We start from the raw sequence: 57671 nt of genomic DNA on the forward strand, positions 1-57671 counted from the left end.
GGATTTGTCACGGAAGGCAATTTCGTATCGGTCAAAGGTATTTCTTCCGGATTATATATATTGAAGATCAGTACTCAGAATGATATTAAGATTACAAAATTACTTATTAACAGAACTAAATAACCTTTTTATGAAAACAAAATTGGCAATCGTCTTAATGGCGTGTTCTTTTACGCTTTACGGACAAATTGTAAAAGTTGAAAAACATTATCCGGTCATGCAAAAAACGGAGAGCCGGATGTTTTATCCTGTATTAAGTGACGATGGAATGAAAATGCTTTATACATCGGAAAATTATGAAGGATTAAAAATGTATGATCTGTCAGGGAATTATTCCGAAATTATTACAACAGCTAAAGGGGCAGGTTTTGATCCTATATTTAATGAAAACGGGACGAAAATATATTATCGTCCGGTTGAATTTATTAATAAACTGCGCTATCAGTCTTTAAATTGCTATGACGTAAAATTAAAAAAAGCGGATCAGATCATATCTTCTAAACGTGAAATGAGTAAACCTATGGCGGTAAATGGCGGTATGACTGTTGCCGCTGACCGGAAACTGATGAAATCGAAGAATGCTTCTGTTTCAAAAAAATATGTTTACTCTCTTGTAAAAGAAGGCAAGATCGTTGTTTGTGACGGTGCATCTTCAAGAATAATTCGTCCTTATGGTGATCAGGTGCAAAGTTATTTATGGACAACAGTTTCTCCCGATGGCACTAAAATTCTTACAGTAGCTGTTGGCAAGGGCGTAGTCGTATTGGATATGAAAGGAAATATCTTATCGGAATTAGGCGATTATGAAGCTCCGGTATGGTATGGTAATGAATATGTCGTAGTAATGAATGCTACTGACGATGGCCACCAGTTTACTTCATCACAACTTAAGTTGATAAGTATTGACGGAAAACGTTCTCAAGACCTTACCCGTCCGGAAAGTATGGCAATGAATCCTACTGCTGCAGGTAATGCCGGTAAAGTAGCTTATTGCACGATTGACGGGAAAATATATGTAATGGAATTAAGTAATATCAAATGAAAAATATAATTATGAAAAAGATATTTCTATTATTAAGTATTTTATTGGCATTTACCGTACAGGCAAAAGATTTGTCCGGTTTAAAAATATATGTTAATCCTGGTCACGGAGGTTATGATTCGGATGACCGTAATGTTGCCGTATATCCTTATGCACAGGGTGATACTCTGGGCTTTTGGGAATCATCCAGTAATTTGCATAAAGGACTCATGTTACGCGATTTGCTTCAGGAGCAAGGTGCTGATGTAATGATGTCGCGTGTTTTAAATCGAACGGAAGATGACAGGGGGCTCGAAACAATAGGACGTGAGGCCAGTGAATGGGGTGCCGATATGTTTTTCTCCATTCATAGTAATGCATTGGGATCAGGATCGGAACGTGTAAATTATCCTTTAATGTTATTCAGGGGATATACACAGAATCCTATAAAGCCGGCCGATAAAGTAATGTCTAAAATATTATTTAAGCATTTGATCGAAAACGAGGTGGCCTACTGGACCCGTACCGAAGAGTATATTGCAGGTGATTTTGATTTTTATCCCGACTGGAATAATGCCGGTCTGGGCGTTTTGCGCAGACTGACCGTGCCGGGAATGCTTTCCGAAGGTTCTTTCCATGAATATGTTCCTGAAACATACAGATTGTTGAATATGGACTATAAATGGATGGAATCCTGGCATTTTGTAAAAGCTGTAATGGAGTATTTCGAGAGAGACGGTTTTACTAAAGGTAATATCGCGGGAGCTGTTTATGATAGTCGTATGACCCGTACCGAAACCTATAAACAGTTCGGTAGAGATAAATTGGTGCCTTTAACGAAAGCAAAAGTGACCCTTTTGCCCAATAATATTACTTATACAACCGATAACTTATATAATGGTGTATATGTATTTAAGGATCTGGAGCCCGGTAATTACCAAATCAAAGTAGAAGCGGCAGATCATTATGATAAGACTGTGGATGTTGTGGTTACGGCAGATAAGATAACATATGCGAATATGCCTATGGACCGGATACGCAGTACTCCCCCGGTGGTAACAAAATATTCTCCTGTAATGGCAGATGATAATGATAGTATAAATTGCAGGACTCCGATTACCTTGGAATTTAATTGGGATATGGATACCGAGTCTGTTATAAATGCATTTTCCATTGAACCGGCTGTAGAAGGTGATATTACTTTCGAGGATTCTCAGTATCGCATGATTTTCACTCCGACGCAGCCTTATGAAGTTGCAACAAACTATACCGTTAAGTTAGCCAAAACAGCTAAACATCCGGGAGAAATATCCATGGAAAATGATTTTTCTTTCAGTTTCCTGACTCAGGGACGTAATAAATTGTCGATGATAGCTGCAAGTCCTGACGGAGGCGTCATACATTATGCGAAACCGACTGTTGAGTTCCGTTTCGATCATGTATTGGATCCTGTTAATATTAGAAACTATGTTAAAGCTTATGATAAAGCAGGCGCGGAGGTTGCATTCAATGCGCGTGCTGTAACTTATAATAAAATAGGTGATGAATTCGGAAACTTTACAGCGACATTCTCGAATGACCTGAAAATAGGTGACGATTATGTAATTAAAATCACGGATGGTCTTAAAGATACCGAGGGGCTTAATGCCATTAAAACAATTGAAATACCTTTCAAAGCGGTAGATGTGCGTACCAATGAGGGTACTGTGGTAGAATCGTTTGAAGGTACGGATTTGTTTGCCTATAATGCGGAACAGAGCACCGGTGTAAAATCGGCTGCTGCTAAGAGGTATACGACCCAGAAATTGTTCGATGCGTCGTCTTATGACTTTACGTATACATTTGAGGGAACCGAAGGTTCTGTTATGTATGTAGTGTCTGCTCCATCGGCTGTAACGGCGAAAGGAAATAAGGTGATCGGTCTGCATGTATTCGGCGATCTGACCGGTAATGAAGTTTATTTACAATTTACGTCGGGTACTGAGGTACAATTGGTTAAAATTGCTACTTTGAATTTCAGGGGATGGCAATTCCGTGAAGTAAAATTGAATTTGGATTCGTCGAAAGACTATCAGTTTACCGGTGTCAAACTTGTTCGTATTAATCATCCATTGGCAGCTACGGGTGATTTCTGCCTGGATAATATGATCGTTTATGATCAGCTCATTAATAGTGTGGAACAAACGAAATCCGAAGGTTTGAATGTCTTTCCTAATCCGGCTTCCGAGTTTATCAAAGTGACATCGGAATCTAATATCCGTGCATTAGAATTATATTCTATTGGAGGGGCTTTGATTAAGAGAGTGAATGATTCGGCTCTTAAAGTGTCGGATGTTATTCCCGGTACTTATGTGTTAAAAGTTGAAACAGACAAAGGTGTCGATTCAGTTCCGGTTATTATAGTCAGATGAAGATGAAGATAAGAAGCATGTTGCTTATGGCGGGTATGGTTACGGCCTTATCCGCCGGGGCACAAGCTCCCGATTGGGGCAAAGGAGATACGATTGAATATTATTCGATAGGCCCCGGAGCCATGTATGCCCGCATTGAGTTTACCAAGAAACCTTTGCATGTATTTCAAACTACTATAGATTTGAATAATCCGTATAATAATGTTGAGTTATACCCTTCGAATTTGAAGACTCCCGATCCTCAGAGAGAAACTACGTCATCTCAATGTAAAAGTAATACATATGCAGGTCACCGGTCTTTTTGCGGGGTTAATCATGATTTGTTCCATTACAGTAATCAGACTACGGCGGCAGGTATTAATGCCCGTAATGGAGAGATCGTGAGCCATTATGGGAATTATGGCAGATCGGTTTTATCAATTAGTAAGGATAAAGTAGCTGAAGTATTCCCTCCGAATTTTAGCGCTTCTGTCATATTCGGGGATAATACCCGTTTAAATATAGATAATATAAACGAATCGGCTTACGGAATACAAAGTGTTAGAAATTGTGTTTTATTCAATCCGTTTTGTTCTCTGACTTTGAATGAGAGCGGGACATACGTATTGTTGGAACCGCAGGGCGAATGGATTATAAATGGAGAACCTACCGCTTGTAAAGTAAAAAGAGTCAGTCAGGAAGCTATTCAGCCTGACAAGAAAAGCCATATACTATTTGTAAGGAGAGAAGCAGAAACTCTCTTTAAATCGAAAGTGTCGGAAGGAGATGTTATTTATATATCTCAGGAATTCCTGGAAGGACGTTTTCCTAATTCAGGTCTTTCGGTTCCCCCGGCTAAAAATATATTGCAGGTAGCCCATGGCTGGCCCAGTGTGATACTGAATGGCGAATTGCACGATAAGGAATATAATGACTTTGTCGAACCCGGACGTGAAAATTGGGATTATCCTTGTACTTTGGCCGGTATAACTAAAGATGGGAAAAAGCTTTTTCTTATTACGGTAGATAAAGCAACGATGGTCGAGATAGCTTATTATCTTGTTTCCCAAGGGGCCTGGAATGTCGTTAATTTTGATGGAGGAGGATCTGCTACCATGGTTGTTAATGGCGATGTAGTCAATAATCCTACAGATGGGAGAGAAAGAGCTGTAATGGATTCATTCCAGGGTATTTCGTATGCTCCGGCTGATGATGAACTCGGATCAATTACTTTTTCCCGTCCTTCTATAGAAGCAATCCCTTTTGCATCGATACCTTTAAGACTGCTTTCTCATAATAAATATGGTGAAATATTGGATAGCGATTTAAAAGATGTGGAGTTTGTCTGTCCTGAAAATTTGGGTACTGTCGATTCGAATGGTAATTTTTTGGCTGGAGGGCAGGAAATGTCGGGAATCGTTACGGCACGTAAAGGAGACAAGGAGTGTGAATTGTTCGTTAATATTGTTCCGGCTGAAAATCCCATAAAAGTTGAGCCTGTGAATATTTTGATAGATAATATACGGGAATATCCGATAAATCTGACATCTGTCTTTGGGAAAAAAACATATAAGATAAATCCGGCCGCTTTTGATTGGGTATCTTCCGATCCTGCCTGTTGTATCGTTGAGGATGGAATAGTAAAAGGACTTGCAAATGGAGAAAGCGATTTGACCGGCACTTGTGGAGATAATACTTTGTCTTTACATGTAAAAGTGGAAATCGGTATGAATGAAATTGTGTGTGAAGATTTTTCCGATATGGCGGATTATCCTATGAATATGACTTCGGCGGTTACTAATCTTCATTTTGATAATACAGGTTTACCTGCAGGTTGGAATGACGGCGTGAATATGATATTTAATTTGGGTACTGGTCGCGGACCGTATATAGAAATGAAAAATCCCGTTACATTTTTCGGCCTGCCAGATTCTATTTCATTGGAATTGATGCCTTCAGCCGATTTTGTCCGGAATATAAGCATAACTTTTTCTTCCAATTTGAAGAAAGACTTTTTGTTTTATGAAATAGTGCCCGAACAAAAGAAGGATTCCATATATGTAGTGCCGTTTAGCACAGAGGACGCTGCATACGATATAACTATGTTCCCTATTGTAATGGAGAGTATCAAATTTAATTTGGACCAGCAAAAGAAAGGCAATGATTTGAATATTTTTATGAGGGATCTTAAAGCTTATTATCCTTTGAAAGGGGATATGAAAGTCGAAAGCGTTTCCCGGCAAAAAGGTTTAAAAGTTTATATTGACGGGGCTGAGAATCTGGTATTAGAATTACCGGGAATACAGACCGGGGCTGTAAAAACAGAGATTTGCAATATGGAAGGTCGGTTGTTGCTGGCCGATACAGGGAATATATCCTCGGATTCAATTTACAGTATACCTGTGTCTGGTTTTGCTCCGGGCATTTATGTGATAAAGGTTTATACCAAAGATTCGATATTTGTTTCCAAATTTCCTGTGAGATGAATTTAATTTTAAAAACGTATTGTTTATGAAACTTTTTAAAGTATTGAAATATGTTGTACTGGGGACGATTCTCCCGTTTTCGGCAGGAGCTGCTGCTCCTGAATGGGGGGTAGGAGATACACTGGAAAGCTATACATTAGGTCCTGGTATACAGTATACTAAAATGATTTTTCGTAATTATCCCATGACCGTATGGGTTACAGAGATAGATCTTTCTAACCCTTATAATAAGATCGAGCAGGTTCATTCGCGGCATGAGGTTCCCGATGTTTATCGCTGGACGGTTCCTCAGCATTTTACGGAAAATTCTTATCCCGGCCATCAGGTGCGGGTCGCATTTAACCATGATTTCTTTTCTTATGAGGCAGGTGTATGTATAGGGCTTAATATAAGTGAAGGAGAAATAGGTTACGGATCGGGCTGGGGACGTTCGTTACTGGCAATAAACAAAGATAAGAAAGCAGGTGTTTTTTATCCGGTTCTTAGTTCTTCATTGATTTTGCCGGACCAGAGTAAGGTGGGCATAGAATTTTTTAATTCTCAGGCTGCCGGTGTGACAGGAGATTGTGTGCTGTTTAATACTTTGAACTCGAGGATACTGTCTGAGACGGGAAAATATATAAAATTATTACCTAAGGCAGCCTGGACAGTAAATGGGCCGGATATACCTTGTGAAGTCTTAGAAATATCGGATTCTCCTTTGCAAACCAGTAAAACGGAGTGTGTAATTTTCTTGCGGGGAAGTAAATTGAATGCCATTGACGGAAAATTAAAAGCCGGTGATGTAGTGTACGTATCGCAAAAATTTGAAAATGGAAAGTTCGGAACTCCTCTTGAAAATATAACGGCAGCCTTTCATGGATATCCGAGTATAGCACATAACGGAGTGCTCCATGATGGAGAATATAATGATTTTGAAGGTGGTCGCGAATATGAGATATCTTCACATGTATTGGCTGGTATTTCCAAAGATAAGACTAAATTATACATTGTTTTGAATGAAATGTCTCCTGCCAGCTTGGGTACCGACTGTGTCCAGATGGCAAACTGGATGTTGGCCCATGGTTCCTGGGATATCGTTAATTTCGACAGTGGGGGTTCTGCTGCCATTGTTGTAGATGCGGAGATGCTTAATTATCCGGCCAGAGGTTCTATTCGTCCAGTAGAAGATGCATTATTGGCAGTATCTTTGGCGCCTGAAGACAAGAAGGTAGATCATTATACCTTTTCCCGGCCAAGCATATCTCCTTCTGTTATTTCTGTAACACCTCTATCTTTAATTGCTTTCAACCAATATGATGAGATTCTTGAGAAGGATGTGAAAGGATTTACATATACTTGTGTGCCGGAAGAAATGGGATATGTAGATGATGACGGATTATTTCATTCGTCAGCTACGGCTGTCGATGGAAAAATCATTGCCGAGAAGAATGGGCTCAAGTCCGAAATAAGGGTAACAATGAAAGGTGTTTCCGGGATTAAAGTAGGTTCCGATAATTTATTGCTTGATGGAAACAGGGAGTATATGATTCCTATCGAAGGCAGTGCTGGGGGGGCGAAATATCAGCTCGATCCGGGTGCATTTAGCTGGACTTCTACAAATCCGGACTGTTGTTCGATTAATAACGGTATATTAAAGGGTCTGGCCGAGGGCGAAACCGTATTAACAGGAGTATTTGATACTTTAACTTTGAATATCAATGTTAAGGTCGAAATGTGTGGAGGAATAAGAGTTGAAGACCATTTTAATGATCTTTCTGCCTGGAATATTACAAGTAGTTCTACAGTAACAAATTTGCGCAGTGATGCTGCGAATTTACCGGCCGGCTGGAAGAGTGGCACAAACATGAGTTTCGATTTAGGCACAGGCCGTGCTCCTTATATCCTTATGAATTGGGGCAAAGATTTTTATAGCCTTCCTGATTCGATGTCTTTGCAAATGTGTCCGCAGAATTCGGTTATTAATAAGATGGTATTTACTTTTACTTCACAGAAGAAAAAGGATTTCCTGACTTGTGAGATCGTTCCTGAACCGCAGAACGATTCGGTTTATGTGATTCCTTTTACCGAAGAAGGACAAGTATTTGATGTGCCCGTGTATCCTATAACGCTGGAGAGTATTAAGATAATGCTGGGAAACGCTTCGGCCGGGAAAGATATTAAAATCCCGTTGCGTGATTTTAAAGTGTATTATCCGGGCGATGATTCGGGGGTAGACGTATTGACATTTGAAAGTAAACGATTAAATGCGGATATTTCATATCCGGGATATGTCCGGCTTAACTTCGTTCAACCTGTCAGGTCTGAAGTTTCGGCCGCTATTTGGGATGCTTCCGGAAAACTTGTTTATAACGATCGTTTTGGAACCAAAGAAGTCGGCGATTGTACATTAAATATACCTGTCGGCGGTTTTAATCCGGGCGTATATATTGTGAAAGTGAAAACGGGAAGTGATATTCTTACCGCAAAATTTCCTGTAAGATAACATTTTTTGAGTTGTTTTTTTAGTTCACAGGTCGGGAATGTAGTATTTCCGGCCTGTGTTTTTTACATGTAAAATGCCCTGAATATATTCAATTTATCATTTTGTAACAAAAACATGTGATTTTTTGGATGATGTCAAAAGAAATTATATCTTTGTGAAAACTTGAAAGATAAATATAGATAGAAGAAAAGGGCAAGAGACAAATGTTTTTCCTGCCATGAAAATAGTTACATACTATGAAAATTATTGCGGAAAGCGGTTCTACTAGAACTGAGTGGGTTTTGGTTGAAAACAATACCGTCATAGAACATGCATTTACAGAAGGAATAAATCCTTTTTTTCAAACCCGGCGTGAAATAAGTCACAGTATTCGCCTCGATTTGCCGGAGTCTTTTTTTAAGAAACGCTGGGAGCAGGTTTTGTTCTACGGGGCAGGGTGTACCAATGTAGATAAGAAGAAAATACTGGAGGCATCTCTTGTTGCTCAATTTAAATCGCCTGTCATTGTTGAAAGCGATTTACTCGCTGCGGCACGGGGATTGCTTATTGACAGGCCGGGTATAGCCTGTATTCTCGGTACAGGTTCCAATTCTTGTATGTATGATGGTACGGTTATCGTAAAGAATGTACGTTCCCTGGGATATATATTGGGAGATGAAGGCAGTAGTGCCGTAATGGGGAAACATTTCTTGGGCGATTGTCTTAAGAATATGGCTCCGCGTTATCTGGCGGATGCTTTTTATGAAAAGTTTCGCGTATCTGCCGATGAGATTCTCGACTCCGTCTATAGTAACCCGTCTCCGAACCGTTCTTTGTCATCGTTCTCTTATTTTTTAGCGGAACATCTGGATGACGATTATGTATATAGTCTTGTTTATAATAACTTGATGAGTTTTTTCAGGCGGAATATCGCTCAGTATGATTATAAATCTTATCCTGTATGTTTTATGGGGTGGGTTGCCGATAATTATGCAGACTTGCTGCAGCAAGTTGCCGATGACTTTGGGGTAACTATCGAAAAGATAGAGAAAAATCCGATGAACGGACTTATCCAATACCATACGCTGTATAGGTGATATTTGCCTTTTTATTTCATATTTATTAGAAAGTTGTTTTGCGTGCTAAGCCTGTATTATATTAATATGGGTGGGGTTATGTTATTTTTTCTTGGATAATAGTTAAGCAAAGTTAGTTTTTTCTTTACAACTCGTAGCCTATGTTTTTTAATGTGAAATTAGTAGGGGTGAATTGAAAATCACTAAATAAATGTTTCCGATTCTAAAATATTAATTCTATATTTGTTCCGTGTAGAACGCTGAGGAGGATTTTAATACCTTGAAGAGACAAAAAGTGTTTGATTAATTTTGAAAGGATTGATATACCAAGGGTCTATTTAAAGCTTAGTTCTCAGGAGTTGATAATACCAGATAGTCGAAGTTGTAAACCAATGTTTATGAAACGCATTATTGTTTTACTGCTACTGTCCGCAGTAGTCGGATTAAGAGGAAACGCTCAGGATATTACTGCTTTGCAAAAACAGATTTCATATAAGCTGGCTTCGATGAAACCAGCTAATCTGGCTATAGGAAATATAGAAGTAAAGTCGATTCTGGTTGATGACAAAAAGAAAACCGTTTGTGTCGAAATGGGCGATTCTTTTTCTTATATACCTTTAAGAAAAAATAATGTGGCAGAATATTATAAAACAGTAAAAGCTTTACTGCCGGAAAATTATTCATCTTACAAACTTTCAATAAAATCATCTGGCAATCCGATAGAGAATTTACAACTGTATTCGGATAAAGGGAAAACGTTTACGACAAAGTGTGACCGTCCTTTGGTAACCCGTTTATCTTCTCCTTATGTTCCCGAGAAAGGTTTGTCGGGACGTCATATTGCTTTATGGCAAAGCCACGGATTTTATTTCGAAGCAAAACTGAACCGGTGGGAATGGCAGCGTGCCCGAATTTTCCAGACGGTTGAAGATCTTTATACCCAGAGTTATGTGATGCCGTTTCTCGTTCCTATGCTTGAAAACGCAGGTGCATGTGTCCTTACCCCCCGGGAACGTGATATCAATACACATGAGGTTATTGTAGATAATGACCGTAATAGTGATTCGTCGTTATATGAAGAGTTTAATGGAACGGCAAAAAATCTTTGGGAGACGGGGGGAACAGGTTTTTCCCATCTTCGTGAATACTATATAGATAATCAAAATCCTTTCATGGAAGGTACATATCGTCAAATCAAAACAGTAAAAGACGGTAAGAAAGTTAATGATAGCAAGATAAAGTGGACTCCGTTTATTCCCGAATCCGGTGAATATGCTGTTTATGTCTCTTATAAGACAGTTGAGAATAGTACCGATGATGCTCATTATACGGTCTGTCATAAAGGAGGTGAAACCGATTTTCTTGTTAACCAGACTATGGGAGGAGGCACTTGGATATATTTGGGACATTTTACTTTTGATAAAGGAAAAACGGGGTATGTTGAATTAAGCAACCGTTCCCGGAAAGCAGGTCGTGTATTGACAGCGGATGCCGTAAAGATCGGAGGCGGTTATGGAAATATTGCCAGAAAAGTAGGAAACCGTATTTCCGATAATGTAAAAAGTGCCGAAGCTGTTGCTAAAGAAAAAGAATCGGAGGTTCCTTCTATTGATTACGAATATGAATTAAGCGGTTATCCCCGTTTCACCGAGGCTGCCAGATATTGGCTGCAATGGGCCGGTTTTCCGGAGAAAGTTTATTCTTTAAGCAAAGGCGTAAATGATTATACCGATGATTATAAATCCCGTGGAGAATGGGTCAACTATTTGGCCGGAGGGTCTTCGGTATTGCCTGATAGTGCAGGGCTCAATATTCCGGTAGACATGGCATTCGCATTTCATTCCGACGCCGGAACTACTCCGAATGACTCGATTATAGGTACTTTGGGAATTTTCTGTACGGGTATTAATGGAGCAGAACCGAAATTTGCCAATAAGATTAACCGCTATGTTTCCCGTGATTTGGTTGACTTGATCATGACAAATATCGTAAATGATATTCGTCGTTTGCATGAACCGGAATGGACTCGCCGGGGAATGTGGAACCAGTCTTATTTTGAGGCCCGCGTGCCGCAAGTCCCTACTATGTTGCTGGAATTACTGTCACATCAGAACTTTGCCGATATGCGTTACGGGCTCGATCCTCGTTTCCGGTTTACAGTAAGCCGTGCCATATATAAAGGAATGTTGCAATTTTTGTCCCATCAATACAATCGTGATTACGTAGTACAACCTTTACCTGTCGATCATCTTAGTTCGGTCTTGTCCGATGAGGGAGAAGTGTCGCTTCGGTGGAATGCAGTAAACGATCCATTGGAAACTACCGCTGTGCCCGATAAATATATTGTTTACACTCGTATAGGTGACGGTAGTTTTGATAATGGGGTTTTAGTAGATGATACTTTTTTCCGTAGACGTGTTGAGCCCGGAAAGATATATAGTTTTAAAATAACGGCCGTAAATGAAGGAGGCGAGAGCTTCCCGTCGGAAATACTTTCGGTTTATCGGGCTCCTCAGTCCAAAGGTATGGTGTTGATCGTGAACGGATTTGACCGGGTGAGTGCTCCCGATGATTTTGTTTCCGATGGTATAGCTGGTTTTTATGATGAAAAAGATCATGGGGTTCCCTATCTTCGTGATATCAATTATATAGGCAGCCAGTATGAATTCCGCCGCCGTATTCCTTGGATGGATGATGATGCGGCCGGTTTCGGAGCGAGCCGTTCCGTTTATGAAGACAAAGTGATTGCGGGTAATACGTTCGATTATCCCGCCTTGCATGGCCGTTCTATCGCAAAAGCCGGTTATTCTTTCGTTTCCTCCAGCGATGAGGCTGTTATGGATGGCATGACGGATGTGAATAAGTACCGGTATATCGACTTAATATTGGGAAAAGAGAAACAAGTAAAGATGGGTCGTGGCGTATATGATGCGCAATTCAAAACATTCCCTGCTGCATTGCAGAATGCAATTGCCGGTTATTGCCGGCAGGGGGGGCGTATTTTGGTCACCGGAGCTTTTATTGCTACCGATTTGTGGGATAGAGAGGATGCCTTAGAAGAAGATAAGAAATTCGCCACGGATATATTACATTATTCTTGGAGAACCGGACAGGCTTCGGTCGAAGGGAAAGTCAAATCTGTAGCATCGCCTTTTAAAATGTTCGAGAAACAAGCACCTGAATTCTATAATGTTCCGAATGAACAATCATATGTAGTAGAATCTCCTGACGGAATAGAACCTTCCGGCGAAGGTAGTTATACGATATTCCGTTACGCCGAGAATAATCTGAGTGCCGGTATAGCTTACGACGGTCAGGAATATAAAACATGTATATTAGGATTTCCTTTCGAATCTATTAAAGAAGAAAGACAAAGAGATATATTGATGAAAAGCATATTAAATTTTTTTGAAGAGAATAATACAAAATAGATATAAACGAACAAACACTACAAATTATGGGAAAATTTATCCAATGTTTTGTTCCTTATGCCGATGCGGCACAAGTGAAAGCGACAATAGAAGGACTTAAATCTACCGATCAAGTATCGGATATATTTTTATTAGCTACAACCCCCGATGCTGCGCCTGTTGAAGGCTGTGTCGTATTGCCCGTGAAATCACTTAATTCGACCGAGACTATGCGCGCTATTGCTGCTCATGCTGCGGCCGAATATACAATGATCTATACGAAATATACTACATTGGAGTTAGGAATGTATGCTTTAGAACGTATGGTTCGTTTAGCTCAGGATTCTGGCGCCGGTATGGTATATGCCGATCATTATCAGGTAACAGGAGAAAAGAGGGTTAATAGTCCTGTTATAGATTATCAGTTCGGTAGCTTGCGTGATGACTTTAATTTCGGTTCCGTACTACTATATCGTACCGATGCATTGAAAGAGGCTGTTTCACGTATGAAAACCGATTATGAATTTGCCGGTTTATATGATCTTCGCCTGAAAGTTTCTCAAAAGGCATCGCTGGTACATATCAATGAATATTTATACTCCGAAGTTGAAAATGATACCCGTAAGAGTGGAGAAAAAATATTTGATTATGTAGATCCTAAAAACCGCGGGGTTCAGATTGAAATGGAAACTGCTTGTACCGAGCATTTGAAAGAGATCGGAGGATATCTGGTTCCTGAATTTGAAAAAATTGAATTTAGTGCAGGGAATTTTGAATATGAGGCTTCGGTTATTATTCCGGTTCGTAACCGTATTCGTACTATTCGCGATGCGATCCGTTCGGTGCTTAGTCAAAAAGCCGATTTTAAATATAACCTGATTATTATTGATAACCATTCTACCGATGGTACGAGCGAGGCTATCGACGAATTTGCCGGTGACGAACGTCTTATCCATATTATTCCGGAAAGAAACGACCTGGGTATCGGCGGATGCTGGAATGTAGGAGTTGCTCACCCTAAATGCGGGAAATTTGCCGTACAACTGGACAGTGATGACGTCTATAAAGATGAAAATACCTTAAAGACCATGGTACAGGCATTCTATGATCAGAATTGTGCTATGGTAGTAGGAACTTACATGATGACCGATTTCAATATGAACATGATTGCCCCGGGTATAATAGACCATAAGGAATGGACTCCTGAGAACGGTCGCAATAATGCATTGCGCATTAACGGTTTGGGAGCTCCGAGAGCTTTCTATACACCGGTTTTGCGTGATATAAAAGTTCCGAATACAAGTTATGGTGAAGATTATGCACTGGGACTTAATTTTTCCCGCCGGTTTCAGATAGGCCGTGTTTACGATGTAGTATATCTTTGTCGCCGTTGGGACGATAATTCCGATGCGTCGTTAGATATTGTGAAGATGAATGCTCATAATACATATAAAGACCGTATCCGTACATGGGAATTACAGGCTCGTGTTGCATTAAATAAAACGAAATAAAAGGATGAAAGAGGTAACTTCAGCACAGGCTTTGGCCCTTTTAGATGATCAGTTAAAAGTGTGGGAAACCGCACGGAATAACTACGAGGCATTATCATCGGTAAAAGTTAAGGACATTCCTTTCGATGGATTTAATATAAAGGTACAGTTTAATCCGGCGAGGATTGTTTCCTCGTCGGCTAAAGTTGACACACAGTCTTTGAAAGAGCGCAAATGTTTTCTTTGTGCCGCTAACCGCCCTGAAATACAAGTCGGGTTGCCGTTTGGAGATAAGTATGAAGTTCTTATCAATCCGTTCCCGATTTTTCCGCGTCATCTCACTATTCCTGATAAGGAACATGTGGACCAACGTATACGTACGCGGATGGGAGATATGCTGGAATTAGCTAAAAGCCTGGATGAGTTTACCTTATTTTATAATGGTCCGCGTTGCGGGGCTTCTGCTCCCGATCATATGCATTTTCAGGCAGGGAATAAAGGTTTTATGCCTATAGAAAAAGAGTGGCGTGACCGGGCTAATACCAAGGTAGCGGTACATAACGGAGCACGTATGACCTTATTGCAGGGTTATCTGAGAAGTGTATTCATGATAGAATCCTCTACTATAGAGGATGCTGTTTTCCTTTTCGATAAGTTATATCTTTCTTTGGAAATCAAACCTGGTGAAGAAGAACCGATGATGAACGTTCTGGCTTGGTATGAAGCCGGAAAATGGATCGTAGCTGTATTTCCCAGGGCCCAACATCGTCCTTCCTGCTATTCGGCAGAAGGTGAGGGTAATTTATTGATCAGTCCGGCTTCGGTAGATATGGGTGCTGTGTTTATTACGCCTCTGGAAAAGGATTTTGAGAAGATTACAGCGGCCGATATACGGGAAATATTAGGTGAAGTTTGTCTGGATGAGAGTGAATCCGCAAAAGTGGTGGAACGTATAAAATCTATAATATGAACGAACCGCAAGTAAGTGTGGGCATCATGTCCTCATCCAGTATCGGATTTATTTTAGATGGAGCGTATTCTTTGGGAAATGATTGTTTTACCGGAGAACAAGAAGCTGTATATCAAGATGGAAAGATCGTATGGCAAGGACGTCTGTGGAATGAACTTTCTTTTTTCCCGAAAAATCCGGCTTCAGACTCTTTCTATTTGAAAGACGTTACGATAGGAGTTAATTTCCATTGGGAACGAAAGGAAACGCAACGGTTTCGTGGAACTTTGAAACTGATTGTACAGGACGAACGAATTATTGCTGTTAATTGTCTTCCTGTAGAAGATTATTTGTTGAGTGTGATATCTTCTGAAATGAGTGCTACGGCTTCTTTGGAATTACTTAAAGCCCATGCTGTTATTTCACGTAGCTGGTTACTTGCACAGATACAAAAGAATAAAGAATTGCTCCGGGATGACAAGAAAGCCGTGTCGGTTATAGAGACGGAAACTGAATTCATCCGCTGGTACGACAGAGAAGACCATACCCTGTTTGATGTATGTGCCGATGATCATTGTCAAAGGTATCAAGGTATAACCCGTGCGTCTACTACTGTAGTTGCTGAAGCTATCGAGGCTACCCGGGGACAGGTTGTTTCTTATGCCGGTAAGATATGTGACGCGCGTTTTTCCAAATGTTGCGGTGGAGTTGTAGAAGAATTCCAGACTTGCTGGGAAGATATAAAACATCCGTATCTGGTAAAATTAAGAGACGGTAAAGACGAAACGGATTTTCCTGATTTAAGGGATGAAAATAATGCCAGGGAATGGATATGTACTTCTCCCGATGCATTTTGTAATACCACAGATAAGAATATATTATCTCAGGTATTGAATAATTATGATCAGGAAACCACCGATTTTTATCGGTGGACTGTAAGTTATTCCCAAGAAGAATTATCGGCTCTTATCCTTAAACGTTCCGGAATTGATTTCGGACAGATATTGGATATGGTTCCGGTAGAGCGGGGAACCTCTGGACGTCTGGTTAAATTAAAAATCATAGGAACTAAAAAGACCCTTATTGTGGGTAAAGAGCTTGAGATACGCCGTATATTGTCTGCATCACATTTGTATAGTTCTGCTTTTGTTGTAGAAAAGGAAGATGTGCATAGCGGGGTTCCCGGACGGTTTGTTTTGCGGGGAGCCGGTTGGGGACATGGAGTAGGACTGTGCCAGATAGGTGCTGCCGTAATGGGCGAGCAAGGTTATAAATACGAGGATATACTGTTGCACTACTTTGTAGATGCAGTTATTGAAAAATTATATTAATGAAATATACTATGGACAACAAGAAGAAAGTTTCTCCCTGGGCATGGATTCCCTCATTATATTTTGCACAGGGGCTGCCTTATGTAGCGGTAATGACAATTTCCGTGATTATGTACAAGCGATTGGGTATTTCCAATACCGATATTGCTTTATATACAGGTTGGTTATATTTGCCTTGGGTTATAAAACCTTTTTGGAGCCCTTTCGTTGATTTAATTAAGACTAAACGCTGGTGGACGCTTACCATGCAGTGGATACTGGCGTTTGCTCTGGCGGGTATAGCATTTACGATTCCAACTCCGTTTTTCTTCCAACTGACGCTGGCCGTATTCTGGATCGTGGGATTTACCTCTGCCACGCATGATATAGCAGCCGATGGTTATTACATGCTTGCTCTTACCGAACATGAACAGTCTTTGTATGTCGGTATCCGCAGTACTTTTTATCGTGTTGCGACGGTTGCCGGCCAGGGATTGCTGGTTATTATTGCAGGTTTGATCGAGACAGGTACGGGTCTTGAACCGGCTATGCTGGAAGTACAGGCCGATCCTGCGTATACCAATACGCTTACGCTTCCTACTTTTAAAGATTCGGTTATAGACAATACGGGAGACATGCATTTTGTATATACTTCGCCTGTGATAAAGGCAGGTGTTAAAGCAATATCGGGCGATTCCGTCGATGCGAAAACTCAAATCGCAATGCTCGAAAGGCAGGTTAAAGAGTCGAATATAGCTAATAAATTTGTCCCTGCCGAAGATATAAACGATAATAATAGTGTAGCGCAGGCTGCAAAAAAAGAGAGTGCTTTTACCACATGGGTGAGAGATATGTTCGGTGAGAAACGTGAGAAGACCGAAGAGGCGATGGATAACATTGCTGTCGTGGGTGTTCGATTATCTAAACAACCGGCGGCGAATGAGACGAAAATATTGAATGTTACTTTTAAGGATGGTGACCAGAGTATCAAACTGGAACAGAGTAAACTGTCTACACGTTTTGAATTTACTGCAGATAACTGGGATAAACCGGCATATTTATTGTTTAGAATAGATCATAAAATTAAGTCTACGACTTCGGCGACTTTTGAAGGTGCTTCCGGAAATATTCCTTTTGCGTGGCTTATCGTATTCGCTTCACTGTCCGCTTTCTTTTTCCTGGTAAGCATCTATCATAGTTGGGTATTGCCGAGACCTGCATCCGATCGTCCGGCAAAAGATGTGACGGCAGGTAATATTATGAAAGAGTTTTTCGATACGTTCAAGAGCTTCTTTACTAAGAAGCAAGCTTTTGTCGCTATACTATTCATGTTGCTGTATCGTTTGCCCGAAGCTCAGTTAGTAAAACTTATCAATCCTTTCCTGCTCGATCCTATCGATAAGGGAGGTCTCGGATTAACGACCGGTCAAGTGGGCGTCGTTTATGGTACCGTTGGTATTATCGGATTAACGATAGGCGGTATTATCGGCGGACTTGTAGCAGCCAAAGGCGGTTTGAAAAAATGGTTATGGCCTATGGCCTGGAGTATGTCTCTTACTTGCCTGACCTTTGTTTACCTGAGCTATGTCCAGGATCACTCGTTGCTGACCATTAACATTTGCGTGTTTATAGAACAATTCGGTTACGGGTTCGGTTTTACGGCATACATGCTTTATCTTATCTATTTTTCTGAAGGAGAACATAAGACGGCACATTATGCAATCTGTACGGGTTTCATGGCTTTGGGTATGATGCTTCCCGGAATGGCTGCGGGATGGCTGCAGGAAACGATCGGGTATCGGCATTTCTTCCTTTGGACAATGATTTGTTGTGCCGCTACTATTGCCGTATGCGCATTTATTAAAATAGATCCTAATTTCGGAAAAAAAGAGAATGACGTGCTTGAAGCACAAACAGAAGAAGAACGTTAAATTGAAAATCCTGTATTATGAAAATGAAGAAATATATAATTTTGTCTCTCCTTTTCCTGTTAGCCGGCAGTATGTCTGCCCAGAAAGTAATGACGGGACTGGAAGTTTTGAAAAAAGATAATTTTAAGATATTGGAAGGCAAGAGAGTGGGCCTTATTACCAATCCTACGGGTGTGGATAATTCTTTGAAATCTACAATAGATGTCTTGTTCGAAGCACCTAATGTAAACCTGGTTGCATTATTCGGACCCGAACATGGTGTTCGCGGTAATGTGCACGCTGGTGATACGGTCGTGAATTCATTCGATGCAACCACGGGACTTCCTGTTCTTTCACTGTATGGAAAGACCAGAAAACCGACTCCGGAAATGTTGAAAGATATTGACGTGCTGGTTTATGATATACAAGATATCGGTTGCCGGTCTTTTACTTATATAAGCACAATGGGAGTGGCGATGGAAGCAGCGGCAGAAAACGGTATTGAGTTTGTCGTACTCGACAGGCCCAATCCTATCGGAGGTCTTAAAGTGGAAGGTAATTTGGTAGAAGACGGTTATACATCGTTTGTCAGTCAGTTCAAGATTCCGTATCTGTACGGACTTACTTGTGGTGAGTTGGCCAAGATGCTTGTAGGAGAACATATGCTGAAAAAAGATTGTAAGCTCACAGTCGTGCCTATGAAAGGATGGAAACGTAAGATGAATTATACCGATACCGGTTTGCAATGGATTATTTCGTCTCCTCATATCCCGCAGCCCCAGTCCGCTTATTTTTATCCGGCGACAGGTATTGTGGGTGAATTGGGATATCTTTCCATCGGTGTAGGATATACTTTGCCTTTTGAGTTGTTTGCTGCAGAATGGATCGAGGCTGATAAACTTGCCAAGCGTATGAATGCGTTGAACCTTCCCGGCCTTAAATTTCGTCCGATACATATAAAGCCGTTTTATTCAACCGGACAAGGTAAAAATTATCAGGGAGTGCAAGTTCATATTATGGACATTAATAAGGCTAAACTTACCGAAGCTCAATTCTATGTTATGCAGGAACTGGCTGCAATGTATCCCGATAAGACCGTATTCGATAATGCCAATGAAAAACGTTTCGATATGTTCGACAAAGTGTGCGGAAGCGATCAGATACGTAAACGCTTTTCCCGGAATTACCGGTTTGACGATATTCGCGATTACTGGTATAAAGATGTAGATAATTTTAAGAAGCTATCACGTAAATATTATTTATATAAATAAAAATCCCTGAGGAGAGAGGATATATTTGGTGCAAGATGAAAAAAGAATATGTTTCATATCTGAAAGAGGTTTCGGAGTTTATACCTAAAGACAGGATATATACCGACGAACTGCGTTTACTGGCTTGGGGAACGGATGCCGGTTTCTATAGAATGATACCGCAAGTCGTTATTCGTTCTTCTTCTGAAGAAGAGGTTTCGCGTCTCATGGCATTGGCTCATAAATATTCGTTGCCTGTAACATTTCGTGCGGCGGGTACGAGCCTTTCCGGACAGAGTATAAGTGATTCTGTGCTTATCGTGGCCGGGAAAAATTGGGAGAAATATACTATATCTCCCGATGCAAAGACCATAACCATGCAACCCGGACTTATAGGTGAACGTGTCAATCAGATATTGAAGCCATTGGGCCGTAAGTTCGCCCCTGATCCTGCATCGGTGAAATCGGCTATGGTTGGCGGTATCGTTATGAATAATGCCTCGGGTATGAATTGCGGTACGCATGCCAATAGCGATAAAGTCATGTTATCGGCCCGTTTGGTTTTGGCTGACGGAACAATACTTGATACAGGAGACGAAAAAAGCCGTTCCGATTTTCGTCGTACACATCCTCAGTTTATTACCCGGATCGAAGAGATCAGGGACAAGGTTCGTGCCGATGAAGAATTATCGTCACGTATTCGTAAAAAATATTCTATCAAGAATGTGACCGGATTGAATATCCTGCCCTTTATAAGTCAGGATGATCCGTTCGATATTATAGCTCATTTGATGGTCGGTTCGGAGGGAACATTGGCATTTCTCTCCGAAATAACTATGGCTACTGGTCATGATTATCCTTATTCTGCCAGTGCCATGTTGTACTTTAAGGATATGCGTGAAGCTTGCCGTGCCGTGGTAGCTATGAAGCATGGTCCGGTTTTCGGAGCAGAGATGCTGGATAATAAGTCTTTGGTATCTGTGAACGATACAACGGGCGAAGGACTTACAGCCGTGCTTACCGAAACCAAGGCCGATACTCCTGAGGAATTGCAGGCCAATATAGATGCAATTAAAAAAATATTGTCTTCATTTGAAACTTATATACCTGTCTATTTTACCGATAAACCAGAAGAGTATTCCAAATACTGGGCAATTCGTTCCGGCATATTCCCCTCGGTAGGAGGGACTCGTAAACTGGGTACGACCGTACTTATTGAAGATGTGGCTTTCCATATTGAGGATTTACCCGATGCGACTGTCGAATTGCAGGCTATGCTGGCGGAACACGGTTATGATGAGGCTTGTATATACGGACATGCATTGGAAGGGAATTATCATTTTATCATCAGTCAGTCATTCGATACGCCCGAACAAGTTAAGCGTTATAAGGATTTGATGGAGGATGTAAAAACCCTTGTCGTTGATAAGTATGACGGTTCATTAAAAGCAGAACATGGAACAGGCCGTAATATGGCGCCTTTCGTAAAATACGAATGGGGTGAAAAAGCTTATGAAGTCATGAAGGAGGTGAAGTCATTGTTCGATCCGGAGAGCTTACTTAATCCCGGTGTCATTTTCAATGACGATCCCGAATGTTATATAAAAGGATTCAAGCCGATGCCATTGACGAATGTCCATGTAGACCGTTGTATAGAATGCGGTTTTTGTGAAGTAAACTGCCTTACGTGTGGCTTTACTTTATCATCCCGTCAGCGCATTGTTATACAGCGTGAAATATCCCGTTTAAAGTCTTTGCCCGACCAACAGGAACGTCTTGATACGTTGAAAAAACAATATAAATATCTGGGAAATGCCACGTGTGCGGGAGATGGATTATGTTCTATGTCTTGTCCCATGGGTATTAATGTAGGGGATTTGACACATGATATCCGTCAGGAGGAATTGCCTGCAGGCAGTCTGGGATATAAGATAGGGGATTATGCCGCTAATCATTTTGCCGGAATAAAATCGTCGTTACGTCCCGTCCTTTATCTGGCGAATGTCGCTCATAGCATGTTAGGATCGGGAATGATGACTTCTGTTGCTAAGGGGTTGCATTCGGCGGGAATGCCTTTATGGACTACGGCTATGCCTAAGCCTTTCAGACTTCATAAAATCGAGCAGAAAGAGGAACCTTTGAAAGTCGTCTATTTCCCAAGTTGTATCAATCAGACTATGGGAACGGCTAAAAACTCTCCCGATACTACCCCTTTGGTAGAAAAAACAGTACAGTTGCTGCAAAAGGCCGGTTATGAAGTTATTTTTCCTGAGAAGATGGATTCGCTTTGTTGCGGTACTATATGGGAAAGTAAAGGTATGATGGATATTGCGGATCGTAAATCTGCCGAACTGGAAACTGCACTTTATAAGGCCAGTGAACAAGGCCGTTATCCTGTGTTGTGTGATCAGAGTCCTTGTCTGCACCGTATGCGCGAAGTAATGACTAAGGTCAAACTATATGAACCCGCAGAATTTATTTATACTTTCCTGAGAGAGCGTCTGGAATTCACACCCATCGATACGCCGGTTTCCATACACGTTACCTGCTCGATGCGCCGGATGAATCTGGGAAATACGATTATCGACCTTGCCCGTCTTTGCTCCAGGAATGTCTTTGTTCCCGAAGAGGTAGGTTGTTGCGGATTTGCGGGAGACAGAGGTTTTACACATCCGGAAGTGAATTCTTATGCATTGCGAAAATTAAAACCCCAGCTTATAAAAGAGGGCATAGAGGTGGGTTATTCCAATAGCCGTACTTGTGAAATCGGTTTGACGACCAATGCAGGAATACCGTATGTTTCGATTATATATTTAGTAGATCAGTGCACTAAACCTAAAAATAGAACACTATGACAAAAGTACAGCCAAATAGTCGTTTATTATCTCTGGATGTATTGCGCGGTATTACGATCGCGGGTATGATTATGGTTAATAATCCCGGTTCGTGGGGACATATATATGCCCCTCTGGAACATGCGCAATGGTTAGGATTGACTCCTACCGATCTGGTATTTCCTTTCTTTATGTTCATTATGGGTATTTCTACCTATATGTCTTTGAGAAAATATAATTTTCAAATGAGTGCGTCGGCAGCCGTTAAAATTATCCGCCGTACTATTGTGATTTTTGCCATTGGTTTGGGTATTGCCTGGTTAGGTCTGGCTATGCGCACTTACAATCAACTGGAATCGGAAAACCTGCCGTTTTTTCAGCGTTTGGGTGAAGCGATGTGGAATTTTGACCGTATTCGTATTTTAGGTGTAATGCCTCGTTTGGCAATTGCTTATGGTGTTTCTGCACTGATAGCCTTGTCGGTGAAACATAAATACATCCCGGCTTTAATATTGACAACTTTGGCTATCTATTTTATTATTCTTATAACAGGAAACGGTTTCGAATTTTCCGAAAATAACATACTATCGGTAGTCGACCGTGCAATACTGGGTTCTAATCACATGTATCATGACGGAGGGCTGGCGTTAGATCCTGAGGGGCTTTTAAGTACTATACCTTCTATTTGCCATGTGCTCATAGGTTTTTATTGCGGTATGCTTATTATGTCGACAAAAGATAATTCCGAACGCATCCAGTATTTGTTTATTGTGGGTGCTATCCTTACGTTCGGCGGATTTCTGCTCGATTACGGTTGTCCTATCAGTAAAAAAATATGGTCGCCCACTTTTGTTTTCGCCACTTGTGGTATGGCCTCAACTTTCCTTGCCCTGTTGATATGGATTATAGATATTAAAGGGTATAAGGCTTGGAGCCGCTTCTTCGAGGCATTCGGAATAAACCCGTTGTTTATGTATGTGCTCGGAGCCGTTCTTTCTATCCTTATGGGGAACATTTATGTGACAAGCGGGGGTGAATTGGTTACAATAAAAGGTTTTATATATAACGGCCTTCTTGTCCCTGCATTGGGAGACAAGACTTTTGCTTCATTAGTCTTTGCTCTTTTATTTGTAGGATTTAACTGGATAATAGGGTATGTATTATATAAAAAGAAAATATATATAAAGATATGATTATAATTGCAGACAGTGGTTCTACCAAAACCGATTGGTGTGTGGTAGAAAACGGAAAACTGGTTCACCAGTTTTTTACTAAAGGAACGAATCCCTTTTTTCAGACAGAGGAAGAAATAAGCGAGGCCATCGCGACAGAACTTATGCCTCAATTGGGTGATTTGAAAATTGATTCGATTTTCTTTTACGGAGCGGGTTGCGCGTTCCCTGAGAAAAATGAGATAGTGCGCAAAGCCATTCATGCACACATTCCTGTTCCTATCGAGGTGGGTAGTGATCTGTTGGCGGCGGCAAGAGGCCTTTGTGGAGATAATGCGGGTATCGCCTGTATTATGGGAACAGGATCTAACTCTTGTTATTACGATGGCAAAGAGATTGTCAGCAATGTATCTCCGCTCGGATATATATTGGGCGATGAGGGCAGCGGTGCTGTTCTGGGGAAATTATTGGTAGGCGATTGTCTTAAAAATCAATTGACCCCTGAGTTAAAAGAAAAATTCTTTAAACAGTTCGGCCTTACTCCTCAGATCATTCTGGACCGAGTATATAAGAAACCGTTCCCGAACAGGTTCCTGGCGACACTTTCTCCGTTCCTTATAGAAAATATAGAAGAACCTTGCATTCATAGACTGGTTCTTAACGGGTTCAAGAATTTCTTTGTCCGTAATGTTATGCAGTATGATTATAAACATACCAAAGTGCATTTTATAGGTTCTATTGCTTATTATTACCGTGAAGTCCTGGCCGAAGCGGCAGATGCATTGCAGGTTGAGTTAGGTACTATTATTAAGAGTCCTATGGAGGGTCTTATTCAATATCATTCCAACAATTAAAAAACGTATTATGGCATTTGTAAAAATAACAGAGCAACCTTCGCTCTATAATAATCTCGAGACAAAATCGGTCCGGGAGATACTTGATGATATCAATACAGAGGATCAAAAAGTGGCTTTAGCCGTTCAAAAGGCTATTCCTCAGATAGAAAAACTTGTTTCATTAATTGTACCTCGTATGAAGCAGGGTGGCCGTATCTTTTATATGGGTGCGGGTACGAGTGGCCGTCTGGGAGTTTTGGATGCTTCGGAGATTCCTCCGACGTTCGGTATGCCTCCGACGTTGATTATCGGGCTTATTGCCGGAGGAGATACGGCTTTGCGTAATCCGGTAGAGAATGCCGAAGATGATACGGAAAGAGGCTGGGAAGAATTGAAGGAACATAATATCAATGAAAAGGATACCGTAATAGGGATCGCCGCTTCAGGTACTACTCCTTATGTCATAGGTGCTTTGCATGCTGCCCGTGAACATGGGATACTTACAGGCTCTATTTCCAGTAATCCCGATTCTCCTATGGCCGCTGAGGCCGATGTCGCTATCGAAATGGTAGTAGGTCCGGAATATGTTACCGGGAGTTCACGCATGAAATCCGGAACGGGTCAGAAGATGATTTTGAATATGATCACTACATCGGTTATGATACAACTCGGACGAGTAAAAGGGAATAAAATGGTTAATATGCAACTGTCCAATAAAAAATTGGTAGACCGAGGTTCCCGGATGGTTTCCGAAGAGTTAAATATGGATTATGAACAAGCTAAGCGTCTTTTGCTGATGCATGGTTCTGTAAAAAAGGCTGTGGACGCTTATCGTCAGGAACACGCTAAATAAACGAAAATGAAAAAGCTATCTTTATTGTGGACGTTTTTCTTACTGTATACATCCGGTGCCTGGGCGCAGGAAGCATATAAATATAATGAGTTTTATTATCAGAGGGCTACGTTATTCGATGTGCTGCCTGTAAGCAGTGAGGATATAATTTTTCTGGGCAACAGCCTTACTAATGGCTGCGAATGGCATGAGCTTTTCAATAATGCTCATGTAAAGAACAGGGGAATAAGTTCGGATGTTATCCAGGGTGTTTATGACAGGTTGAACCCAGTTATAAAAGGGAAGCCTCGAAAGATCTTTTTAATGATAGGCGTTAATGATATATCACACGACCTTTCTGTCGATAGTATCGTGGATTCAATAGATAAGATAGTGCGGAAAATAAGAAAGGAGACACCGAATACCCAGTTATATGTGCAAAGTTTGCTGCCTACTAACGATGATTTCGGACGGTATAAAAAAGTGATGGGAAAACAACAGGTGATATTGGATATCAATGAACGGTTGAAGAGTGCCGCTTCAGGAAACGGCTATACTTATATAGACCTGTATTCTCATTTTGTAATGCCGGGTACACAAAAAATGAATCCTGATTTTACGAATGACGGATTGCATCTTTTGGGACCAGCCTATCTTGTTTGGAAAGAAGTGTTACTTCCTTATATGAAATAATTTTTTTGCTAAAAAATGTAGGAATGCAGAGTAAAACACCTTATAACGGCGTTTTACTCTGCATTTTTTAGAATAATAATTATCAATATATAGTTACCAAAAGTTAATTTTTGGGCAAAAAACAGTATACAGGTTCAATTATTATTACCTTTGTAATCAAGGAAATGTAGCAGACGATATGAAGCATATAGTAATGTATACTATTTTATTGGTTATGTGTACTTTATTTGCCGTGAAAAGTGTTGCAGCAGAGAGAGTGGCAGAGCCGTTTGTATATCCTGCTATTCCCGATACAATAACAGATCCTTCTTCCCGGGCCGATTTCCTTGTCATGAATTTTTGGAATAATTTCAAAATAGAAGATAAGATTTATTTGAATTCTCCCGGTATAGTAGAGCAGGCTTTTACCGACTATATAAATTTATTCGGTCTGGTTCCGCGGGAGACGGTTCTTACCTCGATTGAGAAGTTGCTCATACGGGCTGATATCGATAAACACATATTACAACTGTATGTACGTTTAGCTGAAAAATATTTTTTTAGTCCCGACGCTCCTTATTCGAGTGGAGAAGCTTACTTGCCATTTGTGGAAAAGATTCTCGCTGCAAAGGGAGTTGATAAAGAGGAGAGGGCCCGGTACCGCTTACAGCAAAAGATATTGACTTCCAATAACCCGGGAATGGTTGCCGATGATTTCGAATATGTGACACCCGAAGGGAAAAAGGGGAAACTTAAGAAACTTAATACGGATTTTATTTTGCTTTTCTTTAGTGATCCCGATTGTGCCGATTGTTCTTTAATGAAGGTTCGTCTTGATGTTTCTCCCGGTGTGCAGAAGATGATAGAATCCGGAAAACTTACGGTTGTATCTCTTTACCCCTATGGAAATAAGGAGCCTTGGATTACAAAAGCTAAAGGATATCCTGAAAATTGGATCAATGCAAGTATAAAAGAGGATACTTCTTTTGACTTGAAAAGATTGCCTGTATTGTATCTTTTGGATGGATCTAAAAAAATAATATTAAAGCATCCTAAACTTGAAGAAGTGGAGAATGCTTTACTACAGGAATAAAAGATAATGTGCCAGACTGTCACGATGCGAATCGTTATTTTTGTATATTAATAACACCTAAATTGTGCGTGAGCATAGTATGATAACAACACCTGAAATAAAATAAATGAGAGGTCTGGCACATTTTTTATTTATCTATTTGAAAACCGATTAACTATTCGCTGTGTGAATTGTTATTTTGATAAAATAATAAATATAGGTATGAGAAATAAAAAAGAAGAATTGTTCAATCTTTTGCTGACGGACAGGTATAATAACCTTTCCCGTTTTTTTATCCGTTGTTTTGTAGGCATTATGATGCTTATTCACGGGCTGGCTAAAATTTCTCATTTCGATATACTGAAAGATACTTTTTATCCTGCTTTAGGTATGAGCAGCGAAATGTCTCTTATCATGATAATCTTGGTAGAAGTAGGATGTTCTTTCCTGTTAATTTTGGGATTTATGACCCGTTTGGCTGCTATTCCTTTGATTTTTTCCATGCTTGTGGCCGGATATTTTACTTTTGAACCTCTCTCTTTAGCAACGGCGGAATTACCTACGATGTATATGGGTATTTATATGTATATATTACTGGCGGGCCCGGGTATGTTGTCCCTTGATTATCTTTTTTCCATTAAATTCATTTCTCATAAAAGTATAGCTCCGGAGTTTGGCGGGGAAGAATAAAATATTAATACAAAACGAAACGGGGATTATCTATTGAATATAAAGATAATCCCTTTTGTTTTTTTAAGTATAGTATAATTTAGAGAAGCTGTTTTTTTGTTAACTTGTCTTTTCTTTATTTTTGTAGCAAAAATAATATTATGAATGTTGCAGCATTAATATCCGGCGGAGTTGATAGTGCCGTAGTCGTGCATAAATTAAAGGAAGAGGGGATAGATCCTGCTCTTTTTTATATTCGTATTGGTATGGATAACGAAATAGGTGATTGTTCTGCCGAGGAGGATATTGAGATGTGCAAGGCTATTGCCCGGAAATACAGATTACCTTTTGAGGTTGTATCCTTGCATGACGAGTATTGGGAGAATGTGATGGAATATGCATTAAGAACAGTGAAAGCAGGGCTCACTCCTAATCCGGATATGATGTGTAATAAAATGATAAAGTTCGGATTTTTCGAAGAACGTTGGGGTAAAGATTTCGACAGGACAGCTACCGGTCATTACGCCACAACAACGAATGTGGACGGACATATTTTTCTTTCTACTGCAGCAGACCCTGTAAAAGACCAGACCGATTTTTTAGCTCAGATTGATGCTCTGCAAGTATCGAAGCTCATGTTCCCTTTAGGAAATATGTATAAAGAGGAGGTCCGGCGAATAGCCCGGGAGGCCCGGTTGCCCAATGCGAAACGGAGAGACAGCCAGGGGATTTGTTTTTTAGGTAATATCGATTACAATGATTTCATCCGTCGTCATCTCGGAGAACATCCCGGCCCTATCGTGGAACTGGAAACAGGAAAAGTTCTGGGCCGGCACAGGGGCATATGGTTCCATACGATAGGACAACGAAAAGGATTAGGTCTCAGCGGGGGGCCCTGGTATGTAGTTAAAAAAGATATAGATACGCACACTATATTTGTATCAAACGGTTATGATACCGATAAACAATACGGCTATATTCTTCATCTGGCAGATTTCCATTTTATTACGCTGGATCCTTGGAAAGGAGAGAAATTTCCTGTGGATATTACTTTTAAGAACCGCCATACACCTGAATTCATATCCGGAAAGATATTTAATGCAGGTGGCGGACAATATACTATAGAATCTTCGGTTCCTATCCAGGGAATTGCTCCGGGACAATTTGCTGTTGTTTACGACAAGGATAGCCGTTTATGTTACGGGAGTGGTGTTATAACACTATAAAATAAGGTAAATAAACGTTTATAGTGCGGGTAAATATCGCTCTTTTCTTTCTGTAAATTGATGATGAAACAAAAAAACTGTTATATTTGTTTTTGATATAACAATAACAAATAAAACGTAAATATTTTGGAAAAACGCGTAAAACTCAGAGTTCTGGGAATTACATACAGTCAGGTACAAAATGGTGCTTATGCTCTGGTACTGGCGGAGGAGAACGGTCCCCGGCGTATTCCTATCATTATAGGGACCGCCGAAGCGCAAGCCATTGCGATACGTCTTGAAAATCTCATACCTCCCCGTCCAATGACACATGACCTTTTTGTAAGCTTTGCGCATGGTTTCGGCATACGTTTGACGGAAGTTTATATATACCGTTTTGAAGATGGGGTTTTTTCGTCCGAGTTGCTGTTTGATGACGGGGAACGCCAAATGAGAGTTGATTCACGTACTTCCGATGCCATTGCTATTGCTTTACGGACCAATGCCGATATTTATACCAGTGAAACGATAGCGGAGCAAGCCGGATTTATTCTGGAAGACGAGGGTCTGGAAGAAAAACATCAGGAACAAGATGAGGTTCTGGAAAATAAATCGGTAAAGGAATTGGAGGAACTTTTGACAAAAGCAGTAGAAGAAGAAGCTTATGAACAAGCAGCATATATACAGCAATTAATTCGTCAGAAACGGTGAATCCGTTTGTTTTTATATAAATTTTCGTAGATTTGCCAATCTCACACAAATGAATGAATAACTATCGAAGAAATTAATCTAAAAATCAAGGTGCTATGAATAATGTAAAATTCCGTTTGATAATAATGAATTTTCTCCAGTTCTTTATCTGGGGTTCTTGGCTTATATCTTTAGGAGGTTATATGGGGGGCTCTCTTCATTTCGAAGGAGGCCAGATAGGTGCTATCTTTGCTACAATGGGTATTGCTTCTTTGTTTATGCCCGGTCTTATGGGTATTGTTGCCGATAAGTGGCTAAATGCCGAAAGGTTGCTCGGATTATGTCATATTGTGGGAGCTGTTTTGCTGTTCTCGGCTTCTACAGTTACCGATTATACTACGATGTACTGGATCCTTTTGCTAAATATGATGGTGTACATGCCGACTTTAGCACTGGTAAATACGGTTTCTTATAATGCATTGGAAAAGCATGGTATGGATGTTGTTAAAGATTTTCCTCCTATACGTGTATGGGGTACGGTCGGTTTTATTTGTGCCATGTGGGCTGTGGATCTAAGTGGAATAGCACGTTCCAACGCTCAGCTTTTCGTGGCGTCAGGGGCAGCTTTATTGCTTGGACTTTATTCGTTTACGTTGCCGGCTTGCCCTCCTTCGGCGCGGGGAGAACGTAAATCTCTGATGTCTGCTTTAGGCTTAGATGCCTTGGTGCTTTTCAAGCAAAAGAAGATGGCTATATTTTTTCTGTTCTCCATGCTTTTGGGGGCTGCGTTACAAATAACCAATACGTTCGGGGGATCTTTTCTGGACAGTTTTAAAGCTATTCCCGAATTCGAGCATTCTTTCGGTGTAGAGCATCCTAATATACTTTTGTCTATTTCGCAAATGTCAGAAACTCTTTTCATTCTGGCAATACCTTTCTTCCTTGGGCGTTTCGGAATAAAGAATGTTATGCTGATGAGTATGTTTGCATGGGTGCTGCGTTTCGGTTTCTTTGGTATTGGCGATCCGAGTGCGGGCGGTATGGTATGGCTTATCCTCTCTATGATTGTTTACGGTATGGCTTTTGATTTTTTTAATATATCAGGTTCCTTGTTCGTGGAAAAATCAACGACACCGGAAATACGCGCCAGCGGACAAGGCTTGTTCATGATGATGACCAATGGCTTCGGGGCCGTTATCGGCGGATATGCCAGCGGGGCCGTAGTCGATTATTTTACGAAGAACGGGGTGACCGATTGGCCGGCATGTTGGTATTCTTTTGCTGCTTATGCATTGGTAATAGGTATCTTGTTTGCTTTGGTCTTTAAGTATAAACATGAGCATGCTTGATATTGAAAAAATCGGTTTTTAAAAGATTATGATGCAGATAAATAAAATAATAAAGATACAAAAGAGCTCGTTACGGGCTCTTTTGTGTTTTTCTTTTTTGGCGTTCGGTTTTACCGTTCATGCCGGGAATACGATCCCTTCTTCGGTTCCATTACCTTTAACGGGTATTACTCCGGAATCGTTCCTTCGGGGTATTTTGGGTATGGCTGGTTTACTTCTTATCGGTTGGCTTATGAGCCGGGACCGTAGATCAATTGATTGGAAAGTTGTTGTCGGCGCTTTAGCCGTGCAAATGTTGCTTGCTGTATCGGTTATGTATATTCCCGGTATTCAGCAATTGTTCGGTTTTTTAGGAAAATGCTTTGTTAAAATTCTGGATTTTACGCGTGCAGGTTCTATTTTTCTTTTCGGTAGTTTAGTAGATATGCAGAAGGTCGGTCATATATTCGTATTTCAGGTTTTACCTGCTATTATCTTTTTTGCGGCACTCACTCATCTTCTTTATTATTTGAATGTTATCCAGTGGGTAGTACGTTGGCTGGGGAGGGGACTACATAAGATATTTCGTTTGTCCGGCGCAGAAGGTGCTACGGTTGCTGGAAATATTTTTTTAGGAATGTGCGAAGCTCCTTTACTTGTGAAGGGTTATTTATCGGGAATGAACAAGGCCGAAATATTTTTGGTCATGACTTCGGGAATGGCGACTATTGCAGGTGGGGTAATGACTACTTATATAGGAATGCTGGGTGGTTCGGATCCTGTTTCCCGGGAATTATTTGCCAAGTACCTGATAACGGCTTCTGTCATGGCTGCTCCAGGAGCGGTTGCTTTTGCCCGTATGGTTGTTCCTCAAACTGAATTGTCGGTAAAGGATGCTGATGTAAAGCGGGATTCTGTAGGGAATGGTTTGTTGGATGCTCTATCTAACGGAACTTTGCAGGGAGTGCGGCTGGCTGTCAATGTCGCAGCGTTGTTGCTGGTATTTGTTGCATGTATAGCATTGGTCAATTATTTACTTGGAGGGATTTTGGGCCGTTATACCGGGCTTAATGAATGGTTATCGGGACTTTCAGGTCATCCTGTTACGTTTGATTTCCAGTATATTGCCGGATGGATTTTTGCTCCGGTCGCGTGGCTGATGGGTGTTTGCGGTGCTGACGTGCCGGATGTCGCTGCCCTTCTCGGAACTAAAACCATTTTGAATGAATTTGTTGCTTATGCCGATTTCAGTATGTTGAAAAACGCAGGTGCATTTGTTGAGGAAAAGTCGATAGTTATAGTTACCTTTGCCTTATGCGGATTTGCTAATATAGGCTCCATAGGCATGCAGATCGGAGGAATAGGTGCTTTGGCTCCTTCTCTGAGACCTTTGATTGCCCGGTATGGATTTGCGGCAATGGTTTGTGGTGCGCTCACTTCATGTATGTCTGCTACGATGATAGGTCTGTTGTTAGGATAATAATATACTGATATGCATATATTTTATACCCCTGATATTGAACAAGTAAAAGAATTACCCGAGGTTGAATCCCGGCATTGTATTAAAGTGCTTCGCTTGGGAGAGGGTGATGAAATAGGTCTTATAGACGGGAAAGGTGTTTATTACCGGGCTGTAATTTCTGAGGCTCATCCGAAACGTTGCGCAGTGAATATTCTTGAAACGGTTATGTGCCCGAATCCATGGCCTTACCGGTTGGAGATAGCTATTGCCCCGACTAAAAATCTGGATCGTATTGAGTGGTTTGCCGAAAAGACTACCGAGATAGGTATAGATGCTGTTACTTTGCTGAAATGCCGGTTTTCCGAGCGTAAGGAAATGAAAACCGAAAGACTGAAAAAAATATTGGTATCGGCCATGAAACAATCTTTGAAAGCAAAGTTACCTGAACTTTCTGAAATGACGGATTACAAACACTTTATTCAGAGATCTTTTAGCGGACGTAAATTTATTGCTCATTGTTATGATGGGGAGGAAAGAAGGTTATTGAGCGAATGTTACAAACCGGGTGAGAATGCTTTGGTTATAATTGGTCCGGAAGGCGATTTTAGTCCTGAAGAAGTAGAATTGGCTTTGTCTAATGGTTTCGAACCTGTATCTTTGGGAGATAGTCGTTTACGTACCGAGACAGCCGGAATAGTGGCTTGCCATACAATACATGTGCTGAATCAAAAAAAATAACTATTATGATATTGAAAAATCTAAAACATAGTGAGGCCGGGAATTTCTTTTTGTTGGCGGGCCCTTGTGTTATCGAAGGAGAAGATATGGCTCTGAAAATAGCTGAGAAAGTCGTTACGATAACCGATAAGTTACAAATACCTTATGTTTTTAAGGGGTCGTACAGGAAAGCGAATCGCTCCAGGATTGATTCTTTTACCGGAATAGGGGATGAAAAAGCATTAAAGATATTGCGAAAAATAAGAGAAACTTTTGATGTTCCTGTTGTTACGGATATTCATACGGCTGAAGAAGCCCGCTTGGCTGCCGGTTATGTCGATGTCTTGCAAATACCGGCTTTTTTATGCCGGCAGACCGATCTGTTGGTTGCTGCTGCTGAGACCGGGAGGGTTGTCAATATTAAGAAAGGACAATTTCTTTCTCCTGAAGCAATGCAATTCGCCTTACAGAAAGTGGTGGATGCCGGAAACCGTCAGGTTGCTGTTACCGAGAGAGGTACAACATTCGGCTATCAGGATTTGGTCGTTGATTTCCGGGGCATTCCCGAGATGCAGAAATTTGGTTTTCCGGTAATTCTGGATGTTACTCATTCACTACAGAAACCGAATCAGACTTCCGGTGTAACAGGCGGATTACCCCAGTTGATAGAAACGATGGCGCGTGCTGGAGTTGCTACTGGAGTGGACGGATTGTTTATGGAAACGCATCCCGAGCCTTCGAAAGCGAAGTCCGATGGTGCGAATATGTTGCGTTTAGATTTATTGGAAGGATTATTGACCCGTTTGGTTGCGATACGTCAGGTTCTTAACGAGTTTAAATAGGATTTTCCTGTGCTATGGAAAAAACAAACACAAAAACATGGATAACGCTGGCCCCGGTATTTTTTGGTTTCTTTATTATGGGGCTGGTAGATGTAGTAGGCATATCGGCCAATTATGTAAAGACCGATTTTTCATTGAGCCGTACATGGGCTTCTTTTTTACCGCTGATGGCTTTTATCGGCTTTGCGTTTCTTGCTGTTCCTTCGGGAATACTGATGAATAAAATAGGACGTAAGAATACGGTATTGCTGAGTATGGCTATTACATGTATTGCCTTGTTTATTCCTTCTTTTGGATATACATTCGGAGGTATGATTACTACGTTTGCCCTGATAGGTATTGGCAATACGCTGATGCAAACCTCACTTAATCCTTTAATGGGGAATGTCGTATCGGGCAGGTTATTGACAACCAGTTTGACCCTTGGACAGTTTTTTCGTTCTTCTTCTTCTTTTTTGGGTCCCGTACTGGTTACGCTTATAGCCGCAGCGACGGGGAACTGGCGCGATATATTCCCCTTATATGCAGGTATAACTTTAGTAGCCGGTCTGTGGCTTTTGGTAACCGGAATACGTAAGGAGCCGGTGGAGCGGACGAGTAAGAATTCTTTTGCATCTACTTTTTTACTGCTTAAGAATCCGCGTCTGGCAATATTGTTTTTTTCTCTGTTTATTTATGTGGGAATAGATGTCGGTATGAATGTATATGTCCCTCAATTCCTTGAAACTCAATGCGGGGTTCCTCTGGAAAAAGCTGTCTTAGGATCGAGTTTATATTTTATAGCTCGTATCGTGGGGTCTTTTACCGGTGCTTTCCTTTTGTACCGGATGTCGTCGGGAAAGGTTTGGCTCTGGACAATGGTCCTGGCTGTGATAACAACAGGGATTTTGTTGCCGATGCATTCCGCTTGGATCGTTTCAGGACTGGTGTTAGTGATCGGTTTTACCTGTGCAAATGTTTTTCCTATTATATTTTCTTTTGCGCTTAACGAAGTACCGGAAAGAGCGAATGAAGTTTCCGGCCTGTTAATTATGGCTGTATCGGGCGGTGCAGTTGTGCCTTGGTTAATGGGGGTTTTGAACGATCATATTTCTCCTGTAGCCGGTTTTTATTTGTTGTGGCTGTGTTTTGCTTTGTTGTTGTTTGTTTCAATGCGTTGGCGGCATAGATAGATTTGTCTGGAAATATATCTTCAAATAGCGACAAATATCTATCTTTGTTTAGAATTTGAAAATATCAAAAGTAAGTTAATATGAAGTTTTATAAGATTTGTTCCTGTATTTTCCTTTTCTCTTATTTTCTTAGTCCTCTTATTGCCCAGAATAATTATCTTTCAAGCGATTTGGTAAAAGCTATGATGGAAGTTTATGAAGAACAGTTGAAGGAAAACCCCAGAGATTATGTTACATTTCAGCGGCGTGCAAATGACTATTTCAATTATGGGGAAATGGATAAAGCTTTGGATGATATAACCAATGCAATAAAATATTTTCCGAGAAAGGAGAAAATAGATTTGTCCCAGGCATATCTGTTGCGGGCGAAAATTTATGCTGACAGGAAAGAATATAGACATGCTTTTACCGATTTGAATAGTGCTCTTAATTTGAATCCGTCTTTATCTATGGCTTTGAAAGACCGGGCCGACCTCTTGTATAAAATGGAATTGTATGAGGATTCAAAGAAAGATTATAATACGCTTTTACGCATGGATGCACGTAACCAGGAAGCCTATATGGGGCTGGCGCGAATCGAAGCCCGTGAGGGAAATATGGTACGGGCTAAAGATATGCTGTCTGTTGCTGTCAATCTGTCGCCTTCTTCTCCTGATATATATGTTCGCCGTGCCGAAATATATGATAATATGGGACTCGATGATGATGCTATTGCGGATTTGTTATATGCGATCATTCTGGATGACAGCAATACGAACGCTACCCAGGCAATAATAAAGTACGGTAATAGCAATTATGAGGTAACGATGAACGGGCTGAACCAGGCGATAGCGCGTAATCCCGGTGCCGGTATGCTTTATTACCTCAGAGCCGTAGTGGAAAAGAATAACAATCGTTATTCTTTATCGGCAAAGGACTGGAATACAATAATAGAAAAAAAATATTTTTACTATCATACTTTGTTCTATAACCGTTCTTTATGTTATTTTCATTTGGCCGGATACCAATACGCCCTGGACGATATATTGTCTGCTATAACTATGGATGCGGGAAACCCGTTATATTATCTTCATAAATCGGCGGTCTTAAGAGCTATGGGTAATTATAAAGAGGCGGTGGCGGCTGCGCAGACAGCTCTTGAACAAGATAGTTCTTCAGCGGATGCTGCTATAGAATTGAGCCGGGGTATGTCTGCATTGAAAAATTATGATGAAGCGCGCATGTGTTTGAATGAAGCGATCGCCAATAATGCAGAACATGCACTTGGTTATTTGATGCGGGGATATCTGACGGAGACTCAATTTAAAGATAAGAAGTCGGCTAATTTGGATTATGAAAGGGTGGTTAGTCTGGATGTAAATCCTGTGTCTGTGAGAAATTATAAAGGTTTCGCTCTTGCCCGGTTAGGAAGGACGGATGAAGCTGCAGCGTGGATAGACGCTATTCTGGCAAATCATATATCTAATCCTTCGGGGGAGGATTATTATTATGCGGCGTGTCTTTATGCGCAGTTAGGGGAGACGCAACTGGCTTTAGAGCATTTGGAAGAAGCTTTTAAATTAGGTTATGGTGATTTTTATAATGTGCGGGAGAATAATGATCCGGTAGTTTCGTTGGCTCCTATACGAAAAAATCCGAGATTCGAAGAGATTTTGTTAAAATACAAGAATATATTTTGATGTTTATGTTTTTAAAAAGACGGCTTGATTGAAAATGAATTCAATCAAGCCGTCTTTTTAAAAAGTGGATTTATTTTTTGATGATCCGGTACGTTTGGTTGTCATACGGGGTGATGATGTTGACTATATAACTGCCGGAAGAGAGAGCCGAAGTGTTTATTTTTGTTTCGCTTCCGGACGTTACAGCTTTAATATTTTTATTATATACCAGTATCCCGTTCAGGTTATAAATATAGATGTTCATATATGGGTATTCGTTAGCTGACAGGATGCGGAAGTTGTCTGATATATGTGTGGGATAAACTGATAACCTGGATATTTTGTCGATATGAGATCCTAAATCCGGTTGTTCGAGAATATATTTAATCCCGTTCCAAGCATCTATTTTCCCTCGTCCATACGTATTATTGCTGTTCGGGCCGGTGAAATTATCTTTTTTTGCCGTATGGTCAAGTATCTCTTTTATTTGATCGGGAGAGAGGGTAGAACTGGCTTGTAACCAGGTAGCGATGATTCCGGCAACGAATGGTGATGCCATGGAAGTTCCTGTCATTTGTCCGAAATAGTAATTTTTGTCATTTTTATTGCAGCGGGCTATCGTATTGGCCGAATTATCTTGAAAGAGATAATAATAAGATGAGATGGCCGACATCATCATTCCGCCCGGTGCGCTGATATCCGGTTTCATTCTACCGTCTGTTGTCGGGCCTTGGCTGGAGAAATAATTTATTTGTCCAATCGGATATTCAAGTACCTGGGATTGCTGTTTCCCCGAAAAATTGATCCATTTATTTCGGGTAGTATAATTTCCTACCGAAATGATTTTTTTTCCGGTTCCCCCCAGTTCTCCTGCCACATAATCGGTCGTATAATCTGTCAATCCTTCCATGTTCATACTTGAAAATGTTCCGTATGCTTTATCGGTCCATAAATCTATCCTTTGAGGTTCTCCTTGTATTTCCAGTATTATATCGCCGCGTTTTAAAAATACATCTGTAAATATAATTTTTGCCTGAAGCTTTGAATTAGGTGCACGGTTGAAATATACCGATACGTTACCCGATTTATAGTTGTTCAGTTCGTCAGGTACAGCTTGTATATTATCTTTTTTTTCGGGAGAGGCATCCATTGTCCATAATATTTCATGGCTTATTTTATCCTGAAACAGAATCGTTACTTGATAACTTGTGCCTGCTCCGCCCCAAGCCTCTATTACTTTAGGGCTTGCCCCGCTGGTGACGAATGCGGTTTTTAAAGAGGTTTCTTCTGTGGTCAGGTTTTTCCCCGTGTGGGTATGGTTTTTATTTTCGTTGCCTACGGCTCCCACGACAATTCGTCCGGGGCCTTGTATGGCATCCAGTGCCATGTCGAAAGCCGATGTGCCGTCGTGTGGTCCTGTGAATGTATTGATACTTATATTGACGACAGCGGGCATATTTACCGAATCGGCATAATTGAAAATATAACGGATTCCATCAAGTATATCGTTGTCTTGAAGCGTAGTGCCGACTAAAACAATAGATGCGTCCGGTGCGCATCCGTAGAAAGGATTATTGTTATTCAGCTCTGTTACGGATGTATTAATACTTCCTTCATATCCTCCGGCTGCTATTCCTGCAACATGAGTACCATGTGTCTGGTCTGCATTATCTGTTCCTGCATTTAAAATGCTTTCCTGAGTAACAAACAGAGAGCCTTTTGAAAATCCGGAAGGAGGAGTTCCCGATTCCCGGTTCTGATCCCAGAAACGTATAATGCGGCTTTTTGTCATATCGTCGGTTTCAAAAAAGGCGGGGTGTCCGGTATCGAAGCCGCAATCGACTATCCCTACTATGACACCTTTTCCGGTGAAAGGAGATTTCATTTCTGTTCCATTATGCACATTATCTACATAACAGTCTTCCCTGGCTTTGTCCAGAGAGAGTACAGCGGTTTCCGATACTTGTATATTGATTACACCTGGTAATTGAGAGAGTTGTGGTAATGTATTAAACGGAATTTGGGCCGTGACTATGTTTTGCCCGTAAATGGCATTTATGGTTATTCCCAAATTTTTTAATTCATCCACGACCGATTCGTCCGAGATGTAGATGAATCCGGAAAGTGTTGCTGCCGAAGATTTTTCTTTGGAATATTCTTTTCCGTTGTTTTTTTGTATAAGAGTAATTGCATGTTGTGTTCCGGCAGACAAATTCCTATAATTGATGTCTTTTGTTTCTGCGTGAAGGGACGCTGTCAGGAGGAGGATAAATAATAAAAATAAACTTTGTTTTCTTCTCATTAGTGCTGGCTATTAGATCGTGGAATACATGAATATGAAAAGAAAAAGATGGAATATATTTCCTTTTGAAGTATATTCCATCTTTTTATAATATTAATCAAAACAAGATACGAGATACTTTTTCTCCTATTTTGATTATATATAATGAGTTGGTCAATACATCGGGACGGAAGTTTTCTGTTGCCGAATGAACCGAAACGAGCTGTCCCTGCATATTATATATTTCTACAGGAAGATTCTCCGTATTGCCTTTTATGTATAAGATGCCGTTATTTGCATATATTTTTAAAGAAGCATTATCGATATTCTCAACTGCATCTGTTTTCGTGAAATTCAAAATATATACGGTTTGGGCTCCATCGGCAGCGGTTACGGTTAGTTTTACTGTATTACCTTCGGTTTCTTTGGAGACTTTGGCATCTTTTCCGTCTGTCTTCCAGGAAATTTCAGGAAAGGCATTTCCTTTCATAGAGAGTCCGTTGTATTCTAGCGTTTCTTTATCGAATCCTTCTATAGGAGTTCCGTCTAACGTTATTTCTGTTAGTTTATGGTTGTATATAAACTGTAGGTCATCTACTCTGAGAATATCATTTTCTCCTACAGTGAAAGGTTCATCTTTAGTGAGGAATGAAGATGCGGAAATGTATATGTTCATTTTTTCAGGTATATCGTCGTTTATATACTCGATAGGAATAGCAATGCGCGTCCATTCCCCGATTTTTTCCGATATGAAGTATTCCCCTTTCGATATCAGCATCGCGTTACTATTACCGGACCATATATCTTTCATATTATCTGTTAAGGCAATATCTCCTTTTTCCGAAGTGCTGGTGTGGGTTCCGCTCCAGGAGTATATGCGGATGTGTGCGGCATCGGCAATCTCGTTAGTTTGTGCAGGGGTGTATTTGAAATATCCGATTAGAGAATCGGGGCGGAATGAAAACTCTATGCCGCCTTGAACTCCTGCGTCGGAAGTCGACACGGTAAAGTAAGATGAGTTAATATACAACCATGAATTTCCTAATGTTATGTAGCCCGGGAGAACAAATCCGTAAGAAACTCCCCATTGGCTTCCTCCTGCGAATTTATTTATAAGTTTCGCATTGTAATTTACGGGAGATTCGGTACGTGTCTCTTGTGACACGAGAGATGCTTTCATTGTGGAACCCCATGCCGATGCATTAGCAACGACCGCACTCCATCCGGCAGGTTGCATTCCGACCTGAAGAGCGTCGTCAACCCAGGGTGCGTCAAAATTTCCGTTGTTGATTTGTTGTGCATGAACACCTCCGGCAATACTAAATATACCGCATAAAAAGAGTATGAGTTTTTTCATGTTAAATGTAGTTATGATGTTTATATTATGTTGAATTCCTTTACAAAGTTACATTTCTTTTTTTATAATACATATATAATGTCAATTTATTTGTTATATTTGCTACCAAAATGGTAAAAATATAATTGTGCAGTAATAATTATGTAGCATTTGAAAGTGCGGCTGTAGAGAATCTAACTAATATATTATTAATTTATAAACCTAAACAACATGAATAGATCACTTAAATGTTTATTGATGCTTTCGGTTATTTTATCGGGATATGCTTGTAATAAAGATGAGAATGAACCGTCGGGTAATGGAGGAAATGATGGAACCGGAGAGGAAAATGTAGAAACCAAAACGCTTGATTTCATAGAAATAGGAAAGGCGGTAAATACAGATTGTGCCGTGTTTTATGAAGAGAATAAACAATACGTATTTGAATCGGATGCGAATCATACCGACTATCAAATAAAAGCAATAGATCAGGACCGGGATTCATTGAATATGCGAGTGATAGCAGATAAAAACGGTGCGATTGAAAAAATTATTCTTACTGCTAGAGATCAATCTAAGAATACAGATCTTTGGAAAAAATATGTCGGCAATGCTGCTGACTATACATTAGGCCGCTTTTTAGGAACAAAATTCAGCCGTATCATGGCCGACGGAAGTACACAGGGCGGTATAAAGCAAACGGAACAGGAGTCTATTGATTACGTAAATACGGAAGGTACGGAGAAAACATTGGTTTATACGATATTCGGAATTAATTCGAAAACATATGCAGCTCCGTGTCTGATACAGGGAGACTTCCGGTTTGAATTTCTAAAGAATTATTTACCGTTGGATTTTTCTCAATTAGGAACCTTAGTCGGAAGCGATATAGATGAGACGCTAAAACAATATAATCTTATAGCCAATAAGATTCAATTCGGAAATGCGTTGTCTTATCTTTATTTCGATTCAGCGATCGATAATAAAGGAAACGCTTTCACTGTGAATATGGACTCCGATGCGTCACTTAAAAAGATTAAAGAAATATCTGCTTATGCTCCTGAAAGACTCTCCGACGATGAAATTATCGCTCTTTGGAAACAATATCTGGCCGGTTATTCCGAGCTGGGGTTGGGCACTTTGAAGGAAATTTTTGTCAATGATGCTTTTGGTGATAAACTGAAAACGCTGGAGAGCGTGGAAGAAGCCTACGCTATGGTCGAAGAATTCGGGCGTCAATACAGTATCTTGGCTCAATTTTCAAACGGAGAACATGAAAATACTCTTGTTCTGAATAAAGATTATTTGTTTATAGTGATCCGGTAAGGAATTATTATATATGTATCGGCGGCCTCTGCAAGAATATGCAGGGGTCGTTTTGTTTGGAACGCTTATTTTCTTTTTATCGGATAGAAAAATAGGCCTATTGGGTTTATATATAAGTTTATAGATAAGATATTATCGGACGAATTGCTTCATTCGTTGTACCCGATAAAGGTAAATAGAATAAAGTATTTATGTGTTAAATGCGGGAGTGTGTGACCGGAAAATAATATATGAGAATGGTCTTCTTCACTTTATATATAGGTTATTAATGCCGGTGATTTTCTGTTTATGATTTTTATGGAGAAAATAAAAAAGGGAAATCTTCGAAAGGATTTCCCTCTATAAAGAGATCAGAAATTATTGTTTTATTGAAAAATTATTTTAACCTTAGTACTTTTCCCGGTCTTAATTTTGTGTTGCGCGAAATGCCGTTCAGTTTACATATCTGATTAATAGTAACACCGTTTCTTTGAGCTATTTTTGATAAATTATCTCCGGATTTAATACGATATGATACGTATTTGGAACCGTTAGAATGGCTTTTTCCTGCATTTGAACGATAAGATGCTGTCGCTCTGTTCCGGGTATCGTTCGATAGTTTGTTGGGTGTAAATACGAATTGATCGGTATGAGGAACCTGATTTTCAAAATCGAAGATCAGTTCAGGATTGATATCCATTCCTAAGAAACGAGTTTCGAAATGAAGGTGAGAGCCTGTAGAACGGCCTGTGTTTCCTCCCAAAGCTATAGGGTCACCTACTTTTACTATTTGGTCCGGTTTTACAAGGAAGCGGGACAAATGACCGTAAATGGTTTCAAGTCCGTTATTGTGACGGATAATAACATAATAGCCATATCCCCTGCGTTCATATTTCGTTAATCTTACTTTGCCCGAGAATGCTGCTCGGATTGTATCTCCTATCTGTACTTTAAGGTCGACGCCTCTGTGCATACGGCGGAAGCGGCGACGATAACCGTAACCGGAGGTTATATTAGTAGAATTTGCCGGCATGCAGTAATCCGAAACATCTATTTTTACATTATCGGGAAGTTCGCTCAATGATTTTTTATACGGATTTACCCATTCTTGGTCCCAGCTATCACCGTATATGTCCAGAGCGGGAAATTCCGAAGCTTCTTCTTCCAGTTGACGGGCAAATGCTACGGAATCAATAAGGCTTATTTCACGGTGTATATTTTTCTGACTGGCGAGGAGGTTTTTGTGTTGTTCTTTATGTTGGAAAGATGATATTTTGTGTGTTGGTTTGTTTTGTGCCGAAACTCCTAACGGAAGAATGGCAACAAGCCCTGAGATCATCAAGTGTTTAATCCTGTAAATATTCATTCGTTTTAATCTTGTTTCGCTTCATCCGTAGAATAAATAAACGGAAAAGAAGCCAGCTTATATTCGAATAATTCTTCAGCCTTGAAGAATCTATTAATTTCTGTTTTTGCAGATTCTATAGAATCGGAGGCATGTATAACGTTTTCCTGAACGCTCATGCTGAAATCCCCGCGAATAGTACCCGGAGCGGCATTGCGTCCGTTAGTCACACCGGTAAGCGTGCGCACTACGGCTACAGCATCGAGACCTTCGATACAACCGGCAATTACCGGAGTTGCCATCATGCTGGCCTTGATTCTCGGAAAAAACGGTTTATCTAATAGGTGGGCATAATGCTCATCGATGATTTCATCGGTAAGTTGCATCATCTTCAGCCCGGCAATACGTAATCCTTTGTTTTCAAAACGACTGATAATATGACCTATGTGTCCGCGTTGTATAGCAGATGGTTTTAGCAAAATAAGAGTTTTCTCCATTCCTTGACAGCTGTTTTATGCACATCTTTCCAAAGATAATAAAATTTCTCAGAAAATAGCTTAGACGATTAACACAATTTATAGAGCTTGTTGTCTCTTTAAGTGAAGTTTTGTGTGTAAATAGTTGAAAATTAATGGATTATATATTTATATGTTTTGCAACATATTTCCATAAATTAATAACTTCGTTAATAACGAACAACTTACATAGTGATAATCAACTGATTTGACTCCAATTCACTTGCTTTGCAAACAACCTGTTCAATTCTTTTTTTAAAATATAATGTTGGGGTTGTTCCAGATACGGATCGTTTTCAATAATTTCTCTTGCCATATCTCTGGCGAGCTGTAATATCTGGCCGTCTTTGGCAATATTGGCGATTTTAAGGTTGAATGCGATTCCGCTTTGTTGCGTTCCTTCCATATCGCCGGGTCCCCTCATCTGCAGGTCGGCTTCGGATATGCGGAACCCGTCATTTGTCTCTGCCATGATTTCCAGTCTTTTTCTGGTGTCCTGAGTGATTTTATAAGAGGTCATTAATATACAGTAAGATTGGTCTGCTCCCCGTCCTACCCGTCCCCTTAGCTGATGTAACTGGGACAGCCCGAAACGCTCGGCATTCTCGATAACCATGACAGACGCATTCGGCACGTTCACACCGACTTCTATTACAGTAGTGGCTACCATGATCTGTGCTTCTCCGGAGGCAAATTTCTGCATTTCCGTATCTTTTTCCGCCGGCTTCATCTTGCCGTGTACCATACATACTTTGTATTCGGGAAAAACTTCCCGGATATGATTGTAACCGTCATTCAGGTTTTTTAGGTCGGATTTTTCACTTTCCTGTATAAGAGGATATACGATATAGATTTGCCTTCCCAATTCTATTTGTCGTCGCAGGGATGTATAAAGGGTTGAGCGCTTATTATCGTATTGTAGAAGGGTTTGTACAGGTTTACGTCCCGGTGGTAATTCATCGATAACGGACACATCGAGATCTCCGTATACAGTCATAGCCAGAGTGCGTGGAATAGGAGTGGCCGTCATGACCAGTACGTGAGGGGGGATTTTGTTTTTTTTCCATAATTTGGCCCGTTGCGCAACTCCGAAACGATGCTGCTCGTCTATGATCACCATACCCAGATTTGAAAAATTGACGGTATCTTCAATTAAAGCATGAGTTCCGATAAGAAGATGTATTTCTCCGGTAAGCAGTTCGTTCAGGAGTGTTTCCCTCTCTTTTTTTCGAGTCGATCCGGTCAATAATCCCGTACGTATCCCTATCGGCTCCGTTAGCTGTCTTATCGTCTCATAGTGCTGGGTAGCCAGTATTTCGGTAGGAGCCATAAGACAGGCCTGAAATCCGTTATCCAGAGCCATAAGCATGCACATCAAGGCAACCAGTGTTTTACCGCTTCCTACGTCTCCTTGCAACAACCGGTTCATTTGCCTTCCGCTTCCTACGTCGCTTCGTATCTCTCTGATAACCCGTTTTTGTGCTTCGGTCAGTTCGAAGGGTAGGACGTCATGGTAGAAGCTGTTGAAGTAATCTCCTATGTGCTTGAATACAAAACCTCCTAATTTCCGGCTTCTTAATTGTGTGTAGCGGAGAATATGCAATTGCAGATAGAACAACTCTTCGAATTTAAGCCTGAATTCTGCTAGTCTCAGCTTATCTACCGATAGCGGAAAGTGAATGTTGCGTATGGCGTCGTTTATTCCTATGAGCCGGGCTCTATTTATGACTTCATCCGAAAGACTTTCCTCAAGAGGACCTTGCAGGCTGTTCCATAGATTGTAGATTATTTTTTGAAGTCCTTTGGAGTTGAGAAAATTATTTTTCATTTTCTCGGTAGTGGTGTAGTATCCCTGTAGCCCGGTATTACGGTCCAGTATATCGTCCACATGATCCAGTTCGGGATGGGCGATGTTTATCTTTCCGTTGAACAAGGTCGGCTTGCCAAAGAGGGTATATTCGTTGCCGGGTTTATATTTGTCAGTAATGAACCGTATCCCTTTGAACCATACGAGTTCCACTGTTCCGGTTCCATCGCTGAATGTTGCCGTGAGCCTGCGTCTGGCTCCTTCTCCTTGGGTGCTGTAAGCCAGTATTCGTCCCCGCAGTTGTATATAGGGCATATTGCCGTCTATTTCCTTTATACGGTATGTTTTACTGCGGTCGATGTATTTGTACGGGAAATAATACAGCATATCCCGGTAAGAGTATATTCCTAACTCCTTGTTGAGAAGGTCTGCTTTTTTAGGTCCTACTCCCGGTAGGTATTTTATGTCTATGTAAGCTATATCCGGCATTCTTTAGCTATTATTTCCGCTATTTGCAAATCAAAAGGTACTGTTATTTTTATATTTTCGCGATTACTTTCGATCAGGGAGACGGGATAACCTGCAGCTTCCACAACCGATGCGTCATCGGTAAATCTCTCATTATATTCCCTGTTATATGCTTCTTGTAGTATATCGGCCCGGAAAGTCTGTGGAGTTTGCACCGATACGTAACGGTCTCTGTCTTTTGCGATATTTTTGTTATCTTCTGTGATCTCACGTATGGAATCGGTCATTTTTAATACGGGAACGGCGGAGCCTTCCGATTCTGCCGTGCGGAATGCGGCATCTATGACATTGCGGGAAACGAAAGGGCGCACTCCGTCATGAACGGCGATAAGTCCGTGGGAACCGGCCCGGTGTAAACCGTTTTTTACAGACTGGAACCGGCTGTTTCCCCCTGAAACTATCTCATGGGGAATATCGAATGAATGTTGTTTGCATAGTTCATTCCAGTAACTTTGTTGTTCTTCCGGCAATACGAGAATAATACGTATATTTCGATCATACCCGTAAAAAGCAGAGATCGTATGCATAAGCACGGCTTTCCCGCCAACCGGGAGGAATTGCTTGGGTATCTCTTTTCCCATGCGCGTACCTTTCCCTCCTGCAACTATTATTACGTATTTTTCCATTCGGCTATTCTTTTATCTACAAAAATACATAAAAAAACGGAATAGGAAAATGAGATGGGGCAGCGTCGTGAATATACTACGTTGTTAATTTTTACATGTGCGGGTAGATGAGGAAAAGATATGTATTTATCGTTCGGACATGGAAATGTGAGGTAATTCGAGGGAAGTGAAGGGTATGTATGGGATAGTATTATTTGTCTGTTTGTATTTTAATTACATAGAATAGTACTTTCAAGTGTTATAGGAAAATAAAAAAGCACTATAATTGAATAGATTATAGCGCTTTGATCAGGTTATCTTTTTAAAGAAGCGGTACGGAATGTACTGTACTCTTTTGTTGGATATTTATTTCAGTGCATCCAGTAATTCGGGCATTAATACTGAAATCGTATGTTCACTTTGTGCCGTGTAGAGGTTACCGTCTACCATTGCTTCTTTACCGGTAGCTATGCCTTTTTGGATGGCCGGTTTTGCAAGGGGGTGTATGGATAGTTTACACCCTTCGGTCACACCGGCTATCTCGAAAATCAAAGCTGCCGCGCAATGTCCCGCCAGTATTTTATTTTTTTCGGCGAATTCTTTGATAACTGCAAGCATATCCTGATTGTAAGTTTTGTCGGCGTGGTTTTGAAAAACAGGAACAGCATCGCCACATGCGAAGATCAAAGCATTGTATTCGTCCGCATGTCCTTTCAGATTGCCGACGGTATCGTCTGCCTGCAATGGTATTTTTGAATTTGTCAGGATGTTTTTTGTATCTGACACGGCGAATACTTTGTAAGAGATACCTTTTTCAAAAAATGTTTCCAGATATTGAAACAGACCGAAACCATTTACCGGATTAACGGCCAATACTGCTACTTGTTTTGTCATAGTTATAAGTTTTAAATGATATAATAGTTCTTTTTAGTAAGTTTGTTATCTTTGTAGTGTAAAGATATGTTTTAATTTTATGAAATGCAAGTACGTACTTGATGATAAGATACTTACATGCATGTAAGTAATACTGGTATACAAATAGATAGAAAGATATAAAAAATGAAAAATTTTCATTCGTCGGGAATCTGTCCTATAAGGGATGTGCTGAGTCGCTTGGGGAGTAAATGGGCAATGCTCGTATTGGTAACATTGAATGCCAATGGAGTGATGCGTTTTGGTGATATACAGAAAAGTATCGGTGATATATCACAGCGTATGCTTACTGTCACATTAAGAATGCTGGAGTCTGACGGATTGGTAAGCCGTAAAGTATTTCCGGAGATTCCTCCCCGGGTGGAATATTGTTTGACCGAACGCGGACGTAGTCTCATCCCTTATTTGAATCATCTGGTTGAATGGGCTTTGGCGAATATGCCGGTTATTATCGAAAGACGTAAAACAAATGTTGCGGATGAATAGCAAAATCTCCGTATCTGTTTGCCGGAGGATTACAAATCCGCCGGGGTGTCATACCGTTCAATCGGATTTGTAATCCGGCCGTGTCCGTATAAATGTTTTTAATCCGCAACGATCACTTTCTGTAATGCTCTTTTCCCGCATAATCTACCGCCGAATGATATAAATGTTCTTCCGGTCGGATGACAATCTTTTGTCTTTTTGCTGAGTGCTTTCAGTCTCGGTATTTGAATGGTTTATATGTACCTTACGGGAGATGCGGCAATTTTCAAAATTGTGGAATTGGAGGAGTTTTCAATGAGATTGAGAGTATTGTTCAACAGAAGACGTGGCATTCTTTGTCCTTGACCGGAACAGATAAGGGAAATAAATTCCCTATGTAAAAATGTATAGGCGAGATTATGATTTGCGGTAACGCATAGGGGTGATACCGACAATTCTTTTAAAATACTTATTAAAGAAACTGTCATTAGGAAAACTCAGTTCGTAAGCTATTTCCGAAATTGACAAGGCACTGAATTTGAGCAGGGCTTTCGCCTCCATTATGACTGCCCGCTCAATCCATTTTTTTGCGGTTACACCGCTGAACCGACTTATAATGATACTAAGATAGTTGCGTGTTATACAGAGATTGTCGGCATAAAAAGAAATAGTCCGTTCTTTGGATGCATTCATATTAACGAGTCTCAAAAAGCTGTTGAATATTTCTTGCTCGCGCGAGAGAGTTTGCTCTTTTCGTTCGTTTACGGATTGTCGAATGTTGTCTGCAAAGCGAACGATTGCCCTGATAATATCGTAAGCCGGGAGTTCGTTACCGCTGTGTTCATGGAGAATTTTCAGAATGGTATCGATCAAAGAGACGGCAATGTCCATTTCAGAGGCATTTAAAGGAATTACGGATTCTGACAGCCGGTCTAATATTTCGGGTTCTTTTTCAGGGAACAATATACCGATTAATTCGTCCGACAAGATTAATATGTCGAAAGTGAAATTGTCGGAACATTCCTCCAACTGATATATCGTTTCTCGATTTAGCACTACAATATTACCTTGATACAGGTGATTTTTCAGCAGGTTGACAGTAAAGACAGCCTTACCCTTACTTACGAAGCCGAGCATAGTGTAATGTAGTGTAACGGGATTGGTTTGTAAAAGCATATGGCTTAATAGATGATTGTTGTTGGTAACAACAATAAAATCTTTGCCAAAGTATGTACGATTATTTTCGGTTGTTTTTTGTTTTATCGATTCTTTTACCGATTCGAATGTGAGTCGCTGCGGGCGCATATTGTTTTTGTATTTTTGAGATAAGCGAATTTAGTAAAAATGTCGTGATTATTTGTGTAATAACGGGTTAAATCAAATTATAATCAATAAAAAGAACATTTTTGCTAATAAAAAGAACAGGTTGAAAAAGAATCGAGTGGTTAACTTTACATCATTAAAGTAAATCATTATTTAACAGAAAAAAGTATGAATTTTTATCGTCGCAACTGGTATTATGTAGGAGGTGTCATATTCGTGGCACTATCCTACTATATGGGATTTTTGGGGATAGGTAACATGAGCCATATTCAAGTGATACTTACATATAGTTTTATGGCTATGTTGGTGCACCAATTTGAAGAATACGGCATTCCCGGCGGATTTCCTGCCATATTTAATATCGCATTTTGGGGGCAGAAGAAGGATGTTGACCGTTATCCTTTAAACGCCAATACGGCCATGATTAATAACGTGTTTATGACTTATCCTTTTTATATTCTTGCTATTATTTTCCCGAGTGCTATTTGGTACGGATTGATACAAGTGGGGCAAGGAATGGTGCAGATTATTAATCATGGCTATTGGAATAATAAGAAAATAGGAAGTTGGTATAATCCCGGCCTGGCATCGGTTATACTATTGCACTGGCCAATAGGAATTTATTATATATGGTATGTTACCGCTAACAATATGGCGACTGTAAGCGATTATATTATCGGGTTCGTCGGTTCGTGGTTAACTATGCTTGTCTTGTGGTTAGGGCCTGTAAGATTATTACGCAACAGAAAATCCAAATACCCATTTACAAATGAACAAATGTACGGATATGCGGAAAAAAAAGTGAAGGATATCTTAAATTCTTAATCAGCCGGACTGTAACGCCCCGATTCATCGGGGCGTTACAGTCTTTGTAAACGGTTTTATTTACGTTTAAAAAGCCGGATCAATTCTCCAATCCACAATACCATGGAAGTACTTCCTATGATTATGGCCCATGTCTTAATGTCAAGCGGTACTGTACGAAATACTTCTCCTCCGAACGTGACTATCAGGATTTGTCCGATAATAATTAATAAAGCTACCAGTAAGAACGCTCCGTCGTGATTCAGGTCGTTAAATGCGGATTTTCCGGAGCCGAATGCTTTTGCGTTAAACAGGTTCCACACCTGTAGCATGACAAATATAGTAAAGAAGCAGGTAAGTTCGTACGGACTGAAAATTTTATCGGCATCATACCAGGTACTATATATCATGTAACCTATCAAGATCAATACGAACGAGATTCCAACGAATAAGATATTATTGCGCATGACCGGAGTAATGATAAAGTCGCTGTTTTTACGAGGCTTTTCTTTCATTACGTCTTTGTTAGGCGGCAGAGAGGCCAGGGCGGCGGCCGCAAATGTATCCATAATCAGGTTTACCCACAACATTTGCGTTACGGTCAATGGTAATTCTGTTCCTATTATGGAACCGATAAATACGATAAGCAAAGCAGCTACGTTTATTGTCAGCTGAAATAGCAGGAACCGCTGGATGTTTTTGTATAAAGAACGTCCCCACATAACTGCGGTTGCGATACTTTTGAACGAATCGTCAAGTAATGTAATATCGCTCGCTTCTTTGGCTACGGATGTACCGCTTCCCATTGAAAGTCCTATGTGGGCATGATTCAGGGCCGGGGCATCATTGGTTCCGTCTCCTGTTACTGCGACGATCTCACCTGTTTGTTGTAAAAGTTGTACCAACCGTTGTTTGTCCGTAGGACGAGCCCGGCACATGATTTTTAATTTCCGGACTCTCTCGAGGGCGACATTATCCGACAACGCCTCGAATTCGACTCCGGTAATGATGTTTTCATCAGTGTCGCTTACATTCCATATTCCTATTTGTCTACCTATCTCTCTGGCTGTTCCGGGGGTATCGCCCGTAACTATTTTTACCTGTATTCCGGCGTTAAGGCATTCTGCTACGGCTTCGGGAACATCTTCACGCACCGGATCCGATATGGCTGTAATACCTAGGAATGTCAGTCCGCTTTCGACCAATTCCTGAATTTTCCCGGTTTCGTTGTCATCTACGAATTTATAAGCGAACCCTAATGTTCTCATAGCCATATTCTGATAATCGAACAATTGTTTTTCGATGGCCGCCTTGTATTCCGAAACAGGGAGTTCTCCGTCTGCCATGCGAATGGTTTTACATTTGGAGAGGACGATTTCAGGAGCCCCTTTTACGTACAGCACTTTTTTATGGAGCAGGGGTGATTGTACCAGTGTCGCCATATATTTACGTTCTGTCGTGAATGTAAGTTGCTCCAGTATTTGGGCATTGTTCCTTAAAGGATCGTATGGAATCCCGTTACGAAATAACCATAACAGGAGTGCGGCTTCAGTAGGGTTTCCCAGAGATTTTACTTGTTCTTCGGAATGGTTGAGGAAGGCTGTTGAGTTGACCGATATGCCTTCTTTTATCAGGTTTCCGGTTTCATTGGAGCCGGGAATCTGATTGTCTGCCGGTAAACTGTAAAAATTAGTTTTGTGAACCTGCATCTGGTTTTGAGTGAGTGTTCCGGTTTTGTCCGTACAAATAACAGTGGCGGCTCCCATTGTTTCGCAGGCGTGCATTTTACGTACCAGATTGTTGGTTTTGAGCATGCGTCTCATACTGAGTGCCAGACTCAGTGTTACGCTCATGGGCAATCCTTCCGGTACAGCCACTACTATGAGTGTAACCGCTACCATGAAATACTTCAGGACCTTCATTGCTATATCTATATTGACCCATGAAGAGGCTTCTATCGGGTTTATCCCGGCAAAATATGCAGGAATACATAGTACTACAAATGTAAGCACGCCCCATAACAACCATTGCATCCAACCTCCTTTTTCTACGCGCCGGGGAATATCCCTGTGTATTTTCAAAAGGGACAGAGCATCGTAAAAGATGGGAACCCATACTTTGGACAAGGCTACGGCCGTTCCGGCAATTGCTGACCCTAATAGATAAAATTGTCCTAAGTGACTTTTGAAATAAAGATAGTCCGTAAACAGGATATCTTTGATAAATAAAGTAAGGAAGGTAAGTATGGCTAAAGAAAAACCGATTACACTGATGAATTTTGCCAATCCGTTCAATTGTATATTCAGAGGAGTTTCTTCTTCATTTATTTCGGTTGACTTTTCGGCAACTTTTCCGTATTGTGTCTGGTCTCCCACTTCTTTTACTTCCATAATGCCGTGCCCGTCCAGTACTTTGGTTCCCCGAAGTACATAGTTGGAAGGGTAAGTAGCTTCTTTGTCGAATTCGGCGGGATTCGTAGTCTTGTCGATCATTAATTCTCCTGTCAGGCAAGATTCATCTATTTGCAATGAGATAGCTTCCAGGAGTTCTCCGTCTGCCGGGATTTCCTCTCCTGTGCCTATCATGACTATGTCTCCTACCACGACATCTTTTTTGGGGATTTCGGTGACTACTCCGTTGCGTACTACAGTTACCATGACATCGTCATTGACCTGGTTAAGAATGTCGAACTTTTTGTTAGCATCCATTTCAAACCAGAATGCGACTCCGGTCGCTAAAAAAATAGCACAGAATATTCCGATAGTTTCTGCGTATTCGTTATGGATAATGGAGATACCTAATGATAAAAGTGCCGCAATCAGTAAGATACGGATGATGGGGTCTTTAAATTTTTCAAGGAAAAGTTTCCACATCGATACTTTTTGTGGAGGGGTGAGGATATTTGCCCCGTGTATTTCCCGGCTTTTTATTACCTGAGTATCGGTAAGACCGGTAAAATGCTTTTTTTGGTCCATTTGATAATGCAAATTATTTATTCCAATGAGCTTTCAAAGATATAGTTTTTTTTTTACATGTGTTCTGGCGTCTGTTACAATACCATTACATACATAATACAATTATGTTGCATATCTTGTTGAGGCATGTCTTATAATAGGGAATAAACAAAAAAGAGCTTTTTCGCAAAAGCTCTTTTTTATAGGTTTTCAATAGGTATTAATTTTTAAGGTAAAAAAGATTGTTTTAGGTTAATGCAACAAATATCCTCGTTTTTTTGTAACCAAACAAATAAAATAATATGTTGTATAATATGTTTTTGCTGATTAAAATATGAGAAGAAGAATGATGTGGTTGTTAAATTGTTGATATGTAATGATTTAATGTTATATTGCGAAAATTCTTCAAATATTAAAATATTGTTAATTAATTAAAGTGTTGTGTATTATGTCAATTTGCATTTTCTTGGGTAAAACAATCGATAATTAATTCTCCATTTTCTAATACGGCGTATGAAAAATAATTGATCCAATCACCCAATATGACGATACGGCTTTCCCGGTTCAGCATCAGGTCGAGGAGAATATGCCTATGCCCGAATATAAAATAATTTATGGAATGTTCTTTTAGATATGATTTGGCGAATCGAACCAGATATTCGTTATTTTCTCCCTGATAAGCTGTTGTTTCCGGGTCTCCGGCTTTTCTGCTGTGTGAAGACCATTTGTGGGCGAAGGGAATTGTCCATCTTGGATGTATGGAGGCGTATAATTTCTGGCAGGTTTTGTTGCGGAAAATATTTCTGATGAGTTTGAATGTCCAGTCTCTTTTTCCTACGTTATCGCCGTGTGACAGGAAAAATGTTTTTCCTTCTATTTCGGTGATTACCGTGCCGTCGTGTACGATGACTCCCAGTTCGGACGGAAGGTAATCGAATATCCAGATATCATGGTTGCCTATGAACCAATGTATCTCTATTCCCCGGTCGGTGAGCTCTGCTATTTTGCCAAAAAAACGGGTATATCCTCGGGGCACAACTGTTTTATACTCATACCAGTAATCGAGTATGTCTCCCAATAAATAAATAGTTTTCGCATCCTCTTTGATACTGTCCAGAAAGCGTACGATCCTACGTTCGTTTTCCCGGGGATTTTTCAGATAAGATGCTCCCAGATGAAGGTCCGATAAAAAATATGTTTTCTTAGCCATTAATCATTTTTTTAAAGAAAACCTAACTCAAGTTTGGCTTCTTCGCTCATCATATCTTTGTCCCATTCTGGCTCGAAGACCAACTGTATATCCACACTTTTTACCTCGTCGATACTTTCTACTTTCATGCGAACGTCTTCAACGATAAAATCTGCCGCCGGACAATTAGGGGCGGTAAGCGTCATATCTATTTTAACATTGCCGTCTTCAACGTCTACTTTATATATGAGTCCGAGGTCGAAAACGTTTACCGGGATTTCGGGATCATATACTGTTTTCAGCATTTGTACTATTTTTTCTTCTACTGTAAGTTCTTTACTATCCATAATATGTCGTTTATAAAAACGAAGATACTTTTTTTTGCCGGAATTACCGGTTGTTTTCGATAAAAATAATAAAATTCAATATTAAAAACCGGAAAGAAACTAAGATAGGACATAGAAATAAGCGAGATCATTTATCAGCCAAAACTTTTAAAAATAAAGGTATATTTTGTTTTTTCGCAATTTTTAGTTTAAATTTGCGTTTGTGTGATAACGTTTTTACTGCTGTTAATGTTATATTAGTTATAGATGACTTTATTTATTAAATAAAAAAAACGAATATGAAAAAACTTGCTGTTTGTTTAATGTTAGTTACAGCCTTTATGATGGCTGTGCCTGCTTCTGCCCAATTTAGATTTGGTATTAAAGCCGGTGCTAATATTTCTAAAATGTCATTCAGTACGGATATTTTGAAATCCGATAATATTACCAGTTTTACCGGTGGGGTTATGGCAGAATTTATGGTACCTGTCGTGGGATTTGGTGTCGATGCTTCTTTGATGTATACCCGGAAAGGTTCCAAAATAAATTTGGGAACATTGACCGATGCAGCGGAGGAGGCTTTCGGACATAAGACCCAGCATCTGGATTATATTGATATTCCTATTAATTTAAAATATAAACTGGGTATACCTGCCGTAGGTAATATTGTTAAACCGTATATATATGCGGGGCCCAGTTTTGGTTTTTTGGTAGGAAATAATATAAAAGAACAGTATAAAGAAAAGGATTTTGATTTGACGATTAATCTCGGTCTGGGGTTGGAATTATTTAAGAAAGTGCAAGTTGCGGCTCAATATGGCTGGGGTGTAACAGAAGCTGTTAAATATCCGTCGATTAATGATGTGAAGGCTAAAAACCGTTCCTGGACGATTACAGCTGCTTATCTGTTCTAATAAAAATATACAGGGAAACTGCAGGCTCCCGGAGAATCGAAAAGATTTAGTTGTCTTCCGATTCTTCGGGAGCTTTTTATATTTATCTTTGTATTTATATAACGGAATAATTTTATATGAGCCAGTTTGCCGACGTAATTTTGCCATTGCCGCTTTATAAGTATTTTACTTACCGGATTCCGGACGATATGCGATCTTGTTTACAACAGGGGAGCCGGGTTGTGGTTCCTTTCGGCCGAAAAAAATATTATACGGCCATAGTGGCGTATCTGCACGATTTGGCTCCGGTTGGTTATGAAACAAAAGAAATTATTTCTTTGCTGGATGATAAACCGGTGTTGCGTCGGCCTCAGCTACGGTTCTGGGAATGGATTGCAGAATATTATCTCTGTTCGGTGGGAGATGTATATAAAGCCGCTCTTCCTTCGGGCTTGAAATTAGAGAGTGAAACTACAGTGACCTTGAATGGAGAATATGAAGAAAGTGAAGAAGTCCGGCTGAAAGACAGGGAGTTAATTTTGCTGGATACCTTGTCCCGGAATGGTAAGATGAGTCTTTCGGAACTGGAACGGGAAACCGGATTGAAAAATATTCTTCCGGTGGTCAGGGGGTTGTTGGAGAAAGAAGCTTTATTTGTTTCGGAACAAATCAAAAATAATTATAAGCCGAAAACCGAGGTTTATGTGCGTATGTCTTTTCCTCCCGAAGAGAAAGATTTACTGAAAGAGGTCTTTGATAAAGTGAAATCGGCAAAAAAACAGGAAGTGCTTTTACTTTCTTATCTGGATCTTTCTTGTTTTATGAGAAAGGGGATGTATCGTGAAGTGTCCCGGAAAGATTTGTTGGAGCGATCGGCTGTTTCCGTTTCCATATTGAACGCGATGATCGCGAAGGGTATATTTGTCAAGTATAAGAAAGAAGTCAGCCGTTTTGCCTCATTGTCGGTACGATTACAGGATATTGCTGAGTTGTCGGAGGTGCAAAAGCGAGCCTATGAACAGATAACGGATTCGTTCCGGACTCATGACGTCACACTGTTACATGGGGTTACATCCAGTGGTAAGACTGAAATATATATACATTTAATCAAACAGGTAGTGGATGCCGGACGACAAGTCTTGTACCTGGTACCTGAAATTGCATTGACGACTCAATTGACTACCCGTTTACAACGGGTTTTTGGAGATAAACTTATAATTTATCATTCGAAGTTTTCTGATAATGAGCGTGTCGAGATCTGGAATAATCTGCTGAACGAGAAAAAAACCGGAATTATTCTGGGTGTCCGCTCTTCTATATTTTTGCCTTTTAGGGATCTGGGGTTGGTTATCGTAGACGAAGAGCATGAGAATAGTTATAAGCAATATGATCCGGCTCCGCGTTATCATGCCCGTAATGCTGCTGTTGTTCTGGCATCTATGCATGGTGCCAAGACTTTATTGGGAACGGCTACTCCTTCTATCGAAACTTACTATAATGCCCGCCAAGGAAAGTATGGTTTGGTGGAGCTTCTTTCCCGTTTTGAAGAGTTAGAACTGCCTTTGGTCGAAATTGCCGATGTGAAAGAACTGAGGAGAAAACGAAGGATGAGCGGTAATTTCTCTCCAGTATTGATAGATAATGCATCTCAGGCTTTGAAACAGGGAGAACAGGTTATTTTATTTCAAAACCGACGCGGATTTGCTCCTTTGGTTGAATGTAAAGAATGTGCCTGGATTCCGAAGTGCGAACATTGTGACGTAAGCCTTACTTATCATAAAAGGTTTAATCAGCTTACTTGCCATTATTGCGGTTATACGTATGAGATACCCCGCGTTTGTCCGGCATGCGGTCAGCCGACTATAGAAATAAAAGGTTATGGGACGGAACGTATAGAGGAAGATGTACAGGAATATTTTCCCGGATATGAAGCTGCCCGCATGGATCTGGATACGACTCGTTCCCGAAATTCTTACGAACAGATTATTTCGGATTTTGAACAACAAAAAACCAGGATACTGGTAGGGACACAAATGGTAACTAAAGGATTGGATTTCGATCATGTGAGCGTAGTAGGTATCCTGAATGCGGATACTATGATGAATTATCCGGATTTTCGAGCTCATGAAAGGGCTTATCAAATGA

42 protein-coding genes and 1 pseudogene (1 of these 43 running past the window's edge) are annotated in these 57671 nt (G+C 40.4%); 32 read left to right on the forward strand and 11 right to left on the reverse strand.

Features of this window, described 5'->3' with window-relative positions:
• From OCV73_RS14560 to OCV73_RS06545, 27 genes and pseudogenes are all read left to right on the forward strand, one after another.
• Nucleotides 1-123: T9SS type A sorting domain-containing protein (locus tag OCV73_RS14560; RefSeq protein WP_147550527.1), on the forward strand; the 123-nt coding region annotated here is incomplete at its 5' end.
• Between the two features lie 7 nt (nucleotides 124-130).
• Complete coding sequence (locus OCV73_RS06420; protein ID WP_147550529.1) at nucleotides 131-1042, forward strand: TolB-like translocation protein; 912 nt, start codon at nucleotides 131-133, stop codon at nucleotides 1040-1042.
• An 11-nt stretch (nucleotides 1043-1053) separates the two neighbouring features.
• Nucleotides 1054-3432, forward strand: a complete 2379-nt coding sequence (locus tag OCV73_RS06425) for an Ig-like domain-containing protein (protein ID WP_167551224.1) — start codon at nucleotides 1054-1056, stop codon at nucleotides 3430-3432.
• 2 nt (nucleotides 3433-3434) lie between these two features.
• Entirely contained in the window at nucleotides 3435-5897 is a 2463-nt protein-coding gene (locus tag OCV73_RS06430; protein WP_167551225.1) for a phosphodiester glycosidase family protein, read from the forward strand.
• Between the two features lie 25 nt (nucleotides 5898-5922).
• Nucleotides 5923-8382 carry a phosphodiester glycosidase family protein gene (locus OCV73_RS06435; RefSeq protein WP_147550535.1) on the forward strand — a complete coding sequence of 820 codons (2460 nt, stop codon included), beginning with the start codon at nucleotides 5923-5925 and terminating at the stop codon, nucleotides 8380-8382.
• A 236-nt stretch (nucleotides 8383-8618) separates the two neighbouring features.
• Nucleotides 8619-9458 carry a hypothetical protein gene (locus OCV73_RS06440; RefSeq protein WP_147550537.1) on the forward strand — a complete coding sequence of 280 codons (840 nt, stop codon included), beginning with the start codon at nucleotides 8619-8621 and terminating at the stop codon, nucleotides 9456-9458.
• A gap of 371 nt (nucleotides 9459-9829) precedes the next feature.
• A complete protein-coding gene (locus OCV73_RS06445; RefSeq protein ID WP_147550540.1) occupies nucleotides 9830-12868 on the forward strand; it encodes a golvesin C-terminal-like domain-containing protein in 3039 nt (1012 codons plus the stop codon).
• Between the two features lie 26 nt (nucleotides 12869-12894).
• Complete coding sequence (locus OCV73_RS06450) at nucleotides 12895-14358, forward strand: glycosyltransferase family 2 protein (RefSeq protein WP_147550542.1); 1464 nt, start codon at nucleotides 12895-12897, stop codon at nucleotides 14356-14358.
• A 4-nt stretch (nucleotides 14359-14362) separates the two neighbouring features.
• On the forward strand, nucleotides 14363-15307 hold the full coding sequence (locus OCV73_RS06455) for a DUF4922 domain-containing protein (RefSeq protein ID WP_147550544.1): 945 nt from the start codon (nucleotides 14363-14365) through the stop codon (nucleotides 15305-15307).
• Entirely contained in the window at nucleotides 15304-16617 is a 1314-nt protein-coding gene (locus tag OCV73_RS06460) for a SpoIID/LytB domain-containing protein (protein ID WP_147550546.1), read from the forward strand. The genes OCV73_RS06455 and OCV73_RS06460 overlap by 4 nt, the downstream gene beginning before the upstream one ends.
• Nucleotides 16618-16628: 11 nt before the next feature.
• Nucleotides 16629-17132 (forward strand): annotated as a pseudogene (locus OCV73_RS14605) (MFS transporter); the annotation flags it as partial.
• Between the two features lie 1418 nt (nucleotides 17133-18550).
• Nucleotides 18551-19777, forward strand: coding sequence for an exo-beta-N-acetylmuramidase NamZ family protein (locus OCV73_RS06470; RefSeq protein ID WP_262512915.1), 1227 nt, complete (start codon nucleotides 18551-18553; stop codon nucleotides 19775-19777).
• 35 nt (nucleotides 19778-19812) lie between these two features.
• On the forward strand, nucleotides 19813-22611 hold the full coding sequence (locus OCV73_RS06475; RefSeq protein ID WP_147550550.1) for an FAD-binding and (Fe-S)-binding domain-containing protein: 2799 nt from the start codon (nucleotides 19813-19815) through the stop codon (nucleotides 22609-22611).
• Nucleotides 22608-23783 (forward strand): acyltransferase family protein, encoded by a 1176-nt coding sequence (locus OCV73_RS06480; RefSeq protein WP_147550552.1) that lies wholly within the window; start codon nucleotides 22608-22610, stop codon nucleotides 23781-23783. Before OCV73_RS06475 ends, OCV73_RS06480 begins: the two co-directional genes overlap by 4 nt.
• Entirely contained in the window at nucleotides 23780-24616 is an 837-nt protein-coding gene (locus OCV73_RS06485) for an ATPase (protein WP_147550554.1), read from the forward strand. The genes OCV73_RS06480 and OCV73_RS06485 overlap by 4 nt, the downstream gene beginning before the upstream one ends.
• Before the next feature lie 10 nt (nucleotides 24617-24626).
• Complete coding sequence (murQ, locus tag OCV73_RS06490; protein WP_147550556.1) at nucleotides 24627-25451, forward strand: N-acetylmuramic acid 6-phosphate etherase; 825 nt, start codon at nucleotides 24627-24629, stop codon at nucleotides 25449-25451.
• Between the two features lie 6 nt (nucleotides 25452-25457).
• Nucleotides 25458-26123, forward strand: a complete 666-nt coding sequence (locus OCV73_RS06495; RefSeq protein ID WP_147550558.1) for a GDSL-type esterase/lipase family protein — start codon at nucleotides 25458-25460, stop codon at nucleotides 26121-26123.
• Between the two features lie 178 nt (nucleotides 26124-26301).
• Entirely contained in the window at nucleotides 26302-27195 is an 894-nt protein-coding gene (locus OCV73_RS06500) for a DUF5106 domain-containing protein (protein ID WP_147550560.1), read from the forward strand.
• Nucleotides 27196-27396: 201 nt separating this feature from the next.
• Nucleotides 27397-27864 carry a DoxX family protein gene (locus OCV73_RS06505; protein WP_147550561.1) on the forward strand — a complete coding sequence of 156 codons (468 nt, stop codon included), beginning with the start codon at nucleotides 27397-27399 and terminating at the stop codon, nucleotides 27862-27864.
• A gap of 140 nt (nucleotides 27865-28004) precedes the next feature.
• Nucleotides 28005-29069 carry a tRNA 2-thiouridine(34) synthase MnmA gene (gene mnmA / locus OCV73_RS06510; protein ID WP_147550563.1) on the forward strand — a complete coding sequence of 355 codons (1065 nt, stop codon included), beginning with the start codon at nucleotides 28005-28007 and terminating at the stop codon, nucleotides 29067-29069.
• A 126-nt stretch (nucleotides 29070-29195) separates the two neighbouring features.
• Nucleotides 29196-29759 carry a bifunctional nuclease family protein gene (locus OCV73_RS06515; protein WP_147550565.1) on the forward strand — a complete coding sequence of 188 codons (564 nt, stop codon included), beginning with the start codon at nucleotides 29196-29198 and terminating at the stop codon, nucleotides 29757-29759.
• Nucleotides 29760-29854: 95 nt separating this feature from the next.
• On the forward strand, nucleotides 29855-31087 hold the full coding sequence (locus tag OCV73_RS06520; RefSeq protein WP_147550567.1) for a nucleoside permease: 1233 nt from the start codon (nucleotides 29855-29857) through the stop codon (nucleotides 31085-31087).
• A 28-nt stretch (nucleotides 31088-31115) separates the two neighbouring features.
• Nucleotides 31116-32546: a NupC/NupG family nucleoside CNT transporter gene (locus OCV73_RS06525; protein ID WP_262512898.1), complete on the forward strand. Its 1431-nt coding sequence runs from the start codon at nucleotides 31116-31118 to the stop codon at nucleotides 32544-32546.
• A 12-nt stretch (nucleotides 32547-32558) separates the two neighbouring features.
• Nucleotides 32559-33266 (forward strand): 16S rRNA (uracil(1498)-N(3))-methyltransferase, encoded by a 708-nt coding sequence (locus OCV73_RS06530; protein WP_147550569.1) that lies wholly within the window; start codon nucleotides 32559-32561, stop codon nucleotides 33264-33266.
• Nucleotides 33267-33271: 5 nt separating this feature from the next.
• Nucleotides 33272-34087: a 3-deoxy-8-phosphooctulonate synthase gene (gene kdsA, locus OCV73_RS06535; protein WP_147550571.1), complete on the forward strand. Its 816-nt coding sequence runs from the start codon at nucleotides 33272-33274 to the stop codon at nucleotides 34085-34087.
• 14 nt (nucleotides 34088-34101) lie between these two features.
• Nucleotides 34102-35259 (forward strand): MFS transporter, encoded by a 1158-nt coding sequence (locus OCV73_RS06540; protein ID WP_147550573.1) that lies wholly within the window; start codon nucleotides 34102-34104, stop codon nucleotides 35257-35259.
• Nucleotides 35260-35339: 80 nt separating this feature from the next.
• Entirely contained in the window at nucleotides 35340-36938 is a 1599-nt protein-coding gene (locus OCV73_RS06545; protein ID WP_147550575.1) for a tetratricopeptide repeat protein, read from the forward strand.
• 70 nt (nucleotides 36939-37008) lie between these two features.
• On the opposite strand, the gene OCV73_RS06550 is transcribed toward OCV73_RS06545, so the two are convergent.
• Both OCV73_RS06550 and OCV73_RS06555 read right to left on the reverse strand, forming a co-directional pair.
• Nucleotides 37009-39219 (reverse strand): S8 family peptidase, encoded by a 2211-nt coding sequence (locus tag OCV73_RS06550; protein ID WP_147550577.1) that lies wholly within the window; start codon nucleotides 39217-39219, stop codon nucleotides 37009-37011.
• Between the two features lie 97 nt (nucleotides 39220-39316).
• A complete protein-coding gene (locus OCV73_RS06555; RefSeq protein ID WP_147550579.1) occupies nucleotides 39317-40555 on the reverse strand; it encodes a PCMD domain-containing protein in 1239 nt (412 codons plus the stop codon).
• Between the two features lie 210 nt (nucleotides 40556-40765).
• Between OCV73_RS06555 and OCV73_RS06560 the strand changes: the two genes are divergently transcribed.
• Nucleotides 40766-41860, forward strand: a complete 1095-nt coding sequence (locus OCV73_RS06560; protein WP_147550581.1) for a hypothetical protein — start codon at nucleotides 40766-40768, stop codon at nucleotides 41858-41860.
• A 376-nt stretch (nucleotides 41861-42236) separates the two neighbouring features.
• On the opposite strand, the gene OCV73_RS06565 is transcribed toward OCV73_RS06560, so the two are convergent.
• The 5 genes from OCV73_RS06565 to OCV73_RS06585 form a co-directional block, all read right to left on the reverse strand.
• The gene (locus tag OCV73_RS06565) at nucleotides 42237-43205 is read right to left on the reverse strand and encodes a M23 family metallopeptidase (RefSeq protein WP_147550583.1); all 969 of its coding nucleotides are present in this window, start codon (nucleotides 43203-43205) and stop codon (nucleotides 42237-42239) included.
• A gap of 5 nt (nucleotides 43206-43210) precedes the next feature.
• Complete coding sequence (ndk, locus tag OCV73_RS06570) at nucleotides 43211-43681, reverse strand: nucleoside-diphosphate kinase (RefSeq protein ID WP_147550585.1); 471 nt, start codon at nucleotides 43679-43681, stop codon at nucleotides 43211-43213.
• Between the two features lie 217 nt (nucleotides 43682-43898).
• Entirely contained in the window at nucleotides 43899-45995 is a 2097-nt protein-coding gene (recG, locus tag OCV73_RS06575) for an ATP-dependent DNA helicase RecG (RefSeq protein ID WP_147550587.1), read from the reverse strand.
• Nucleotides 45983-46660, reverse strand: a complete 678-nt coding sequence (locus OCV73_RS06580) for a 2-C-methyl-D-erythritol 4-phosphate cytidylyltransferase (RefSeq protein WP_147550589.1) — start codon at nucleotides 46658-46660, stop codon at nucleotides 45983-45985. The genes recG and OCV73_RS06580 overlap by 13 nt, the downstream gene beginning before the upstream one ends.
• A gap of 345 nt (nucleotides 46661-47005) precedes the next feature.
• Nucleotides 47006-47533: a DJ-1/PfpI family protein gene (locus OCV73_RS06585; RefSeq protein ID WP_147550591.1), complete on the reverse strand. Its 528-nt coding sequence runs from the start codon at nucleotides 47531-47533 to the stop codon at nucleotides 47006-47008.
• Between the two features lie 165 nt (nucleotides 47534-47698).
• Here OCV73_RS06585 and OCV73_RS06590 point away from each other — a divergent pair, with 165 nt between their 5' ends.
• The gene (locus OCV73_RS06590) at nucleotides 47699-48058 is read left to right on the forward strand and encodes a winged helix-turn-helix transcriptional regulator (RefSeq protein ID WP_147550593.1); all 360 of its coding nucleotides are present in this window, start codon (nucleotides 47699-47701) and stop codon (nucleotides 48056-48058) included.
• Between the two features lie 396 nt (nucleotides 48059-48454).
• On the opposite strand, the gene OCV73_RS06595 is transcribed toward OCV73_RS06590, so the two are convergent.
• The gene (locus OCV73_RS06595; RefSeq protein WP_147550595.1) at nucleotides 48455-49342 is read right to left on the reverse strand and encodes a helix-turn-helix domain-containing protein; all 888 of its coding nucleotides are present in this window, start codon (nucleotides 49340-49342) and stop codon (nucleotides 48455-48457) included.
• 186 nt (nucleotides 49343-49528) lie between these two features.
• Here OCV73_RS06595 and OCV73_RS06600 point away from each other — a divergent pair, with 186 nt between their 5' ends.
• Nucleotides 49529-50185: an HXXEE domain-containing protein gene (locus tag OCV73_RS06600; protein ID WP_147550597.1), complete on the forward strand. Its 657-nt coding sequence runs from the start codon at nucleotides 49529-49531 to the stop codon at nucleotides 50183-50185.
• A gap of 56 nt (nucleotides 50186-50241) precedes the next feature.
• Here OCV73_RS06600 and OCV73_RS06605 read toward each other — a convergent pair whose 3' ends face one another.
• From OCV73_RS06605 to OCV73_RS06615, 3 genes are all read right to left on the reverse strand, one after another.
• The gene (locus OCV73_RS06605) at nucleotides 50242-53139 is read right to left on the reverse strand and encodes a calcium-translocating P-type ATPase, PMCA-type (protein ID WP_147550599.1); all 2898 of its coding nucleotides are present in this window, start codon (nucleotides 53137-53139) and stop codon (nucleotides 50242-50244) included.
• A gap of 430 nt (nucleotides 53140-53569) precedes the next feature.
• Entirely contained in the window at nucleotides 53570-54328 is a 759-nt protein-coding gene (locus tag OCV73_RS06610) for a UDP-2,3-diacylglucosamine diphosphatase (protein ID WP_147550601.1), read from the reverse strand.
• 11 nt (nucleotides 54329-54339) lie between these two features.
• On the reverse strand, nucleotides 54340-54654 hold the full coding sequence (locus OCV73_RS06615) for a metal-sulfur cluster assembly factor (protein WP_147550603.1): 315 nt from the start codon (nucleotides 54652-54654) through the stop codon (nucleotides 54340-54342).
• 278 nt (nucleotides 54655-54932) lie between these two features.
• Between OCV73_RS06615 and OCV73_RS06620 the strand changes: the two genes are divergently transcribed.
• Complete coding sequence (locus OCV73_RS06620; RefSeq protein WP_147550605.1) at nucleotides 54933-55547, forward strand: porin family protein; 615 nt, start codon at nucleotides 54933-54935, stop codon at nucleotides 55545-55547.
• Between the two features lie 116 nt (nucleotides 55548-55663).
• Nucleotides 55664-57671: the 5' portion of a replication restart helicase PriA gene (gene priA / locus OCV73_RS06625; RefSeq protein ID WP_147550607.1), read on the forward strand. 458 nt of this gene lie beyond the right edge of the window; 2008 of the gene's 2466 nt are visible here — the first part of the coding sequence; its start codon is at nucleotides 55664-55666; its stop codon lies off the right edge, out of view.

The sequence above is a fragment of the Barnesiella propionica genome (assembly GCF_025567045.1).
In the GTDB taxonomy this organism is placed as follows: domain Bacteria; phylum Bacteroidota; class Bacteroidia; order Bacteroidales; family Barnesiellaceae; genus Barnesiella_B; species Barnesiella_B propionica.

Bases quoted from the DNA above. Each gene is read 5' to 3' on its own strand.
- OCV73_RS06420 (WP_147550529.1), top strand. From the start codon at position 131: ATGAAAACAAAATTGGCAATCGTCTTAATGGCGTGTTCTTTTACGCTT.
- OCV73_RS06425 (WP_167551224.1), top strand. From the start codon at position 1,054: ATGAAAAAGATATTTCTATTATTAAGTATTTTATTGGCATTTACCGTA.
- OCV73_RS06430 (WP_167551225.1), top strand. From the start codon at position 3,435: ATGAAGATAAGAAGCATGTTGCTTATGGCGGGTATGGTTACGGCCTTA.
- OCV73_RS06435 (WP_147550535.1), top strand. From the start codon at position 5,923: ATGAAACTTTTTAAAGTATTGAAATATGTTGTACTGGGGACGATTCTC.
- OCV73_RS06440 (WP_147550537.1), top strand. From the start codon at position 8,619: ATGAAAATTATTGCGGAAAGCGGTTCTACTAGAACTGAGTGGGTTTTG.
- OCV73_RS06445 (WP_147550540.1), top strand. From the start codon at position 9,830: ATGTTTATGAAACGCATTATTGTTTTACTGCTACTGTCCGCAGTAGTC.
- OCV73_RS06450 (WP_147550542.1), top strand. From the start codon at position 12,895: ATGGGAAAATTTATCCAATGTTTTGTTCCTTATGCCGATGCGGCACAA.
- OCV73_RS06455 (WP_147550544.1), top strand. From the start codon at position 14,363: ATGAAAGAGGTAACTTCAGCACAGGCTTTGGCCCTTTTAGATGATCAG.
- OCV73_RS06460 (WP_147550546.1), top strand. From the start codon at position 15,304: ATGAACGAACCGCAAGTAAGTGTGGGCATCATGTCCTCATCCAGTATC.
- OCV73_RS06470 (WP_262512915.1), top strand. From the start codon at position 18,551: ATGAAGAAATATATAATTTTGTCTCTCCTTTTCCTGTTAGCCGGCAGT.
- OCV73_RS06475 (WP_147550550.1), top strand. From the start codon at position 19,813: ATGAAAAAAGAATATGTTTCATATCTGAAAGAGGTTTCGGAGTTTATA.
- OCV73_RS06480 (WP_147550552.1), top strand. From the start codon at position 22,608: ATGACAAAAGTACAGCCAAATAGTCGTTTATTATCTCTGGATGTATTG.
- OCV73_RS06485 (WP_147550554.1), top strand. From the start codon at position 23,780: ATGATTATAATTGCAGACAGTGGTTCTACCAAAACCGATTGGTGTGTG.
- murQ (WP_147550556.1), top strand. From the start codon at position 24,627: ATGGCATTTGTAAAAATAACAGAGCAACCTTCGCTCTATAATAATCTC.
- OCV73_RS06495 (WP_147550558.1), top strand. From the start codon at position 25,458: ATGAAAAAGCTATCTTTATTGTGGACGTTTTTCTTACTGTATACATCC.
- OCV73_RS06500 (WP_147550560.1), top strand. From the start codon at position 26,302: ATGAAGCATATAGTAATGTATACTATTTTATTGGTTATGTGTACTTTA.
- OCV73_RS06505 (WP_147550561.1), top strand. From the start codon at position 27,397: ATGAGAAATAAAAAAGAAGAATTGTTCAATCTTTTGCTGACGGACAGG.
- mnmA (WP_147550563.1), top strand. From the start codon at position 28,005: ATGAATGTTGCAGCATTAATATCCGGCGGAGTTGATAGTGCCGTAGTC.
- OCV73_RS06520 (WP_147550567.1), top strand. From the start codon at position 29,855: ATGAATAATGTAAAATTCCGTTTGATAATAATGAATTTTCTCCAGTTC.
- OCV73_RS06525 (WP_262512898.1), top strand. From the start codon at position 31,116: ATGATGCAGATAAATAAAATAATAAAGATACAAAAGAGCTCGTTACGG.
- OCV73_RS06530 (WP_147550569.1), top strand. From the start codon at position 32,559: ATGCATATATTTTATACCCCTGATATTGAACAAGTAAAAGAATTACCC.
- kdsA (WP_147550571.1), top strand. From the start codon at position 33,272: ATGATATTGAAAAATCTAAAACATAGTGAGGCCGGGAATTTCTTTTTG.
- OCV73_RS06540 (WP_147550573.1), top strand. From the start codon at position 34,102: ATGGAAAAAACAAACACAAAAACATGGATAACGCTGGCCCCGGTATTT.
- OCV73_RS06545 (WP_147550575.1), top strand. From the start codon at position 35,340: ATGAAGTTTTATAAGATTTGTTCCTGTATTTTCCTTTTCTCTTATTTT.
- OCV73_RS06550 (WP_147550577.1), bottom strand. From the start codon at position 39,219: ATGAGAAGAAAACAAAGTTTATTTTTATTATTTATCCTCCTCCTGACA.
- OCV73_RS06555 (WP_147550579.1), bottom strand. From the start codon at position 40,555: ATGAAAAAACTCATACTCTTTTTATGCGGTATATTTAGTATTGCCGGA.
- OCV73_RS06560 (WP_147550581.1), top strand. From the start codon at position 40,766: ATGAATAGATCACTTAAATGTTTATTGATGCTTTCGGTTATTTTATCG.
- OCV73_RS06565 (WP_147550583.1), bottom strand. From the start codon at position 43,205: ATGAATATTTACAGGATTAAACACTTGATGATCTCAGGGCTTGTTGCC.
- ndk (WP_147550585.1), bottom strand. From the start codon at position 43,681: ATGGAGAAAACTCTTATTTTGCTAAAACCATCTGCTATACAACGCGGA.
- recG (WP_147550587.1), bottom strand. From the start codon at position 45,995: ATGCCGGATATAGCTTACATAGACATAAAATACCTACCGGGAGTAGGA.
- OCV73_RS06580 (WP_147550589.1), bottom strand. From the start codon at position 46,660: ATGGAAAAATACGTAATAATAGTTGCAGGAGGGAAAGGTACGCGCATG.
- OCV73_RS06585 (WP_147550591.1), bottom strand. From the start codon at position 47,533: ATGACAAAACAAGTAGCAGTATTGGCCGTTAATCCGGTAAATGGTTTC.
- OCV73_RS06590 (WP_147550593.1), top strand. From the start codon at position 47,699: ATGAAAAATTTTCATTCGTCGGGAATCTGTCCTATAAGGGATGTGCTG.
- OCV73_RS06595 (WP_147550595.1), bottom strand. From the start codon at position 49,342: ATGCGCCCGCAGCGACTCACATTCGAATCGGTAAAAGAATCGATAAAA.
- OCV73_RS06600 (WP_147550597.1), top strand. From the start codon at position 49,529: ATGAATTTTTATCGTCGCAACTGGTATTATGTAGGAGGTGTCATATTC.
- OCV73_RS06605 (WP_147550599.1), bottom strand. From the start codon at position 53,139: ATGGACCAAAAAAAGCATTTTACCGGTCTTACCGATACTCAGGTAATA.
- OCV73_RS06610 (WP_147550601.1), bottom strand. From the start codon at position 54,328: ATGGCTAAGAAAACATATTTTTTATCGGACCTTCATCTGGGAGCATCT.
- OCV73_RS06615 (WP_147550603.1), bottom strand. From the start codon at position 54,654: ATGGATAGTAAAGAACTTACAGTAGAAGAAAAAATAGTACAAATGCTG.
- OCV73_RS06620 (WP_147550605.1), top strand. From the start codon at position 54,933: ATGAAAAAACTTGCTGTTTGTTTAATGTTAGTTACAGCCTTTATGATG.